This is a genomic window from Paenibacillus albiflavus (assembly GCF_004344915.1).
Lineage (GTDB): Bacteria > Bacillota > Bacilli > Paenibacillales > NBRC-103111 > Paenibacillus_AM > Paenibacillus_AM albiflavus.
On sequence record NZ_SKFG01000019.1, the window covers coordinates 1 to 55,616 of the forward strand.

Annotated in this window: 46 protein-coding genes, 1 pseudogene and 1 other annotated feature; of the genes and pseudogenes, 15 read left to right on the plus strand and 32 right to left on the minus strand. The window is 43.4% G+C overall.

Annotated features, from left to right (window positions below):
* The 9 genes and pseudogenes from E0485_RS17105 to E0485_RS17150 all read right to left on the minus strand — a co-directional run.
* Nucleotides 1-2,564, minus strand: a pseudogene (locus E0485_RS17105) (hypothetical protein); the annotation flags it as partial.
* Nucleotides 2,565-3,043: 479 nt separating this feature from the next.
* Nucleotides 3,044-4,036, minus strand: coding sequence for a tRNA dihydrouridine synthase (locus E0485_RS17110; RefSeq protein ID WP_207911005.1), 993 nt, complete (start codon nt 4,034-4,036; stop codon nt 3,044-3,046).
* Nucleotides 4,037-4,348: 312 nt separating this feature from the next.
* Nucleotides 4,349-5,326 carry an SPFH domain-containing protein gene (locus E0485_RS17120; protein ID WP_132419300.1) on the minus strand — a complete coding sequence of 326 codons (978 nt, stop codon included), beginning with the start codon at nt 5,324-5,326 and terminating at the stop codon, nt 4,349-4,351.
* Nucleotides 5,327-5,346: 20 nt separating this feature from the next.
* Nucleotides 5,347-6,129, minus strand: coding sequence for a TPM domain-containing protein (locus E0485_RS17125; protein WP_132419301.1), 783 nt, complete (start codon nt 6,127-6,129; stop codon nt 5,347-5,349).
* Nucleotides 6,126-7,157 carry a TFIIB-type zinc ribbon-containing protein gene (locus tag E0485_RS17130; protein ID WP_132419302.1) on the minus strand — a complete coding sequence of 344 codons (1,032 nt, stop codon included), beginning with the start codon at nt 7,155-7,157 and terminating at the stop codon, nt 6,126-6,128. The genes E0485_RS17125 and E0485_RS17130 overlap by 4 nt, the downstream gene beginning before the upstream one ends.
* Nucleotides 7,158-7,195: 38 nt before the next feature.
* Nucleotides 7,196-7,801 carry a PspA/IM30 family protein gene (locus tag E0485_RS17135; RefSeq protein WP_132419303.1) on the minus strand — a complete coding sequence of 202 codons (606 nt, stop codon included), beginning with the start codon at nt 7,799-7,801 and terminating at the stop codon, nt 7,196-7,198.
* Nucleotides 7,802-7,959: 158 nt separating this feature from the next.
* Entirely contained in the window at nt 7,960-8,385 is a 426-nt protein-coding gene (locus E0485_RS17140) for a GNAT family N-acetyltransferase (RefSeq protein ID WP_268957604.1), read from the minus strand.
* 305 nt (nt 8,386-8,690) lie between these two features.
* A complete protein-coding gene (locus tag E0485_RS17145; RefSeq protein ID WP_132419305.1) occupies nt 8,691-9,344 on the minus strand; it encodes a 2OG-Fe(II) oxygenase in 654 nt (217 codons plus the stop codon).
* Nucleotides 9,345-9,465: 121 nt separating this feature from the next.
* The gene (locus tag E0485_RS17150) at nt 9,466-10,347 is read right to left on the minus strand and encodes a DMT family transporter (RefSeq protein ID WP_132419306.1); all 882 of its coding nucleotides are present in this window, start codon (nt 10,345-10,347) and stop codon (nt 9,466-9,468) included.
* 183 nt (nt 10,348-10,530) lie between these two features.
* Here E0485_RS17150 and E0485_RS17155 point away from each other — a divergent pair, with 183 nt between their 5' ends.
* Nucleotides 10,531-10,926 (plus strand): VOC family protein, encoded by a 396-nt coding sequence (locus tag E0485_RS17155; RefSeq protein WP_132419307.1) that lies wholly within the window; start codon nt 10,531-10,533, stop codon nt 10,924-10,926.
* Nucleotides 10,927-10,982: 56 nt separating this feature from the next.
* On the opposite strand, the gene E0485_RS17160 is transcribed toward E0485_RS17155, so the two are convergent.
* On the minus strand, nt 10,983-12,407 hold the full coding sequence (locus tag E0485_RS17160) for a PQQ-dependent sugar dehydrogenase (protein WP_132419308.1): 1,425 nt from the start codon (nt 12,405-12,407) through the stop codon (nt 10,983-10,985).
* A 191-nt stretch (nt 12,408-12,598) separates the two neighbouring features.
* Here E0485_RS17160 and E0485_RS17165 point away from each other — a divergent pair, with 191 nt between their 5' ends.
* Nucleotides 12,599-14,707 (plus strand): neutral/alkaline ceramidase, encoded by a 2,109-nt coding sequence (locus tag E0485_RS17165; RefSeq protein WP_207911006.1) that lies wholly within the window; start codon nt 12,599-12,601, stop codon nt 14,705-14,707.
* A gap of 101 nt (nt 14,708-14,808) precedes the next feature.
* Nucleotides 14,809-15,096 (plus strand): hypothetical protein, encoded by a 288-nt coding sequence (locus E0485_RS17170; RefSeq protein ID WP_132419309.1) that lies wholly within the window; start codon nt 14,809-14,811, stop codon nt 15,094-15,096.
* A 42-nt stretch (nt 15,097-15,138) separates the two neighbouring features.
* On the opposite strand, the gene E0485_RS17175 is transcribed toward E0485_RS17170, so the two are convergent.
* The 3 genes from E0485_RS17175 to E0485_RS17185 all read right to left on the minus strand — a co-directional run bounded on the left by E0485_RS17175 (nt 15,139) and on the right by E0485_RS17185 (nt 22,731).
* Entirely contained in the window at nt 15,139-16,584 is a 1,446-nt protein-coding gene (locus E0485_RS17175) for a M56 family metallopeptidase (RefSeq protein ID WP_132419310.1), read from the minus strand.
* A complete protein-coding gene (locus E0485_RS17180) occupies nt 16,581-16,940 on the minus strand; it encodes a BlaI/MecI/CopY family transcriptional regulator (RefSeq protein ID WP_132419311.1) in 360 nt (119 codons plus the stop codon). Before E0485_RS17180 ends, E0485_RS17175 begins: the two co-directional genes overlap by 4 nt.
* Before the next feature lie 163 nt (nt 16,941-17,103).
* A complete protein-coding gene (locus E0485_RS17185) occupies nt 17,104-22,731 on the minus strand; it encodes a S8 family serine peptidase (RefSeq protein WP_132419312.1) in 5,628 nt (1,875 codons plus the stop codon).
* 383 nt (nt 22,732-23,114) lie between these two features.
* Nucleotides 23,115-23,311 (plus strand) — a binding site (T-box leader).
* 98 nt (nt 23,312-23,409) lie between these two features.
* Here E0485_RS17185 and nhaC point away from each other — a divergent pair.
* Nucleotides 23,410-24,840 (plus strand): Na+/H+ antiporter NhaC, encoded by a 1,431-nt coding sequence (nhaC, locus tag E0485_RS17190; protein WP_132419313.1) that lies wholly within the window; start codon nt 23,410-23,412, stop codon nt 24,838-24,840.
* Nucleotides 24,833-25,696: an MBL fold metallo-hydrolase gene (locus E0485_RS17195; RefSeq protein WP_132419314.1), complete on the plus strand. Its 864-nt coding sequence runs from the start codon at nt 24,833-24,835 to the stop codon at nt 25,694-25,696. Before nhaC ends, E0485_RS17195 begins: the two co-directional genes overlap by 8 nt.
* Before the next feature lie 90 nt (nt 25,697-25,786).
* Here the strand turns inward: E0485_RS17195 and E0485_RS17200 are convergent, their stop codons facing one another.
* Complete coding sequence (locus E0485_RS17200) at nt 25,787-27,316, minus strand: methyl-accepting chemotaxis protein (RefSeq protein ID WP_165921218.1); 1,530 nt, start codon at nt 27,314-27,316, stop codon at nt 25,787-25,789.
* Nucleotides 27,317-27,579: 263 nt separating this feature from the next.
* Nucleotides 27,580-28,128: a pyridoxamine 5'-phosphate oxidase family protein gene (locus E0485_RS17205; RefSeq protein WP_132419316.1), complete on the minus strand. Its 549-nt coding sequence runs from the start codon at nt 28,126-28,128 to the stop codon at nt 27,580-27,582.
* 211 nt (nt 28,129-28,339) lie between these two features.
* Here E0485_RS17205 and pdxR point away from each other — a divergent pair, with 211 nt between their 5' ends.
* Complete coding sequence (pdxR, locus tag E0485_RS17210; protein ID WP_132419317.1) at nt 28,340-29,770, plus strand: MocR-like pyridoxine biosynthesis transcription factor PdxR; 1,431 nt, start codon at nt 28,340-28,342, stop codon at nt 29,768-29,770.
* Between the two features lie 152 nt (nt 29,771-29,922).
* Here the strand turns inward: pdxR and E0485_RS17215 are convergent, their stop codons facing one another.
* The 12 genes from E0485_RS17215 to E0485_RS17270 form a co-directional block, all read right to left on the minus strand.
* A complete protein-coding gene (locus tag E0485_RS17215) occupies nt 29,923-30,681 on the minus strand; it encodes an ABC transporter ATP-binding protein (RefSeq protein ID WP_132419318.1) in 759 nt (252 codons plus the stop codon).
* 4 nt (nt 30,682-30,685) lie between these two features.
* Entirely contained in the window at nt 30,686-33,004 is a 2,319-nt protein-coding gene (locus E0485_RS17220) for an ABC transporter permease (protein WP_132419319.1), read from the minus strand.
* Nucleotides 32,989-34,287, minus strand: coding sequence for an MFS transporter (locus tag E0485_RS17225; protein ID WP_132419320.1), 1,299 nt, complete (start codon nt 34,285-34,287; stop codon nt 32,989-32,991). The genes E0485_RS17220 and E0485_RS17225 overlap by 16 nt, the downstream gene beginning before the upstream one ends.
* Nucleotides 34,280-34,927 carry a TetR/AcrR family transcriptional regulator gene (locus E0485_RS17230; RefSeq protein ID WP_132419321.1) on the minus strand — a complete coding sequence of 216 codons (648 nt, stop codon included), beginning with the start codon at nt 34,925-34,927 and terminating at the stop codon, nt 34,280-34,282. The genes E0485_RS17225 and E0485_RS17230 overlap by 8 nt, the downstream gene beginning before the upstream one ends.
* Nucleotides 34,928-35,066: 139 nt before the next feature.
* Entirely contained in the window at nt 35,067-36,407 is a 1,341-nt protein-coding gene (locus E0485_RS17235) for an NRAMP family divalent metal transporter (protein WP_132419322.1), read from the minus strand.
* Between the two features lie 34 nt (nt 36,408-36,441).
* Complete coding sequence (locus tag E0485_RS17240; protein WP_132419323.1) at nt 36,442-36,678, minus strand: hypothetical protein; 237 nt, start codon at nt 36,676-36,678, stop codon at nt 36,442-36,444.
* A gap of 3 nt (nt 36,679-36,681) precedes the next feature.
* On the minus strand, nt 36,682-36,918 hold the full coding sequence (locus tag E0485_RS17245; RefSeq protein ID WP_132419324.1) for a DUF5132 domain-containing protein: 237 nt from the start codon (nt 36,916-36,918) through the stop codon (nt 36,682-36,684).
* A gap of 52 nt (nt 36,919-36,970) precedes the next feature.
* On the minus strand, nt 36,971-41,575 hold the full coding sequence (locus tag E0485_RS17250) for a cation-translocating P-type ATPase (RefSeq protein WP_132419325.1): 4,605 nt from the start codon (nt 41,573-41,575) through the stop codon (nt 36,971-36,973).
* A gap of 23 nt (nt 41,576-41,598) precedes the next feature.
* Complete coding sequence (locus tag E0485_RS17255; RefSeq protein ID WP_132419326.1) at nt 41,599-41,847, minus strand: hypothetical protein; 249 nt, start codon at nt 41,845-41,847, stop codon at nt 41,599-41,601.
* Between the two features lie 292 nt (nt 41,848-42,139).
* Nucleotides 42,140-42,796: a response regulator gene (locus E0485_RS17260; RefSeq protein WP_132419327.1), complete on the minus strand. Its 657-nt coding sequence runs from the start codon at nt 42,794-42,796 to the stop codon at nt 42,140-42,142.
* Nucleotides 42,797-42,833: 37 nt separating this feature from the next.
* A complete protein-coding gene (locus E0485_RS17265; RefSeq protein ID WP_132419328.1) occupies nt 42,834-44,162 on the minus strand; it encodes a PAS domain-containing sensor histidine kinase in 1,329 nt (442 codons plus the stop codon).
* A gap of 203 nt (nt 44,163-44,365) precedes the next feature.
* Complete coding sequence (locus E0485_RS17270; RefSeq protein WP_132419329.1) at nt 44,366-44,584, minus strand: hypothetical protein; 219 nt, start codon at nt 44,582-44,584, stop codon at nt 44,366-44,368.
* 237 nt (nt 44,585-44,821) lie between these two features.
* Here E0485_RS17270 and E0485_RS17275 point away from each other — a divergent pair, with 237 nt between their 5' ends.
* The 3 genes from E0485_RS17275 to E0485_RS17285 are packed head-to-tail and all read left to right on the plus strand — an operon-like array spanning nt 44,822 to nt 46,096.
* Complete coding sequence (locus tag E0485_RS17275; protein ID WP_132419330.1) at nt 44,822-45,160, plus strand: ArsR/SmtB family transcription factor; 339 nt, start codon at nt 44,822-44,824, stop codon at nt 45,158-45,160.
* Between the two features lie 28 nt (nt 45,161-45,188).
* A complete protein-coding gene (locus tag E0485_RS17280; RefSeq protein ID WP_132419331.1) occupies nt 45,189-45,704 on the plus strand; it encodes an SRPBCC domain-containing protein in 516 nt (171 codons plus the stop codon).
* A 17-nt stretch (nt 45,705-45,721) separates the two neighbouring features.
* Nucleotides 45,722-46,096: a VOC family protein gene (locus E0485_RS17285; protein ID WP_132419332.1), complete on the plus strand. Its 375-nt coding sequence runs from the start codon at nt 45,722-45,724 to the stop codon at nt 46,094-46,096.
* 157 nt (nt 46,097-46,253) lie between these two features.
* Here E0485_RS17285 and E0485_RS17290 read toward each other — a convergent pair whose 3' ends face one another.
* Together E0485_RS17290 and E0485_RS17295 are read right to left on the minus strand one after the other, a co-directional pair.
* Nucleotides 46,254-47,159: a hypothetical protein gene (locus tag E0485_RS17290; RefSeq protein WP_235857611.1), complete on the minus strand. Its 906-nt coding sequence runs from the start codon at nt 47,157-47,159 to the stop codon at nt 46,254-46,256.
* 59 nt (nt 47,160-47,218) lie between these two features.
* Nucleotides 47,219-47,812 carry a TetR/AcrR family transcriptional regulator gene (locus tag E0485_RS17295; RefSeq protein ID WP_132419333.1) on the minus strand — a complete coding sequence of 198 codons (594 nt, stop codon included), beginning with the start codon at nt 47,810-47,812 and terminating at the stop codon, nt 47,219-47,221.
* 372 nt (nt 47,813-48,184) lie between these two features.
* Between E0485_RS17295 and E0485_RS17300 the strand changes: the two genes are divergently transcribed.
* From E0485_RS17300 to gmd, 5 genes are all read left to right on the plus strand, one after another.
* Entirely contained in the window at nt 48,185-48,451 is a 267-nt protein-coding gene (locus E0485_RS17300; RefSeq protein ID WP_132419334.1) for a CD3324 family protein, read from the plus strand.
* A gap of 128 nt (nt 48,452-48,579) precedes the next feature.
* Nucleotides 48,580-49,434, plus strand: coding sequence for a GNAT family N-acetyltransferase (locus E0485_RS17305; protein ID WP_132419335.1), 855 nt, complete (start codon nt 48,580-48,582; stop codon nt 49,432-49,434).
* A 190-nt stretch (nt 49,435-49,624) separates the two neighbouring features.
* Nucleotides 49,625-51,013: a sugar phosphate nucleotidyltransferase gene (locus tag E0485_RS17310; RefSeq protein WP_132419336.1), complete on the plus strand. Its 1,389-nt coding sequence runs from the start codon at nt 49,625-49,627 to the stop codon at nt 51,011-51,013.
* 24 nt (nt 51,014-51,037) lie between these two features.
* Nucleotides 51,038-51,766, plus strand: a complete 729-nt coding sequence (locus E0485_RS17315) for a hypothetical protein (RefSeq protein ID WP_132419337.1) — start codon at nt 51,038-51,040, stop codon at nt 51,764-51,766.
* Nucleotides 51,767-51,790: 24 nt separating this feature from the next.
* The gene (gmd, locus tag E0485_RS17320) at nt 51,791-52,747 is read left to right on the plus strand and encodes a GDP-mannose 4,6-dehydratase (protein ID WP_132419338.1); all 957 of its coding nucleotides are present in this window, start codon (nt 51,791-51,793) and stop codon (nt 52,745-52,747) included.
* 127 nt (nt 52,748-52,874) lie between these two features.
* On the opposite strand, the gene E0485_RS17325 is transcribed toward gmd, so the two are convergent.
* From E0485_RS17325 to E0485_RS17335, 3 genes are read right to left on the minus strand one after another with little or no spacing between them, the layout of a single operon-like run.
* Nucleotides 52,875-53,189, minus strand: a complete 315-nt coding sequence (locus E0485_RS17325) for a DMT family transporter (protein ID WP_132419339.1) — start codon at nt 53,187-53,189, stop codon at nt 52,875-52,877.
* Nucleotides 53,189-53,539, minus strand: a complete 351-nt coding sequence (locus tag E0485_RS17330) for a DMT family transporter (protein ID WP_132419340.1) — start codon at nt 53,537-53,539, stop codon at nt 53,189-53,191. The genes E0485_RS17325 and E0485_RS17330 overlap by 1 nt, the downstream gene beginning before the upstream one ends.
* Nucleotides 53,529-54,302 carry a MerR family transcriptional regulator gene (locus tag E0485_RS17335; RefSeq protein WP_132419341.1) on the minus strand — a complete coding sequence of 258 codons (774 nt, stop codon included), beginning with the start codon at nt 54,300-54,302 and terminating at the stop codon, nt 53,529-53,531. Before E0485_RS17335 ends, E0485_RS17330 begins: the two co-directional genes overlap by 11 nt.
* 410 nt (nt 54,303-54,712) lie before the next feature.
* On the opposite strand from E0485_RS17335, the gene E0485_RS17340 reads away from it, so the two are divergent.
* The coding region (locus E0485_RS17340; protein ID WP_132419342.1) for a DUF11 domain-containing protein at nt 54,713-55,616 on the plus strand (904 nt) is incomplete at its 3' end.

The window sequence follows — 55,616 nt, forward strand, 5'->3', positions numbered from 1 at the left end:
GTGGAACTGCTCGGCTGAGCGATGATCGATGGCGGCGAGTTCACCGTCAGCGTCGCACCGTTCGATGCCGCATCAGGCGTTGCCAAACCACTGGCAATTACACGGTAGATATAGCCATTCATCCTTGCCGTTGCCCCGGTGATCGTCAGCGTCGCTGTTGTCGCTCCGCTGTACGGCGCTCCATTCGAAATATTCGTATATCCTGCGCCCTGATCTACCTGCCATTGGTAACCCGTCGTGTTCGACGCCAACACGGAGAAAGTTGTGTTCCCCCCGGCGGCAATGGTGGAACTGCTCGGCTGAGCGATGATCGATGGCGGCGAGTTCACCGTCAGCGTCGCACCGTTCGATGCCGCATCAGGCGTTGCCAAACCACTGGCAATTACACGGTAGATATAGCCATTCATCCTTGCCGTTGCCCCGGTGATCGTCAGCGTCGCTGTTGTCGCTCCGCTGTACGGCGCTCCATTCGAAATATTCGTATATCCTGCGCCCTGATCTACCTGCCATTGGTAACCCGTCGTGTTCGACGCCAACACGGAGAAAGTTGTGTTCCCCCCGGCGGCAATGGTGGAACTGCTCGGCTGAGCGATGATCGATGGCGGCGAGTTCACCGTCAGCGTCGCACCGTTCGATGCCGCATCAGGCGTTGCCAAACCACTGGCAATTACACGGTAGATATAGCCATTCATCCTTGCCGTTGCCCCGGTGATCGTCAGCGTCGCTGTTGTCGCTCCGCTGTACGGCGCTCCATTCGAAATATTCGTATATCCTGCGCCCTGATCTACCTGCCATTGGTAACCCGTCGTGTTCGACGCCAACACGGAGAAAGTTGTGTTCCCCCCGGCGGCAATGGTGGAACTGCTCGGCTGAGCGATGATCGATGGCGGCGAGTTCACCGTCAGCGTCGCACCGTTCGATGCCGCATCAGGCGTTGCCAAACCACTGGCAATTACACGGTAGATATAGCCATTCATCCTTGCCGTTGCCCCGGTGATCGTCAGCGTCGCTGTTGTCGCTCCGCTGTACGGCGCTCCATTCGAAATATTCGTATATCCTGCGCCCTGATCTACCTGCCATTGGTAACCCGTCGTGTTCGACGCCAACACGGAGAAAGTTGTGTTCCCCCCGGCGGCAATGGTGGAACTGCTCGGCTGAGCGATGATCGATGGCGGCGAGTTCACCGTCAGCGTCGCACCGTTCGATGCCGCATCAGGCGTTGCCAAACCACTGGCAATTACACGGTAGATATAGCCATTCATCCTTGCCGTTGCCCCGGTGATCGTCAGCGTCGCTGTTGTCGCTCCGCTGTACGGCGCTCCATTCGAAATATTCGTATATCCTGCGCCCTGATCTACCTGCCATTGGTAACCCGTCGTGTTCGACGCCGACACGGAGAAAGTTGTGTTCCCCCCGACTGCAATGGTGGAATTGCTCGGCTGAGCGGTGATCGACGGCGACGAGTTGACAGTGGCGGTGTCCCACACAGTAGTTTGGGTATTGTCCTGCACGGTATTGACATCCAGCTTCCACTGGGTGATGGCCTTGTTGGTAAAGCTGGTTGTATTGCCAGTAACTTCAGACACAATGACCAGCCGAATGGGGCCATTCACATCCCCAATCGTGTACACATTGTTTGCGCTGGGGGTAATCAGTTCATTTGTTACGAACCAGTCATTTGTGCCGCTGTTCCATAACTGATAGGCTGCCGATTTGAAGGTAAGGCCGGCCGGCAAAGCATCGGTAATGGTGAAGTCTTTAAGGCCTTGTTTGCTGTAATTCTTATTGACGTCAATCGTCCATGTAATGGTACGCGGGTCTGCAGGGTTCGCCTGCTTGTCCAGCGTACCGATCATTTGAATCCAGTCGGGCTTGAGGGCGACGCTCCACGGGCTCGAGGAAAGCAGCTTATTATCGGACGCGTCCCTCAGCTCCACAGCATTTGTGACGGTCTGCCACCCACTATCACCGGCGTTATACTCACGGTAATACTTCTCCTTTGGAATCCACGTCTTGAAGGTAATCATCGCATGTTCACCGAAGCCCGCTGGGAAGGTGTAGGCCAGCGCATTCGTGGTGCCGTTATCCGGCGTTGCCGCTACACCGTTTACCTTGAAGGAGCTTTCCACATAAGTGCCTATCGCCACCGGATCGAGCGCGTCGTAAAACTTCAGATCTGCGAGCGGCAGCAGTATAGTAGGATCCGACATATCCGTGGCGGCAATTTCCACCTGCCACTCGATTGCACCCTCTACAAAAGCAGCCTGATTAATCCAACCGTTTTCGGAAGCGTTGCTGTTAGACCTCATTGTGATGCTGTACTCAGGCATCGGACTTGCCATCATAGATACGGGAAGCTGTCCTTCAGGTGCATCGAACACCGTCTCAGATCCCGATGGCTCGATCTCGTTCGACGGATCAAATTCGCTCACTACTACCGTCCCAGAATCACCGGGCGCACTTCCCGCATATGCGGTAGCAGAGAACGTCAACGTCTGCAAGACAAGCAAAACTACCAGGCAGAAGGATAATATAAATTTGCCTACATTCTGTTTTCGTTTCACACAAGATTCCCCTTTAGCATATTTGATACTTTCAAATCTGACATTCTATCATCTCCGGTACCACCGAAAATTAAGATTTTGCTCATCAAATATTCTCCTTCTAATCAATTGGCATTCTGGCATTCATACTTAGCCGGTACGCCTTATGAAGCTCTCCATAGGCTAGAGTATAGTTGATCTCAGAGAATAAGGCGTCATCCGAAAGTAGTACAAACGCAAAAAAAGATCGAAAAATAGCTTATTTATCAACCTTCAACGAAGGGAAATGCATCTGGCTTCCCCTAATCACGGCTAATTTCGATACGTAGAAAACCCTCGACCTAACCAGTCGAGGGTTTCATGGTGGATGCGAAGAATTTTTACCCCTGTCCGAAGATCAGGGGGGCTAGGCTACCAGCCATAACACTGTTTAACAAAAGCCCAGATGCAAACTACACCTGAGCTTCAGACTTGACCCAAGATTCCTTGGGGGTATTGGATCAGCACCCGTCAACATTCTTTTCAAAGTTATCGAGCAGTGCACGTACTTCTTCCGTTGACTTTGTATTCATCATTTGATGTCTTAATTCGCTAGCCCCGCGGAAGCCTTTGACATATATTTTGAAGAAGCGCTGAAGCCCTGACATTGCACGTGGCAGCTCTTCGAGATATTGATCATGAAGATCAAGGTGTAATTTAAGAAGATCCAGGTATTCTTTCGGACTATGCTCTTTTGCTTCTTTTTCAAAAGCAAACGGATTACTAAATATTCCACGTCCAATCATAACGCCATCTACACCATATTGCTCCACAAGCTTTAGCCCTGTTTCACGGTCGGGAATGTCTCCGTTAATGGTTAGAAGAGTATTTGGTGCTACTTCATCACGTAACTTTTTAATTTCCGGAATTAATTCCCAATGGGCATCCACTTGACTCATTTCCTGCCTTGTACGTAAATGTATAGAAAGGTTCGCAATATTTTGTTTTAATATATGTGTAAGCCACTCATGCCACTCGTCTACATCCGTGTATCCAAGTCTTGTTTTCACACTTACAGGCAGTCCTCCCACTTTTGCTGCTTGGATAATTTCTGCTGCAGCATCTGGGCGAAGAATAAGGCCACTTCCCTTCCCCCTCGTTGCCACATTTGGAACAGGACAGCCCATATTAATATCTATGCCTTTAAATCCTAGCTCTGCCATCCCGATACTCATTTGACGAAAATATTCAGGCTTATCCCCCCAAATATGTGCAACCATAGGCTGTTCATCCTCTGTAAACATCAAACGTCCACGTACACTTTTGTGTCCATCTGGGTGACAATAGCTCTCCGTATTTGCAAACTCTGTAAAAAACACATCAGGTCTGCCTGCTTGAATTACCACATGTCGAAAAACAACATCCGTCACATCTTCCATTGGTGCAAGCACGAAAAATGGTCGTGGCAAATCACGCCAAAAATTTTCTTTCAATTTAAGCTCAAATCCTCTCATTATCTTCTTTTACACTTATATCATGCTTAATAACTGATTATCAACTCTCATGGTTTTGTCAGTGCTATTCTAAAGCCAAGGTCCTCTATCTTGAAATCAGGCATGCTCTTCCTTCTAATCGTAGAACCACAATTGTTTTTATAGATTCGATGATATCCTATTCTCGATTTAAAATTGAGAAAAAATTCCCAATTTGGACAATCAAAAAGACGACGATCTGATCTAAAAAAACTACAACCCCATCCTCATTCAGGTGGGGTTGCTGGTCTATAAAATATTCAGTCCTCAATTGCATTCATTAATCCGAGCTAATTAGCCTAGCTTCTGGCCGCAATTCGAACAGAAGTTAGCGCCTTCGTTTTTCGCACCACAGTTAGGGCAGAAGTTCGGCTTACTGCCGCCTTGCGGAGCATTAGAATTACCGCCACCAGAAGCTTGATTCTGGTTGGCATTCATATTTTTCATCATTTCATTCGCGATATTCATTCCCATCATCATGCCTGCCATGTCCGAAGCAGTCCCGCCGCCATGTGATTTACCAGAAGCCATTGCATCGGTCATGCTAACCTGCTGATATTTCTGCAAGTTACCAATCATTTCGTGTGAAGCCGTCTTCGTGATCATATCCTGAATTTCTTGCGGATAATTAAAGCTCATCACCTGGAAACCGGTAATCGTCATTCCGTTATCCATGACTTCCATATCCAAATCCTCACGAATCCCTTTGGCAATTTCATAAGCATTTGCTTGCAGATTGAACATATTCTTCCCTTCCTTGCTGATCCACTTCATTAACAGTTGATCCAACACGGAGGTAATACGGATTTTGATATCATCAACAAGATAGCTATCTTTCATGCCTGCAATCTTATCAATCAGCCTTACATAATCATTCACTTTAAAATTAAACGTTCCGTTTGCACGAATTGGCATGCCGCCCGGAAGCTGTGGAGCAGGAATCAAAATCGGATTTTGCGTCCCCCATTTAACCGTAAATTCCTTGGTATTCACGAATAAAACTTCTACTCTCATGCCGCTGTTGAAGCCGAATTTGAATCCTTTTAAAGTGGACAAGAATGGAATGATTTCGGAATCAATGTTGTATTCCCCATCCTCCTGAAATATCCCCTCAATCTTACCATTGTTCACAAAAATGGCATCTTGCCCTGAGCGAATGATCAGTTTACTTCCTTTCTTAATCTCTCGGTTGCTCCATTTCCAGAAAATCATATCATCTCTAAACTCTTCCCACTCTACAACGTTTGAAAACTGATTTTTGAAAAATGCCATATCATAACCCTTCCTTTACATTAAAATTTACCTCTACTGCCACTATGAGAATGCCCGCCTCCGGTAATTCCTCCACCACCAGAGCCGCTGCCTGAACTCTTTTCAATTTTTCGCTTGGTTACGGTTGTTCGAATGTACTGATCCTGCCGATCCACAATCCCTGAAGTGCTTGCATCCTCGTAGGTATGCGAATTAACAGTTACGCGCCCGCCTGAACGGTAAGCCATTATACCAACGACAATACCTCCAATAGCCAAGGCCCCTCCCAATTGAACCCATATATTAAACAAAATATTATCTGGATTCACACCAGGCTCAAAGCCCATATATTTATAGGAGGTTTTGATATAGGTTTCGAATGCCAGTTTATAATTGCCATCTGATAGATCCGGTGTAATCTTATTCCGTATTTTATCAAGCCTGCCATCGTCCAGATACGCCTTAGCCTTATAAAATCCAGCTAAATACACATCCCGATTCCTCATATCCAGCGCCAAAATGGCTGCATTACCATGAGGCTTGTCGTAGCCAGGCCCATTCTGATCATAGAAATCTCCTGTCATCTTCTCTATATCAATGTTGTCAGTGTTCTTTGTAGTAATGATGATAAAATCCGTTTCTCTTTTGGCACCATATTCATTCGCCATCGTATTTAGCTCATTGTATTCTTGAGGCGTAAGCAGCTTCGCATCATCATAGATCAACTTCTTTTCTCCCGCTGCTGCTGCCATGACTTGAAAGGGGGCAACTAGATACACCAAAAAAAGGAACAGAGCTGCCAGAACCACTCTTTGCCTTTTCACAGGAAACCTCCCCCTAACATCCATGAGATTGTTTTTAAAGCAAGGAAAGAGACACCGGATATACCCGCAAACCATGCCGTAACCTTCAACATGCTAATTGGAGGCTTGCCGACGACCTTCCCCGTCTGACCATTCATGGCAAACATGTAATCCAATTTGTTATAGTCATAGTGAACTACCCATATTGGAAGCATACAATAGTCTGTATTCTTGACATTTGTATCAATTTGCTTATCCGTAAACTGAACAGTCGAATAGCCTGACACTGCCGACCTAATCGAGGATTCAATATACTCTCTGATTTTATCCTTTGCCCGTGGCAATAGCTCTGTATCCGTATAACTATATTTATCCGCAGTATAACCTGCCAGATACGGGGTTTTAAAGCTCTTAAGCTGATCATAAGAAAAAGGTTCCAGCCGATCCATCAGCTTATCTTGCATTTTCTCTGACGAGTCAATCGGCACCTTCACATAATTCAGATTAAGTTTTCTATAGATGTCAAAATGCTGCGTTTCCGTGTATTGGTAGTCACCTTTTGTATAGCTACTCACTCTCGTGGCATGACCCGTTACTTCCACTTTGTTATGCAATTCATATAACCAGAAGGGTACATACATGCCGGTTATACCTTTGACACGATCCGCTGTCATAAATCCACTTGGCGTAAGAAGACCGTTTCTGCACCATTTTCGGAAAGCCTTCATCGCCTTCTCCTTGTTAATCGAGAAAGGAATGACCAGCGCTGGGGTCAGCTTCCCACTTACGCGATCACCAAGAACGACAGCCGAGTTACAGAAGCTGCAGACGGTCGCCATCGTTTCGGGTTCGGCAGCAATGACAGCACCACAGCTTGTACAATGATACTCCTGAACTTCACCCCCAGAGAAATTTCCCTGTTCAAAAGGATCATGATTCTGCTCGATATTATCCTTTCTTCCACAACTTTGACACGATAACGCCCCCGTCTCTGAGTCGAAGATCATGCCGCTACCGCAGTTTGGACATTTAAATTGAATCGTGTTCATTCACTCACCTCAGATTACGTAAGATATAGCCAGCAATTCTATTCTTTTTTTGGATTTTGCTGCAATTGCGCGATCAGCGTATCCAGGTCGTCTTCCTCCGCTTCAGCCCTTAGCTCAGCCAAAGCAGTCGCTTCATTCAAGGCTTGTGTCACCCGTTCATCCATCTCTTGAAAGGAAGCCTTAATACCGGAACCCTGCTGCAGCTTTGTAGCAGCCAGCTTTCCCTTAAGCTCTATACGCTTAGCCTCCAGCTGTCCCAAGTCCGATACAAGCTTATCCTGCATTTGTTTCATGCTTGCAGCATTTGAGGAGGCGAGATCGTAAGCAGCCTGCAGCTCGGTTAATTTCTCAGCAAGCATTGCTTTTCTCTCCAGGAATTTGAGCGATTCATCCTCATTCCCCGCTTCCACAGACTTCTCCGCATAGCGTTGTAGCTTCTTGATCTCGGCATTACACTCGTCGAGCAGCGTCTTTGCTCTTCGCTCATCAGCGAGCACTGAAGCTGTTTCGGCTTTTACCTTACCCAAGTCGCTATTCAGGTTTCTCATATATTCATCAATCGTCTTCTCCGGATCATCCGTTCGTTCCACTAAAGAGTTAACATTAACCTTCATAATATCTCGCAGCCTTGATAAAATTCCCATGTTACATCACTCCCTTTGTGTTTATCCCATTATCCTAATAATACATGAATTACAAGCAAAAGGTTTCAATGGATTAAATAATATGGAAATTTTTTATATCTTATTGATTTATATATGTCGGTCATTAGACCGTTTTAAAGTTCTTAGTTTGGTATATTTTACTCTAGCGGATAATCATAACGAATGAACCCCTTGTGATTGGCGACCTTGTCATAGAGCAAACGAGCTGTGGTATTGTCTTGACGAGTTTGCCAGTAGAATCGAGAAGCGTTATGTTCGCGCGCCGATTTCGCGACCCGCTCTATGAGCGCGCGAGCTATCCCATGCCCCCGAGCAGCTTCGTCGACGAATAGATCTTGCAGGTAGCAGGCATCTTCCATCCAGATAGTGCGATGGAATAGGTAGTGAGCTATACCGACCAAATTTCCTTGTAGGTGCGCGCCAAAACCATATACACCATCGCCGTTCAGCAATCGGTGCCACACCTCATCATATGTTGAGTCGGGGAGTTCAGTCTCATAAAAGGTTTTATAGCCTCGAGCTAAGATGTTCCAGCGGTTACGGTCCTCTACTCTCAGTGGCACAATGTCAATCGAGATTTGTTTATTCGATATTCCTGCGATATAGGATCATCCTTTCAAATATAATAAGAGTAACAAAGATTAGTATAAATTAATTATATTAGCTTATTGGTATATGATATAGAACCAATACAAAAATCTTTTATTAGACCAATTTGTAATGAGAAACGTAACACGAAGATCATAGACCATTGCGTTAACGGGTACGATAGTTCAAAAAAGCGACGGGAATTTTATTCCTCATCGCTTTTTGCATTACTAAAACCAGACTGTCACAGCAAATCCTCTAGCATAGTAGTCCGATTCTTCTATGACACACGAAAGCTTTGTCTTCTCATCCACATCGTTGCCACCCATTTCTCACCTTGGATCACAGGTGTTCCTGCATGCAGCGTAAGCTCATTTAATTCATGATTGCTATAAAAATACTCAAAGTAGACAGCCATTCCTTTGCAAGGGAAAACAGACAAATTAAGTGTAGGAAATGCCGTCGCTCCGCCTTCCTCCACATCATTCAAATACATCACGAGCGTACTTATGCGATTATTGTTACTTGCTCGACTCGTCTCTGCAAAGAAATCATAATGGGGCTTATACTCTTGACCGGGAGTGTATAGCAGGACTTGCAAGCCATCGCCATGCTCAATAGGGATATTCATAATTTGCGAGATTCGCTTCTCAATTCGTGTAACCGTCTCATTCTCTTTCTCTTCACAGAACACCCCTCTACTCGTTCTAATCGTATTGACCTCACGGTCTTCCCCAATTCTCGAGCGTTGTAGTCGTTCCTTGGACAGGTCGATAAGCTTATCGCATTCCTCATCACTAAGCACATTTCCTAATACGACAATCAGCGGTTCCTCGTATTTGGCGAGTATTCGAACCTCCCGATCCTCTGTCTTAATCCTATTTCCAACATGTTCAAATATCGTCCGTTCTTTCTCCGTCGCATTCCCTATCATTCTAGAGCAGCTCCCATTTTATATGACATTCATATAAAAATAATATACCATTAAATGGATAAATCCGCTCAAATAATTTCAAAAAAATTGCAAATTATCAACTTTCTTTAACTGTCGCCGTTTAATGTTTACTTACTTTCTTCTGAAGCAGAAAATCAATCTTAGTCTCCGCAACAATTATCGCTGCCAAAATTAAGATAATACCGATCACCATACGTATCGTCAGTATCTCATGCAGAATCAATACGGAGAACAGAGCACCAAACAAAGCCTCCGTTGATAAAATAATCGCCGCCTTCGTCTCCGTTGTATGTTTCTGTGCGATCGTCTGCAGCAAAAAGGCGATTGTCGTACTAATCACGCCTAAGTATACTGTTGCGAGAATCCCCTTGCTGGCAAAGTTAATATGTAGCGCTTCTCCCCGAAAAATAACAACAATAACGGATAGTAAACATGCCGTTATCATTTGAACAATTGTCAGTCCGATTGGCGAATGCTTTTTGACAAACTCACCTGTAAAGAAGATATGAAAGGCAAAGCAGATCGCACATAGCAAGGTCAAGCCATCGCCAAGATTGAGACTAAACTGCGCCTCTAACGATAATACACCAACACCTAGAATAGCTAGAAGCGTACCGAGCAATCCAAATTTATCAACTCTTCTTCGATAAAGCATATATCCGATAAACGGGACAATAACAACGTTAACTGCGGTTAAGAAGGCATTCTTCGATGGCGTCGTATACTGCAACCCAACCGTCTGCAAAACAAAGCCAAGGAACATAAATATTCCTAGCATGATTCCTGCTCGAACTACCGAACGATTCAATGTCCGTAAATGCTTCATAAATATAACCGACATTAAACAGGCAGCAATTAAGAATCGAATCGCCATTACCTGAAAAGCCGTTAATGTCTCAAGCGAGATTGCAGTCGCCACAAACCCGATCCCCCAAATGACGGCAACTAGCAGCAATCCAAGCTCACCAACATACTTCCTCATCTTCTTATTCTCCTATCACCATTTGATCTTTTACTAGATGTACATGCTCTGAATTATATCGTATTCGATTGATAGCAGTGAAGACCCGTTTTATTTAGAAATTTCAAATATAGTTTATATTTTTAATGAAACAGGATAGTATAATAATAGAAAATATAGGAAGTCAAACCATAGGAGGAAATTATGGGTCGATTAGTTCATTTCGAAATTCATGTAAATGACATGGAACGTGCTAAGATGTTTTATGGCGAGGTGTTTGGATGGACATTTGAGGATTGGAGTGACTATGCTGGGATGCCTTATTTCGGAGCTATGACAGGTGATGCAAAAGAACTCGGAATCAACGGGGCTTTGATGCAACGTCAAGGTGCTTCCCCCGAGCCCGGTCAGGCTTTGAATGGCTATGCATGTACTATAGGAGTGGAAGACTACGATTCTACTGAAACAAGAATTCTTAATCTTGGCGGTAAGCTCGCATTGCCAAAGTATGCACTGCCTGGAATGGCATGGCAAGGTTATTACATTGACACAGAAGGAAATACTTTTGGCATTCATCAACCAGATGAGCATGCAAAATAGAGTTATACAATCACATAGACAAAAAAGCGACCTCACAAGGTCGCTTTTCATCGTAATTATGGAACAATTTCAAAAACAGTGCCTTGGTTAAAATCAGTTACTTTCATAGAGCCATGAACCCCTAAATATAGTCTGGACTGATCTAAATTCGTTCCCAAACTAACATAAAAAGCTGATTGAGATCCAAAATTATAATCGATTTCAATAACACTAAAATCATTTAGTTTGCAATCCATTCTTACCCTAGTGTAAGCTAAAACTCCTCTAACCGGAGACCCAGCTCCTTCATGCCGGGCAAGATCGGTAAACACTACACTTCCCGTTAAATCGGGAATTTGATTCCCCATATAGGACTGGACACCAGTAAGTGCAGTTCCTCCAAACTTATCGGTTCTGGGATCTTTATGATAATAACTTATTAAAGGCGGAATACGCTTCACAGACGTTTTTATTGCTTCATCGTAATAAGCAATTGTTTTCTCATCCAAAGTCGAATTTGGGGAGCAGCCCCTTATAAACGAAGTAGGAAAAGCACCCTCCCACCCTCGCCAGCCAAAGTTAATAAATCCTTCTTGATCAAGTTCAGACTTCATTAAAGAAGCTTGAATAAGCTGAGTAACCGGTATTGGTTTATAATGAACGAATGAAAAAATCGACTCTACCAAATCCTGTCCAACATTCCCCACATATTTAATATACTGATTAAAATACCATTGATATGAAATACCTGGCATATTGCGAACCCCTTTGGCAATTACCGTAAGCGTCTCCTGAATAGGTGCTGGGAGTTCATCAAAACGTGTGACTACGGGTGGGTTATTGATAAATGAATGCTTATCTACATCAATTTCAATAATTTTACCCGCTATTTCCATATCATCCTGACTTAAATTAAATGGATCATAGCCTGATCCTCCATCTCCAGTTGTTAAAACAAGCTTTCCCGTTTCAGGTGAAAAGTTTAAGCTATTGACACCATTATGATTTAAAAATGGTCTTCTTATATTAAGTAATGTTCGCCGTTTTTGAGGTTGACCATTCGATTGTACAATCCATTCTTCAACTGTATCAATATGATCATATTGAATTTCTCTATTTATCCACTTTAGGTTTAAGGTTCTAGAATCACACGGGTTAGGCTTAAAAGATTCAAAAGCACCTGGAAGAGCACCTGGACCTTGGGTTCCAGCTACTGAATAATGGAGATAAAACAGACCATTATAATAAAATTCGGGATGAAACGCCAGCCCTAGCAATCCCCGTTCATCATATCCACCACTAGAGGCACCTAGTTTTATGATTCGCGAGCGAATATCCAAAAAAATCCTTATAACTCCGTTTCCTATGCAAAAGATCTCTCCTACCTGGGTTGCAATAAATAATCGTTCAATTGAATCACCCGGAAGTATAGCTGTTTTCAATACAGTGGGTAAATTTAGCTTGCTTACAATGGGTCGCAAACCAACCTTAACTTTTATCAACCAACATCACACTCCTAACAAAAAAGGCCAGCCATTTCGGCCATTTCCGCTACACTCACCATTTATATGATCAAATGCTTGTTTGTTATGTTAGATAGTCCGCCAAAGTGGAATAGCTATCATATTTCCATATTTGAACAATATGTATTAAAAAATAACGATAATTCTATCAAAATAATGAGGAGGTAGCTATGATTAGAAGAATGCTGAGAAAAAAGTTTCTTTTTACAAAAGGACTGCTGATTCTAGCTTTGCTTTTAAGTACAATCCTTTCCGTGCCTGGCCCCAGTGCCTATGCCGACACGCCCGATGATGTCTACAACATAGGAGCAGGGATTTATGACATTACAGGGGATGCTGCTGAAGTCAGAATGATGGGGTATGCTTCCACCGATCAAATTACTGCTGGAATTCATACTAGACTACGCTCGAGAGCGTTTGTCATCGGTGATGCAGCAAATACGAACAGAGTCGTTTTTGTTAGCGCTGATCTCGGTATTATGCCTCGTTCTGTCACACAGAAGGTCGTTGAAAAACTGCAAGCCAAATTCGGCGGCTTATACTCGGATCGCAATGTTCTGGTTAGCTCCACGCATACGCACGCTGGACCTGGTGGCTATTCTCACTACGCGCTTTACAACATCACTATTTTGGGATTCATCAAAGAGAACTTTGATGTCATCGTAAATGGCATCTACCAGTCAATTGTAAACGCTCACAACAATATGGAACCAGGACACATTGCTATTAATCGCGGGCAATTGGAAGGTGTGTCTGTCAATCGCTCATTGGACGCTTATCATAATAACCCCGCTTCCGAAATACAAAACTATACAGATGATGTTGATAAAACAATGACAAGCTTGAATTTTATCAATACTTCAGGTCAACCAATCGGAACCCTGAACTGGTTTGCTCTGCATGGTACATCTATGAGTAAATACAATACGCTTATCAGCGGTGACAATAAAGGCTACGCCTCCTATTTGTACGAGAAGAGTATGAACACCGATTATTCAAATACCAAAACATTTGTTGCTGCCTTTGCACAAAGCAATGAAGGAGACGTATCTCCCAACATTTACGGAAACGGCGTTAAGGGATATGGGAACAATGAATTCGAAAGTACCGAATACGCAGGACGCAAGCAGTACGAAGCAGCAGTCCAGTTGAATGATACGGCTACACAGTATTTAAGCGGTTCCGTTGATTTTAGACATCAATTTGTTAACTTCGAGAATATTAGTGTTGCACCTGAGTATGCGGATGGAACAGAAAGACATACAGCTCCTGCAGCAATGGGCTATTCCTTTGCAACTGGCGCCGAAGATGGTCCAAGTGATATAGCCATGTTTCATGAAGGTATGACGCAAGACGATTATCCGTTTGGCTCTGCAAATGCAGTAAGTGTAACTCAAGCATTTATAGGTATCACGCCATTTTTTGGACCTATTGTGGGAACATATTATCCTGAGTTGTGGTCGCTTCATTATCCAAAGCCGATTCTATTTGCCACCTCAAAGGGGCAGCCTTATCCATGGACACCTAACGTGTTACCACTGCAAATCCTCAAAATCGGACAGCTCAGAATCATAGCCGTACCTGCAGAGTTTACAACCATGGCAGGGCGCAGATTAATCAATACGGTTCAATCTATAACTGACGACCCAGACGGCCTTTACGTCATAGCTGGTCTTTCCAACACCTATTCAGACTATGTAACGACCAAAGAAGAATACGATACCCAGAACTATGAAGGGGCTTCGACCTTGTTCGGACCTTGGACGCTTGCAGCTTATCAACAGAAATTTGCCGATTTAGCAGCCTCTCTGAAAAATGGAACACCATTAGACAACGGCCCTACACCAATCGATTTAAGTAACAAGCAAAACAACTTCCAAACAGGTGTAGTTTTTGATGATGTGCCTATTGGCAAGCAATTTGGCAGTATTGTGCAAAATGTAGAACCCTCTTACAACAAAGGAGATGTTGCGACTGTCACCTTCTGGGGCGGGCATCCCAAAAATGATCTCAAAACGCAGTCCACTTTCTTAGAAGTTCAAAGGAAAGATGGCGATAAATGGACCGTCGTTTCAAGAGACTGGGATTGGGATACGAAGTACATTTGGAAACGGGTCACCCCTGGCGGTACAACCTCGCAAGTGACCATTGAATGGAACATTCCACAGGAAGCAGCCTCAGGAACCTATCGAATCGTTCACTACGGCAATTATAAAAATGGATGGGATCAAAAAATCTATCCATATACAGGGACTTCGTCGACCTTTATAGTGAATTAGAAGCTAATTTGCTTTTATTTCCTTCGAATCTATGCTTTTATTAAAATTAGATATGTGCGTTCATATTCTACGATTTTATTGTAGCTGAAGGAGAACTCTAGATGAAATATAATATGATCCCGGATAAATGGAAATGGAATGGAATTGTAACCATAGGTGGTATATTAATTGGAGCAGGGATTGCTGATTGTATATTCGCCCTTAATCAACTCGATCTTAATCAACTAGCCAGAGGGCTAACGATCTCTAGTGCAGGACTTACCATTTTAGTTATCATGGATAACACCAAAACGCAACGGGAAACCGAAAAAATTCAAAAAGAAAATCAACATCGGTTAGAAAGAGTTGAGGAACAGCTAAATGAAATAAAAAAACTGCTGGAAAAATAAAAAACGGTGTCCCCAAAGTGAATAACTAAGGGACACCATCTTTTAGTATAGAGGCAAACTTTTTAAACGATCAATTAGATTCCGCAAGCTTGTTTCGTCTGTGGCACAGTGCCGAACATCCTCACCAAGAAGCTTGTCGGCCTGTTCTCTCGTGAACGTGAAGTTATGTGCTGTGCCATCATTGTGACCTGTGTTGTCAACAATCGAATAAGTAATACTACCGACATTATCTATCAGGCTTAAGAGCAGAACAGAATTCCGATAATAGGTTTCACCACTTAGAGCACCTTCTTTTACAGCTCCAGTTGCGTCATTTATTTCATAATTGATAGTCACTCCATAAGGCTCAGCCGTTGTTTGAAGCTCCATCCCTTTACCTTCCAAACCTTCAGGTAGGGACATTCCGCCAATTAGTCCACCTACCTTACTGGCGTCACCCACATAAAGTGTTTTGCTCTTCATAAGCTTATCTATATTGTATCCGGAATAAGTTATCTGCGGGGAAGGTTGCAACGATTGCTCTAAAAACTTAGGGTTCGCCGTACACCCTACAACCAAGGCTGCAATAACGATTATTGAGCTTGCGACCATCCAAGAAGAGGGCCTACGATAGGAGAGTATATTTTTAATTCTTGCTTTAACATTACTCTCACCAAAGGCAAGCGGACTACCGGTTAGTAAATTGCTTCTTCTTATTGAAAAAGAAAGCAAAGCTGTCGAATAGCCTCCTTTAATCTGGTCACCCATCTTGCTCACGACACGCTCATCGCAGGACATCTCCATATCTTTACTCATAAGCGCATATGACAGCCACATAAGAGGATTAAACCAATGAACGATAAGTAACAGATAGGCAAAAGGTTTGATCAAATAATCTCGTCTCATGATATGCGTTTGCTCATGCAATAAAATGTAGGACAGTTCATGTTCGCTTAAGCCGATCGGAATGTATATTTTCGGCTTTAGCATACCAAATACAAATGGCGTGGTAATCTGATCAGTCTCAAAAACATTATCCTTAACGAGAGTAGCCGTTCGAACTCTACTTAGCATTTTCAAATACGAAGCGATGCTGTAAAGAAGCAAAATGGCTGCGCCTGACACCCAGATTATACTTCCGATCCAAACGATGATTTGCATGGGGTTCGCGCTTACCATTGAAGTAGCAGCTGGAAGTGATGAATTTACAAAACGGCTAATCTCCCTAAATCCAGCGTCCATAACAGGATATTTGAGCATCCCGATATCCATTGGCACAAACTCCATAAACCTTGTGCTAGTTATAGCCTGGGGCTGAATCAGTCGCAATAAACTGAAGTCTGAAGTAAAACTAACGGGGATGACCAGTCTGATGCCTACGGCCAACCATAGGATATAGGAGAATATTTTAGGAACGCGCCTCAAAAGAAATCTCACTACGATAACCGCAAGTGCCACGTAGGTTGCCGTTATGCTCATATTAAGGATGATAAGAAACAAATTCGTCATTTAGTTGCCTCCTCAATAATCCGCTTCAACTCCTCCGCTTCCTTCTCAGACAATTTCTTATCACCTAGAAATGCGGTTAAAAACTGAGGCAAAGATCCGTTAAAGGATTTTTCAACAACCGTCTGGCTTTCGTATTTCTGTGCATCTGTTTTCTTAATGATTGCAGTAACCAATGCTCCCTCGTTCCTGAGGATCCCACGCTCGCAGAGCTTTCTTAGAACGGTATAGGTCGTGGACTTCTTCCAGCCAAGTTTGGTCTGGCTGAGCTTAACAAGATCTGTAGAATTAATGGGTTCATTATCCCAAATCAGGCATGCGAATTTGTATTCGGCATCAAACAATTTGTATGGTTCCATTCTGATCGGCCCTTTCGACGGGTTTATTGAAATAAACCTAATTGCAATGAGTTTATTACAGTAAACCTCGATTGTCAATAGTTGGGCTCAAATGGTATAGGTTAAAGGAAGTAAAAAGCAGACCTCCGAAGAAGTCTGCTTTTTATTTATCCTATGGATACGATTAAATTTTACCGAAGAGCTTCATCAAACGATAGAGAACAGCAGTCATTTGCGCGCGAGTAGAACTTTCATTTGGAGCGAAATTGTTGTTATCCGTTCCAAAGATCAATCCTTTATCCACCGCATACGCTACCGCGGCTTGGGCATCGGACGAAATCTGATCTTTATCCTTGAAGTTTAATTGCACTTCTTTGCCTTGTAGATCGACTTTCATGGCATTGACCATCAGTACGACCATTTCTTCGCGATTCAGAATATCGCCTGCCCCTGCCATCGCAACGTAATAGCTCCAATCTTTCCCTTGGCCAAGAATACGATCCAAGAGCGCCATGAATTCTGCGCGTATAATCGTATCGTTTGGAGCGAACTCAGAATCGCTTTTCCCATAGGTTACGTGTTGAGCCGCGATAACCTCAATTTCATGTTTGGCCCAATGGGCTTGAATATCGTTGAACGAAATTTGATACTCCATCAGTTCGAAGGAACCGAGCGTAGATGTCGTAAGTTTAATGTTCCCTGGCTGATGCGTGGCATTGTATCCTACATATGCCCAGCTACCGCTTCCATCTTGCTGGTAAACGCCTACTCTTTGCAAATCAATTACTTTGTTGGACGGCTTGAAGTTGATCTCTATCGGATGAGTCAATTTTCCATTATCGCTGCCAATCGTTACGATCTGCGATACGACGGTTGTATGATTTTTGTCAGGATCTTTTACCGATAAGATTAATTTAAATCCATTTGCACCAATAAAATCAGCCAATGCATCCGCAGGAATCCTAATGGTGAATCCATTGCCTGTAAGGATCAATCCTTTGCCGGATGCCAGTAGTTTGCCAGCCGTTGCTTTATCGAAGATTACATCTACACTGTTGTAGTCGTTGAAATTAATATCAGTCACGTCCAGCGTGACGTCAGCCGCTGACGAAACTTTCAATCCGGTGTTAATAACCTCAGTCGAAACGCTTAGCGTTGCAAAAGTCGTATCCTTATCGTTTTTCTTAATAAAGAGCGTTCCAGCTTTTACTTTCTTACCTGTTGGTGCAGAAGTCGAAGGTGAGCTTGATGCAGAACCCGAAGACGAGCCTGGATTGGATGGGGTTCCTGGATCAGAATCATCTGTTACGGTGACTGATACCCCGTAAGTTTTGCCTTCGTAAGATACAGTGATCGTCGTATTCCCTGCTCCTACGGCTGTCACCTTTCCGGTATTGCTTACCGTAACAATGTTCGTACCTGATACGCTATACGATGCATTATTTGTAACTACTTTCTCACTTTCATCGCTATATGCCGCGGTGACCGTTAGCTGAGCATTCTGCCCAACTGTTAGAGCTACATGATTAGGTGATACCGATATCGACGTTAATACAGGATCGACTGGAGTCGTGGTGTCGTCTGTGACGGAAACGGGTACCTTAGAGATTTCACCTTCGTAAGATACGGTTACTGTCGTTTCACCTATTTCTACGGCTGTCACCTTTCCGGTATCACTTACTGTAACAATGCCTGTATCTGGTACGCTATACGCTGCATCACTTGTAACGTCTTCCTTGCTTCCATCGCTATACACCGCGGTGACTGCAAGCTGAGCAACCTTCCCAACTGTTAGATTTACACTTTTCGGCGATACCGATATCGACGTTAATTCGACTGGAGTTGTAGTGTCGTCTGTGACGGTGACTGGTACCTCGGAGGTTATACCTTCGTAAGACACAGATATCATCGTTGTCCCTGCTCCTACAGCTATTACCTTTCCGGTATTGTCTACCGTAACAATGTCTTTATCTGTATCTAGCACGCTATACGTTGCATCACTTGTAACGTCCTTCTCGCTTCCATCGCTATACGCCGCGGTGACAGCAAGCTGAGTATTCTCCCCAACTTCTAGAGCTACCCTGTCTGGCGATATCGTAATCGACTTTAATTCAGGCTCGACTGGAGTTGTAGTGACTTTAACGGGTACCTCGGAGGATTTACCTTCGTAAGATACACTCACTGTAGTTATGCCTTCTCCTACAGCTGTCACCTTTCCGGTATTGTCTACCGTAACAATGTCTTTATCTGTATCTGGTACGCTATACGTTGCATCGCTTGTAACGTCCTTCTCGCTTTCATCACTATACTTCGCGGTGACCGCAAGCTGAGAATATTTCCCAACTTCTAGAGATACGCTGTCCGGCGATACCGATATCGACGTTAATTCTGTAACGGTTACGGTAACGGTAACGGATACCGAAACCGACTTCCCTCCATAAGAAACCGTTATCGTTGTGTTGCCTTCACCTACAGCAGTTACTTTACCGCTGTCGTCAACGTTTATGACAGCCGGATCGTAATCAGTATAGGTTGCCGCAGACGTGACGTTATCATCGCTTACTGGGAATGGCTTGCCGTCTACGTCAATATATTGGGCCGTTACCTTAAGATCTGCAGTGGAACCGACATTTAAGGTTAAAGTCTCGGGCGCCACTGTAATTCCGCTTAACTCGGGTTCTACGCTAATACTAACGACTTTCTCCGCATGATTAGCTGCCGCGTCGTCCACGATCAATTTCAGCTTATTCGTACCTTTCTTTAAACCGCTTAACGCGATTTCGAATTTGCCGTCTTGATCGAGCGTTACCTGTCCAGAGGAAATCGATTCGTCGTTGCTGCCCGATAGTTCGTATTTCATATGCAAGTTGTCGTTCACGTCGTAATCCAAGTCTGTTTCTTCCTCGACAACAGGACCGAATTTCACGTATGAATCGTCGATCGAACCGGAGAACTGCAAGCTCGAACCCGCAACATTTAGGCTGTCAAGCGAAACGAATTTAGGCGTGCTTACCTTGACATACACCGGAAGCCATTGCGCAGTCGTTACCCCCGTTGTAGAGGATTGCCCTACAATTTGCATGGCAAAGACGCTTTCCGGAGCTTTCACGTTTAGGGTCGTTCCCGACGTTCCCCACGCATGATAATTACCATTAAAGGTTAACGTTTTTGCTCCCGTTGTCACGCTGCTAGTGTTCAGAATCCATCCGATAGAACCGTCTCCATAATATCCACCGGTCATATCGTTTAGATCATAAAGTTCAATATACGTACCTCCTTGCCTATCGTAGAATTCATATCTCACAGTCGTGCTGTCCAGCTTGCCATCCTCGTTTGGCGAGATATGGTTGCTATCGATCGCAAAGCTCTTCAATCCCGTCGGTGGGGCAAAATTCGCTGCGAAAGGAAGAATTAGATTGGTCGTACCGTTTGTAATCGTCACGTAACCCAGAATTTCGTTTCCAGTAGTTCCAGTCCCTTTCGGAACATTTAGCGACACGTTCAAGGTTTGCTCATCGGTTAACGTAAAGCTGGACTTATCGACCGTTACGTTCGAGCTCGCTAGTGTACCTGTCGCTGCTTTCGTCATTTGGACGGATACCGTATAATCGCTTGGGCTTCCGCTTAAGTTTTTGACAAGAATAGACCGCGTTACCGTTACTGGATTGTTCGCATTCGCAGTCACGTTGCCGAAGGTGATTGTGCCTTTGGTATAGTCATAAGTCTTACTAGAAAAAGTCGTTTGATCCAATTCATACGCGAGCGCTTCGGTCGTCGCCGCTTTAAGTGGTTGAATGCGTCCCGGACCTTGAGCAAAGACGTCGTATTTGCTTACATCCAGTTGCTTAGCCGTATTCGAAATCGCGACTTTGATATCGAACGCAGTCCAATCCGGATGCTCCGATTTAAGCAGAGCCACAACCGCCGCTACATGCGGAGCCGCCATACTTGTTCCCGAAAAACGATCATAGGACTCGGAATAGTCTGGCCGAGGCAGCCCTTGATCGTCATAATCTTTAGCATAGGCAGGTACCGTTGACATGATGTTGGTTCCAGGAGCGGAGATGTCCGGTTTAATATCAAAGACCGGATTAGCAGGTCCGCGTGAACTGGAGCTACTCATATCGTCACCTATAGTCGTACCGGTGGTGAATCCACCGAAGGTAACGGTACCCGATTTCGTCGCAAGAGCCGTTCGCAGCGCGTTTCCGTCCGTGTAGGACATATCAAACGTTGGGATGGACGAGAAGTAATCTCCCAATAAGACCCCTGCTGGCCCTGGAGCATTCGTTCCGCTTGAAGAGTTGTGAACAATAACTGCTACAGCGCCTGCATCTTTCGCTGCGGCAATTTTATCCACGAAGGCAATCGTTCCGCGAGCAACGAGAGCGACTTTACCGTTAACATCCAGACCTGTGTAATCCGTCGCTTGACCTATGTTAGGGACTGCGACGATATCATACGTTCCCGTCAAAATGTCTTTCGGTGCTGTGCCGAATTTCCAAGACATCAAATTCATCGAATATGGTGTGCTGGTTCCCGTTCCGTCTAGCGTTACGGTAGCCGTTCCGGCCATTGTTTTTTCCGGAACTGTAGAGTTGCCCACCGATATCGCGAAAGCTGCCGTACTTGGACTACCGATCGTTCCTCTATTTGGACCTGAGTTACCTGTAGCGACAACTGATATCGTACCTGCTAGAACCGCATTGTTGATTGCGATCGCGTCAGAAAGAGTTTGGCTATTCGTAGTTCCACCTAAAGATAGATTGATAATGTCCATATGCTCTGCTACGGCCTTATCGATACCCGCAATAACCCCTGAATTCGAACCGCTCCCGTACGCGCCTAGTACGCGATAAGCATATATTTCAACCGAAGGGGCAAGCCCTTTTATACCAAAAGAGTTGTTGCCTTGAGCGGCAATAATTCCGGCAACATGAGTACCATGTTCGGTATTGAAGGGATTTCCGGTAGTAGGGTCCGTCCACGGTCTATTATCAGGATGATCCAGCGGCGTAGTTTCATACGGATCGTCTCCTCTAGTACGAGCGTATCCCGTTGTTGGAGAACCGTTTACTTCTTGCGTAATAAAGTTATGCCCGCCTTTATATACGTCTTTTAATTCTGGATGATAATAATCGATTCCGGTGTCTATAACACCTACTTTAAGTCCTTGGCCCGTATAACCTAAGTTCCATACGGCTGGAACGTCAAGGAATGGATTACTATTACTCAGCGTCGGATGGACTTCGCTATCCGACTCCTTTGAGGACTCTACTCCCAGAGCGTGAACTTCCACGTCAGGCTCTACCATTTGAACGCCGTCCAGCTTAAGCAGCTGTTCCACTTGACTTGCCTTTACCTTAAGAGATACCCCATTAAATGTATAATTGTATGTATAGCCCACGCTGGCTTTGATACTATTGCTACTTAATTGACCCATAAAGCTTTTTTGCTGTTTATCGATTTTTAGTTTCGTGCTTTGTTCTGTGGCTGTGGTAAATGATTTGCCCTGAAGCGTATTCATCCCCTTCACTAAAGCTACCGGGGCTTCGGATAACTCGACTATAACCGAAATTTCCTCGTCGCCGGTAAGGTTTTGTAAATCAGGATGCAGCACAGGCTCTTGCCCTTCTGTAAATGTATTCTGATCAACAATCTCCTGCATTTTTGCGCGCACTTCAGAACTTAGAAACTTGGCCGTCGATTCTCCGTTTGATTCCGATGCATATGCGGAAATCGGAGACAGTAAGGAAAATAGCGTCAATACAACGATTAGCAAACGACTTAAAAATAAACGTGGATTCTTCAAGCGGCTAAACACTCCTTTACTATTATTTCAAGATAGGTTCTAGCAGGTTTTTACCCCCTTTTAAATATTCTGGAAATTACAACGGTACAACTTAAAATATATGATACATAATGTATCATGTCAACGCTTTCATTGTAACATAATGTATCTGGAATAAAATTTCTTAAACTTAAGAATGCGTTGAAATGAAATACGACACTCTATACCAATTTTTCGGTGTAGAGTGCCGTATTTCGAGCTTTTATGTAACCCGATTATTCCTTTATCGTTAATAAAATATGATCGACAACTATCAAAATAGTTGTTGACAAACAATTTAGGAGGACTATAATAGCTTTTAACGCAAGAAAGCCAAAAAGCGTCAAAATGTAAAAGTAAATATCACAAAAGTGTTGAACTAATACAGTAGCTGTCTGTAGCGGAAAATCAGAGACTTAGTGGTTGGTGCGAACTAAGCCGGAGCAAGCAGCGAAATACAATTAGGGAGCTGACTAACGTCCGGCAATGCCGTTAAATAATTGAGTGAACAAAAGCTTATTTTTGTTAATCAGGGTGGTACCGCGGAACTTCCGTCCCTATTTAGGGATGGAGGTTCTTTTTTATTTTATAGAGATTGTTCAACAAGTCGACTTATGAACATGAACCAAAACAACTACGACATAAAGGAGTGAAACGAACATGAAACGACAAGTATCAATTAGCTTAGCGCTCTTGCCTATTTTGGCGCTTATTGCTGCAGGTGCTGCCTCTATCTTCATTTGGAAGGCTGGCATGTTTATCCCGTTAATAATTAGCATCATCGTCACCGTTCTCGTAGGGGTGAAGAGCGGATATAGATGGAAAGAACTTGAAGACATGATGGTTAGCGGCGTATCCAAAGCATTGCCTGCGATTTTCATCTTGCTTGTCATTGGGATGATCGTCGGAACATGGATCTCAAGCGGAGTTATTCCGACCATGATCTACTACGGCTTGTCCTTTATTCACCCCTCTTTCTTTGTTCCGGCAGTTGCGGTTGTCACCGGCATCGTGGCGATTACGCTTGGCAGCTCCTTCACTTCGATCGCGACGATTGGATTGGCATTCATGGTCATCGGTGAAGGGATGGGCTTCTCCCCTGGCTTGATTGCGGGAGCGGTCATTTCCGGCGCATTCTTTGGTGATAAACTGTCGCCGTTATCCGATACAACGAATATTGCACCAGCAATGGCGGAAACAGATTTGTTCAGCCATGTACGGCATATGCTCTGGGATACGATTCCTGCATTCGCCATCGCCGTTGCACTATACGCGCTGTTCGGTACCCGCTCGGTACAAGGCTCGGTGGATACTGCTAATATCGATATGATATTGAATGGGATTCAACATACGTTTATTATTCACCCGCTACTGCTATTGCTGCCGGTATTGACGATTTTCCTAATGATCAAGAAACTACCGGCATTGCCGACACTGCTGTTGGTAGGCATCATTGGAGGGATAATTTCTATCGTTGTACAAGGAGAATCCATCACATCGATGGTGAACACGATGACGAACGGGTTCCATACGGAATCCGGTGTGAAGGCAGTTGATTCCTTGTTGAATCGAGGCGGTCTTGTCTCCATGCTGAATACGATTGGTTTATTGACGATCGCGACTGCGCTTGGCGGACTACTGGAAGGGACTCAAATCTTTCAAGCTCTTGTTCGGCCTATCGTGGTTAGAATCAGGACTTCAAGCTCACTTATTGCAACAACGATTGCATCGACTTTCCTTGTTGCGTTCGCTAGCGGTGCACAGTTTCTTGCGATCATATTGCCGTCCAGAACTTTCGTCCAAACTTACAAGGACATGAACATAGATACGAAAAATCTATCGAGATGCGTCGAGGCGGCTGGTACGGTCGGCATTACATTAGTTCCATGGGGAGTTCCTGCTGTATTCGCAGCCAACATGCTCGGCGTAAGCCCGGAACAATTCATCCCATACATCTTCTTCGCCTTCTTGGTTCCGCTTATCAATATCTTTTATGGGATTACGGGTTGGACGATCGTGAAGAAGGAATACCCAACGCGTTCGTTCCAGAAGCAACGGAATGCGGCAGTAGGAGGAATGAGTCATGAATGAAGTCATTGTCAATATTATCGGGACAGCCCAGGATGCAGGCGTGCCGCATCCGAACTGCTTTTGTCAGAACTGCATAAACGCCATACACAACGGAACGCGCAGGTTCGCTGCTTCTTTAGCCATTATTGAGCCTGATCGGAAGCAATGGCATCTTATTGATGCGACACCGGACATGCGCGAGCAGATGGCAGATATACAAATGAAGTACCGCCTTCAGGGGCAGATCATGAACAGTATTTGGCTGACCCATGCACACATTGGTCACTACCCCGGATTGATGTTTCTGGGAAGAGAAGCGATCGGAGCACAAGGAATTCCGGTCTTCTGCGGGAATAACATGAAGCAGATGCTTGAAGCGAATGCGCCTTGGTCACAGTTGGTGGAGCTGAACAATATTCAATTGAACAGCATTGGGCACGAGCAACAGGAACAACTGTCCCCTTCTGTACGCATCACGCCAATTGAAGTGCCTCATCGCAATGAGCTATCAGAAACATTCGGCTTCTGGATCGAAGGTCCAACTCGCAAGCTGCTTTATATCCCGGATATTGACCGTTGGGATGAGTGGGATCGAGACATTTATGACGTGGCCAAGAAAGCGGACATCTGCTTATTAGACGGGACCTTCCATTCTATTGAAGAGATAGAACAAATGGGACGCAATTATAAAGAGATCCCCCATCCTGTCATGACGGAGACGATGGATCGACTGCAGGACTTGGCAGAGCATACCGAAATCTATTTTACGCATTTCAATCATACGAACCCTGTCAACGATCAAGCAAGTGCCTTTGCACAGCTTGTTCAAAATAGAGCGTTTTACATCGCTGAAGATGGAATGGAACTGAAATTATAAAATTGTGAGCATTGCCTACCTTGGATTAACGAGATGGCAGTGCTTTTTTCATTTTCCGAGCTCATGGTGATACACATCGCTTAAAATTTCTTAATGAGAGAACTTCGCAACTAAGTCTTCTAATTCATCAGCTAACTTCATTAATGTATCTGATACATCTAATATCATTTCAATTCCCTTTTGTTGTTCTTCCATCGAATGAGCGACCATACTAGCGGCAGATTCATTATGTTCTGCAATTGCAGAAACCTCTTCAACAGAAGCAGATACTTGCTGACTGCTTGCTGACATTTCCTCTGCTATGGCCGACATTTCTTCAATTTGGCTGGCAATAAGCTCCGAATCTTTCACGATATTTTCAAAAGATTGACCAACTTCATGGATGACTTTAATTCCAGTGCTAACATTATGGATTCCGGCAATCATAACTTCTACCGTAGCATCTGTACTCACATGTATCTCATGAATAAGTTCTGCAATTTCTTTAGCGGATTCTTGTGATTGTTCGGCTAATTTCCTTACCTCGCCAGCAACTACAGCAAATCCTTTTCCATTCTCTCCAGCTCTTGCTGCTTCAATGGCAGCATTTAATGAAAGAAGATTGGTTTGCCGAGAAATTGAACCTATCACTTGTACAATTTCATCAATTTTGTCCGTTCGCTCTCTTAACATCATGATCGTATCAGATAGTTCTTGAACCGATTGATTGATTGTGCTCATTTGCACTACAGCTGATTCTACAATCTTGTCGCCGTTTTTAGCCACTTGTACTGTCGATCGCGAATGCTCCGAAATATAATTAGACGTCTCAGCAACTTTTTGGATACCCGTGGACATTTCATTCATTGCCGTTGCACTTTCTTTTGTTGCCGAGGCCTGTTGTTGTGCCGTTGTTGTGACTTGCTGCATCGTATCAACTATATTTTGGCTTTCCATAGTTGATTTCTTAATATTTATGGACAAGGTAGTCGAAGTATCTATGATTTGTTTTGACGCCACAGCAATATTCGATAGAATATGCTTTAAATCTTTCGCTTTTATTTCATTTTCTTTTTCTAGCTGCAGCGTATATTTCTTTTTTGTATAAACCTGCAAGATCGTTGCACCACTTGTCAAAATTAGAAAAATCGCATGAATCATCAATAAACCGAAATGATAGTTGCTCGTTCCGCAAAGCAATTCCGGGGCAAAAAAGTAGCCAGCAAAATGCTGTACTGCAAAAATAACGGTACTAATTAATATAAGGGGAATGGATTCATAGTAGGAAATGGCGGCAATAACCATAAAAATGGAAAAATGATACTCGACCATTCCGTTTCCGCCAGCAATGATGGAAATACTGCCAAACGTTAATGTCAATGTGTTTAATAAGGGAAGATATTTTTTATATCGAGAATTTGTGAAGGTTATTACAACAGATATTAGCCCCAATAGGATTGGAATGGTGAATATGATATTCAGTAAAAAAAGAAATCGTCCAGGCACCGCATTCATTTTATTAAAAAATAGATAATCACCGAAAATGTTATACACCCTATGTAAAAGATGTACGACTGCGGATAAACCCATCACCCCTATCGATAGTATGAGCATTATACGATTTTTATCTTGCTTTAGCATGCTATTACTTCCCCCTATGTACATAACTCTAGTAATAGTTTACCAAACTGATCTGAATAACTATATAGATTTTTTACAATCGAAAAAAACGCACTCGTATCTCCGAATAATAACCACTATTTATGATACGGTTCAGCTTAACGGGGTATCGGCGAAAAAACGAAAGGAGCATGCCGCGGCAGCTCCCTGATCGTTTATAGAGCAATTATACATTGAACTTCCGCACACGTTAGCTTAGCGCAAGTCGTAACGGTATCTTGGTGTTAAATTTCTCTTCCGAAATTCATAACCGTTCTATACATTTTTTCTGCTTCGATTGGACTTTCTTTTGCCGTCATATGGTGCGGAATAACACGGCAAACTTGAACCGGTCCGCCGAACACAGCCGACCTATACTTGTCTACATGCTTCTTCGACAAGGGGCGGTTATAATAGCCGGGTACGTATTTATTGATCATTTCCTGAAGCACATGGGTGGCTTCGTCCAAATCTGCGATTGGCTCAGCTTGTCCAAATATCATTACGCTCATATAAGCCGTATCCGTTTTGGCAGGTACCGGATCCGTGATGGTCCCGTATTCCTCACATACCGTAAAACATACCTCTGCATTTTCATTCATGACATGATTACGCCTTCCATCTCCGGCCCCGTGAAAATAGAGCTTCCCCTCAGTCCACACATAATTAAGCGGTACAACATAGGGCAGGTTCCCATCAACCAACCCAAGATACCCAATTCTCGCATGATGAAGGAAACTTTCAATTTTCTCTTGATCCCGGCATTCCCTGATCTTATAACGAACCGAATTCATTTCAAAATCTCCCCTTTCACTCGTAACATATTCATCCCACCCCAAACCCCGATACTATTCTAGAGTGCAGCAATGACCCGGTTGCAAATACCGGCGTTATTACGGTAGTATATCAGTGAATGGATTGCGTTAAAACATCCAAACATCACGATTATGAGCAATCCATAATGAGTATTTTATGATTGGAATTTCTAACTTGGAGATGTGTGCGATGATGAAAGTAATTCGTAATGATAAGCGACCAATCTGGCAGCAATTGCTTGATCAAGCGATTCATAATATTACTAGCGGGATCTGGGCGCCAGGGGAATTGCTGATTCCTTCCCGTGAACTTGCTCACATGGTAGGTGTCTCTCGCTCAACGATACAGATCGTCTATGAGGAATTGCTAAGTCGAGGCTATACGGTTACATCTCGCCGAGGAGGGACGCGGGTTAATAAATGGAAGCAAGCCACTGAATCAACGAAGGAAATAATTGCAGATGGCCCCATCCCCCCCTCACTTCCTTTGTTAAACTCGGCTGTCGATCAATTACATGACTGGTTCGGAGGCCAAGAACAGCGAGAAGTGGATGTTGATTTTAGTCCCCATGAACCCTATTTAGATGGGCAATTTCAAAAGAACTGGCGACAATCACTTCTTCACGCATCCGCTGCTATGGACTTATCAAACTGGGCTTACGGTAATCCCTATGGTTTCACACCATTACGTGAGCAAATTCAGCGTTATTTATCACTTGAACGAGGCATCCATGTCCAAACAAATCAGATTCTGTTGACCTCAGGAGCTCAGCACAGTATTGACTTAATCGCACAATCCCTTTTAGCTGACGGGGACACTGTCTCTGTAGAAGATCCCGGTTTTCCAGCTGCCTGGATGGCGATGAAATATCGGCGTATGAATGTGGTGCCCGTTCCCGTTGATGAGTATGGTCTAGTGGTTGAGAAGATTCACCCACAATCCAAACTGATCTTTACGACCCCTTCGCACCAGTGCGCGGTCGGGGTCGTTACGTCGGAACCGCGTAGGCAACAATTGCTACATAAGGCAGCTCAAGAACAATTCTGGATTATTGAGGACGATTATGATAGTGAATTTCGATATCGCGGGGAACCACTTCCAACGCTGTTTAGCCAGGCATCTAATAATACCTTGTACCTCATGAGTTTTTCTAAAATGATTGCTCCAGGCATTCGAATTTCGGCTATCGTTGGCTCTATGGAGGCAATTGCTCAACTAGCCAGGGTACAGGAGCTGACTTACCGTCATCTTCCGATTATGGATCAGCTGACTCTAACCCACTTCATAAAGAATGGGCATTTTATGCGCCATATGAGAAGAGTCAGAAATGTGTACCGACGAAGACACGAAGCCATGACAAAGGCTATAATGGCTAGCGGTTTAGGGGAGCGTTTCACACTAAGTGGGATAGAAACGGGATTGCATATGTTCCTTGAAGCTGAAGAGTCATACGACGAAGAAACCGTAACAAAGTTAGCTCTTCAAAAGGGAGTACGTGTATACCCTCTTCGACCCTATTGTTTGGAAAGCAAACGAAAGGGATGGGTATTGGGGTTTGCAAAAGTAGATGAAGCATCGATTGAGCAGGGGATTCATCGTCTTGCGAAGTTGATCTTATAGGGTCATCTTCACAAGCAAATTTCGTGGGTCCTCTACGCTCTTCCCACCCAAAAATTTAGCCGTCACTTACGGTACAGTTCAGCGTATCGTCATTCAGCGAAAAAAGGCACCCAACTAGGTGCCTTTCGAGTCAAATAACTATAAACAACCTATTATATTCCGATTTCCCTCATTTTCACCGCCACTTTCTCGACCCTGCCATCCATATCCGTCCCGTTAAACTTCGGAAGCTTCAGATCGCTGACGATGTTTCCATCACGCATAAATAAAATACGCTCCGTCCGCGCTGCAACATTGGCATCGTGGGTGACAAGCATTACCGCAGTCCCCTCTGAGTTGATTTCTGACAAGATATCCATAATCTCCTGCGCCGTTGTTGAGTTGAGCGCACCCGTAGGTTCGTCACCGAAGATAATTCTTGGGTTATTCATAAGTGCGCGGCATATTCCCGCACGCTGGAGCTGACCTCCCGAAACCTGCGTAATGTCGCGCTTTTCCAGCTCCGCAATGCCAACTCTTTTCATAAGTGCTCTTGCTTTTCCCGTGATTTTGGCTGCGTTTTTTCTGTTGTCTCGCATGGACGGAAGAATGATGTTGTCTAGGATATTCAGATTTCGCAGCATCGTCGGCTGTTGGAACACAAATCCCATTGTTGTTCTACGTAGATCCGACAGCTCGTTCTCATCGACCTCCGATAAATCCTTGCCGTCAACAATGACTTTTCCACTGTTAACACGATCCGTCCCGCTCAGCGCAAACATCAGCGTTGATTTTCCCGAGCCGGATGGCCCCATCACCGCTACGAATTCACCCTCATTTATTTCCACGGTCACGCCATCCAAAACATTGCGCTTCTCGTCTCCCTCGCCAAAAGATTTTACGATATGGTCACCGATAATAATCTTATTCATATGCCTACTCCTTTATATGTTCGGAAATTTTGATTTGTCCTGCGCGTGAAGTGCCGATAATTGTTGCGATCAGTACCGAGCCTATCATTAGGAGCGGACTGAACAGATACGCAGAAAGCGGATTGACCGTAAAATGAAACTTAGACGCGCCAAATGATGAGATCGCCGCTCCAGCCAGCATTTCCCCGAGAGTGTTAGCCAAAAGCGTACCGAGAACAATTCCGACAATCAGGACGAATACCGAACGCGAAATATACTGCGTCTTCATATCCGAGTTGGTGAAACCGAACGCTTTCATGACGGCAATAGAATATCTGTCTTTTGCGACAAGCATTTTCATAAACAACAGCGTAACCAATACCGTAATCAACAGCGCGACGACAATTGCCGATTTCGATGCCATTCCCACGGAGCGTATGGTTGAGCCGAATGTCTGTGCCATATATTCATCAATGTCCGAAACCTTCGCAAAATCAAATCTGTTCGCATATTCCGCAACCTTGCTGGCGGTAAGAGATGGATCCGAAAGCTCCGCACTGATCACATACCACATGATCTTCGCCGAATGGTCGGTGAACACAGCTTTTGCGGTTTTACCTCCATTCGTAATGTCCGAATAAATGCCGCTTACCGTGAGGTTTCGTTCCTTCCCCTCAATCGTCAGTGTAATGATATCGCCGACCTTTTTTCCGAGCTCACCCGCGTTCATAGCCGAAAGTGCAATTTCGTTGTCTGCAGTGGGTGCTCTGCCCTCGGAATATTCTACAGGGAATATGGAATGGTCGCCGAGCTCTATTTTCAACCTTTCCTCCGAACCGTCCCCCGTCTTTGTTTTGAATGTTTTTGTTGTAAACACGGTATACTTGGCAATGGTGCTGTCGCTACTCATCGTTTTTATAATTTCATCAGCTTTATCAGACATATTGTCGGTCTGCTGAATATCTATACGCATATCGCTATTACCGATCCCCATATATTTGGTGAAGCTTTTGGAGGAAATCGTGTTGTGCAGATTCTGCGGAACAATAATGATAAATGCCGAAATCATCAACACCACAAGCATTGTCGCGTAAAGTTTTTTCCGTGCGAGAACATCTTTGACACCGAGAAAAACATTCGTGCTTAGCAGCCTGTTACTGCTTAGGTTAAAGCGCTTTGCGCCCGCGGCTTTTTCCTGCGAAGTGCCAAAGCGGATGGCTTCGGCAGCAGATATTTTACGAAAACGTCTCAACACTCCACTTACATAGGCTATGATTGCAAGGAATACAAGCAGGATGCCGATGATTCCAAACAACAAGGCAAAAGAGGAATTGTCGCTTTTACCCAAATTAAGTCGGATATTTTCAAGAAGCATGCCTTTGAATACAAAAGAAAGCGCGAAACCGACCATACAACCCGCCGCGGCAATCGCTGCATACTTAGCAAGATAAATTCTCTTTATGTCAGAAATCCGCAATCCAATTGCCTTCATAACGCCAATTTCGCGGTACTCATCTTCGACCTTCGCAAGAAGCGTAAATCGTATGCACATCAATGCGATTACAACGACAAGCACGCTGACAAGAAGGATAACCCCTATCATCATTCCGTCGGAAAGCGCATTAAGCATTTTGAAAAGTGGATATGTAATTGTTGGTCCGTTCATTTCTAGACCTGCTGAAGTATATGCCGTTTCGAATTCGCTAAGCTTCGATAAATCCTTTAATCTAAACTCAATCAGATACTCAATATTTCCTAAATTTTCAAGCTCCTCAAAATCATGTTTACTGATCAGAAACCTCTTGGAAGAGGCAAGCATGGAATTCATTTGCGAATCACGAAGAAAACCCGTAACCGTAAATTCCTTCCCGCTTATGATCGCCTTATCGCCAACCTTTGTAATGCCGTCCTTTTTGTAGCTGATGGGAACATATAGCTCCCCGTCGGATACGTTTATAACACTACCGTCAAGATCAAGGAGATAATCGAACTTTTTGTTTTGTATACTGAACCCGTTGTCCTGAACACTACTGGCAAGCGATCGGTCGCCAAATCGAATTTGCGAACCGTCCATGTTGAGGAATTCAACCACCTGAAATTCATCGACATTGCTATTGTGCTCAGCAAAAGCCTGTAGTCGCTCAGAATCGATCTCACCTGCATGCATCTGCATCAAATGCGGCGTTTTCGCCGTAGTCATGAGTTCATTAAGAGCTCCTGAAAGATTGACGATAAGGATCGCGGCAAGCGCAACAAGCATGGCTGCGGCAGCGACAAATATCGTTGTTGTTAGCGTTAATGCTTTGCTTTTCCGAATATCATTGCGAATTATTTTGTAATACATAAGTCACCTCTGTCTTCAAGCCTTTTCACCGATTTCAAATTGTACAAAATGATTGCAGTAACACATAACAAAATCCCAGCGATAATAATTAGTAATCCCGTTCCTCTACCACTGCCCGTACCGATGATCTGTCCCACACTGTCAGCAAGTACTCCGCCTTCAACTAACAAAGGAGTGAACACATAATCCGCAAGCACACCCGAAAATCCATAAGCGGCAACAAATCCAAGCTGTGATATTAACCCTATAAGTGACCACGCTCTGCCCTGAACGGAATTATCAATGTTTGTGCGACAAAGAAAATCTAAGCTTACGTTGGCAAATGGCATCATTGAAAAAAAGAGAAAACCCGAAATACAGATCAAAACAATATTTTCACGTAATCCGAACACCGCCATAAACAATCCTACGAAAAACAATGAAATCGAAAGAAGTTTTACATAACCCTTTTTTATCGGAAGAAATCCGATGAATACGCTGGATACAAGCATGCCCGTAGCGACAATGGTCTCGACCGTCCCTACGACGGTGCTGTTCGTAAAAGCAAGCAGCATTGGTATGGAGAGTGTTTCAATTACTCCTAGGAAGAATGTCAGCACCGATGTCATAATCACAAGAACAAGCACGCCCCTATTTTCTGCAATGGCACCCCAGCCTTCTTTGAATTCTCGAATAAACGATTTGGCCTGTTCACTCGCCTTGGAAGCAAGACCTCGACGAACGGCAAGAGTTGTAGGAACCGTAACTAAAAAAGTGCAAATGTCAATAACAAGCAGTTGCTTGATATCCGAAACGGTGAGCAGAAATCCCGCAATGATCGGAGAAATTAGAAATTTGGCCGAACCCGCTACCTGGACAAGACCGCTTGCCTTGGAGTACTGCTCTTCGGTAAGCAAATCCGTAACCGTCGCTTTGTATGCCGGATCGAGTAATGATGAAAATACCGAGCTTATAGTAACACCTACGCAAATTTGCCATAACTGTGCTTCTCCATTGAGCATGCACATCAGAATAAATATAAGCCCCAATGCAGAAAGGCCATCGCCTAGAACCATTAAAAGCCTGCGGTCATAAAGGTCTGCAAGCACACCCGCAAATACACTTAAGAGAAGCGACGGCATAAAAGCCAGCAAGGTTACAAGCGCCATTGCCGATGCCTTTCCCGTCTGCTGGAATACGTAGATCCCAAGCCCGAACGCCGTCAGCCCGCCTCCGATCGATGAAATAAACTGTCCTGACCATAAAACAAGAAATCTCCTGAAAGGGTTCCTTGAATCATTCATTGCTTCCTCCATTTCTACCACCAAACATCTTCATGATGTACGTTAGGCTACCGCTTTCGACTCCTAGCAGCCTTTCGATGTTGAAAACAAACGCCTGCATGCGTATAACAAGCTCTTCATTCGTCATTTGAACCATATCACCATCAAAAACGGTATTGGCATAAGTCACAACCATTTCCATGCATTCATATGGGAAAGGCGTGCTGAATAGTCCCTGCTCTATCCCTTCGCGGATGATTTCCGCCAGGATCGGCGTAATACCGTTGATGATGACCTTTTGTATTTTCTGATGCATCAGCGCATTCTGCGGCTTGTGGATGTGCTCCATAATTTCTTTGCTGCTTCCTCCACTTACATTCAGAGCCATAACAACGCGAATAATCCGCTCGACTACGGGTATGCTTTTGTCTAAGGCAATTTCTTGCGCCGCACTTAAAAGACGATCATTATACCGATCAATTAGTGCGTCCATAATATCCTCCTTCGACTTGAAGTGATGATACAATGTCCCACGTGCAATTCCGACCTTTTCGAGAATATCGTTTGTACTTGTACCGTCAAAGCCCTTCTGACCAAACAGTTCATCAGCCGCATCAAGTATTTCGTTCTTGCGTTCTTCTGCTTTTTTCACAACTCTCATTTTTGTGCCTCCATTTTAATCGACCGACTGTCTGTCTATAAAATAATAGCATGCTTTACTTTTTTGTCAAGGGATTACAAGCAAAATAAAACGGCCTCAGTCCAATGGAATTTAGGACAAAGGCCGCTTAATTTTTGACTCACATAATACCCATTACTGTGAAAATAATCGTTACAACCGACACGGCCGAGTATATCGATACGATTCCCCAGCCAACTATCCGTTTCCACCCAGGATTAGCGTATTCCCCCATAAGCTTTCGATTGCCCGTAAGCAGAACTAAAAAGATCAGATCTGGAACAAACAACATTATCGCAAAAATTTGAGTAAAGACAGCTAACATACTTAACGGCAAGTCAGGGATTAAAATAGCCACGGCTCCCACTAACAGACAGCCAAAATAGAAAGCATAGAACTTTGGCGCTTCTGATATTTTATGGTTTTGACTCCTCTTCCAGCCAAAGGCTCCGGCAACGGTATAGGACGAAGAAAAGGAAATGGTGATTGCCGCAAGCCAACCGGCATTAAATAATCCCAAAGCAAACAAGATACTACCTAAGCGGCCTGTAATCGGCTCGAAAGCGGTAATTAATTCTGATGGATTGGAATCATCGAGATTTGCCACCTGTCCAAAGAGTGCAGCACCTGCAATCATGACGGCCGCCGCAAAGAGCGGCTGTAACAGAGAACCCAATCCAATGTCGATCCGTCCTAACCGCAAATCTTTGCGGGTTAACCCTTTATCCAGGGTCGTGTTATTGTTGTAATACAACATAAATGGAGCGATGGCATTTCCGATTGTTGCCAAGATAAATATCAAGACCCCATTTTCTTGTAGATCCCATGATACATCTGGCCAACTTGTAAATACTTTTCCGATTTCAGTCGGATCGGGATGGGACATAAAGGCGACAATGATGAATACAACATTGATTGCCCCGACCAATATCCCTAATCGTTCTTTTGACCAGTATCCCATAAAAAGTAATACAACACAGACAAAGGCGAAACTAATGAGATCAGCTAGCCATAGCGACAGACCCATCAGTGTAAGTCCAGCGGTCATTCCTACAAACTCGGTGATTATGTACATCAGGTTTGCGAGTGTTAATGCCGCCACACTGGTCCAATGCCAGAACTTTCCGAAATGGTTAAGAAGCAATTGTCTATATTCGGTTTTGGTTACCGCCCCTAGACGCATCGACATCTCCTGCATGTTATAGTCAATTGGCGCGAGCAGGAATAGCAAAGGGAGGAAGAAGCTTATGCCAAACATGGCTCCTGTCATCGTATAACTGATCATTCCTCCGGCATCATTGTTGGACAGCGAAGAAATGATACCTGGCCCTAAAAGTGCCCAAAACAGCCATAGCTTTCTTTTATATCCTGTCTTGCCTTTTGTCACATTCTCTTTAAAGGAAATACTTTCGTCCGATAGATTTCCTTCTTGAGAGGCTAAAGCTGAATGTACTTCGCTCATTCCACTTTCACTTCCCATCTGATTTATTGATTAATTATAGAAATTTCGGAAGGGAAATCCATTTAAATAAGTTCATCCGGTTCTTCTTTCCACTATCACGAACAGCAGCAAAAAAACTGTTGATAAAGCTCCCCCACTTCTGTCCTATTTCCTTTTGCAGCTCTTGATTTTGTGCCACCACAGCCACACTCTGATTTAGAGCCTCATTTAAGTGATTTAAGGCTTGTTGCAAATGAAAGTCGATATTTTGATCTATTTCTACCGAAGTCATTGTTTATTCCCCTCTTTCATCCGTGATAATAAGCTCTTGATCAAATTGCTGCTGCATTCTTTCAAATTGAGCCTCAACAATAATGTCTTCTATTTCCTCCTTGATCAGTTGAACAGAGGATTTCGCTTTTTTCACACCCGCCACAGCAAGTGGATAGATGCTTTCTTTAATTACCGGAATTAAGACGGGGATGGCCACGGCCAAGGCAGCCCCGATTACCCATTTTTCGATTCGTATCATTCTCTTTACCTCCTCGGTTATTGCACAGCAATGCTGGCATCGAAAGCATAAGCTACGCGACTTTTAAACCTGGCTGTTGAACAATTGCAGAAGAAGCAATCTTGTTACCAGATAAAAATTTCAAAATAGGTTTTGATAGCTTCGAGACAGAACCTGCTACGAGGAGGACTGGAACCCATTGTTTTAATGTCAGCGGAACGGTATGGAATACGCGAGCTATCGGAGGGACGTACAAGCAGCCAAGCAGAGCTAACCATGAGAACCCTAACGCGGTGACGAAGAAGCGATCTTTGGACCAATCGCGAACCGTTTCATCGTTGCCCTCTTGTCTCCAGGAAAATGTTTGAATTAATTGTCCAGCGACCAAAGTCGCAAAAGCTGCTGTCTGAGCTACGGCAACGGGAACCCCGGCTGCAAGACTGCATGCAAACACACCGAGCGATCCAATGCCAAGCAGTACGCCTCGCGTTACTACTTTTTGATACAATGGTTTATCAATAATATCTTGCCGTTTGGTCTGTTTCGTCTTATTTCCAGGGTTAACCGCCAAAATCATGGCAGGTAAAGCATCCGTCAGCAGATTCATCAATAAAATTTGTATCGGAACGAGTGGTATAGGCAGCCCGGCGATGACTGAGGCAGTGGTGACGAGAATCTCCGCTAAATTGCCTGTTAATAAACAACCTATCGCTTTTCGAATGTTGCTGATAATCGTTCTTCCTTCCTTCACCCCGTCGACAATCGTTCCGAAATGATCCTCCTTCAAAATCATATCCGCTGCTTCTTTTGTGACTTCTGTACCCATTTGTCCCATCGCAATACCGACATTCGCTTTCTTAATGGCAGGCGTATCGTTCACACCGTCTCCGGTCATAGCAACGATCTGTCCGCAATTCTGGAAGGCCGTTACAATTTGTAGTTTATGCTCAGGAGTCACCCTAGCGAAAATCGATACGCCCATGACTCTATCCGCCAATTCTTTATCAGATAAAAGCTCTATTTCAGCCCCTGTTAAGACTTGACTATCCCCGTCCCAAATGCTTAATTGCTTGGCAATCGCAATGGCCGTAACGGGATGATCCCCCGTAATCATTACCGGTTTCACACCCAATGCGTGAGCTTCACGAATGCTTTGTTCTACATTAGGTTTTGGCGGATCGATCATCCCTGCCATCCCAACATAGATGAGGTCGTTCCCCATCCATTCTTCCATGTTCTTATTCCAGTGGATTCGGCGATACGCAAACCCTAATACACGTAGAGCATCGCTGGCCAATTTCTCGTTTTGCTGTAAAATAATTTGTTTTTGTTCATCCGTTAGTGGATAAATCTCCCCATTTTCCTGGTACCACTCGCAATCGCGAAGAATAGCTTCTATTGAACCTTTGGCATAGAGATAATAGTCTTGATCCCACTCAGAACTTTGGCAAACCACAACCATCTTACCCGACATAGAATCAAATGGGATTTCATGATGGCGTTTCCACGTTGTTATATCCTCTCCAGGCGATGACGTTTTAGCTGCCAGACATAATAAGGCTCCCTCCGTCGGATCTCCTTGGACCTCCCATCGACCATCTTGTTCTGCTAACTTACTATTGTTGCATAGAACTCCTATTCGAATTAGCTGTTCCAAATCCGGATGATGGTTCTGCTGAATAGCCACAGGATCATTCGTTTCATCCGCTTTCAATTCATTTATTATGGTCGTAACAGCCACTTCATCCGTTATTCGTTCTACAACCGATCCGTCTGGGTTATATCCGTCTCCAGTTACACTCCATAGACGATTTACTGTAGCAATGACTTTTACTGTCATTTCATTTTTGGTAAGCGTGCCGGTTTTATCTGAGCAAATGACAGTTGTTCTTCCTAACGTCTCTAAGGCGGATAATTTGCGTATCACTGCATTTTTTTTGGTCATCCGAAAAATACCGGCGCTTAAAGCGATTGTAATCATAACGGGAAGACCTTCAGGAACGGCAGAAGCTGCAAGCGCTACTGATGTCATAACCATTTGGGATACAGGGATGCCTCGAAGTAAACCGGTTACAAGCATAAGTCCACCTGCAATCGCTGCTCCTTTTAGGAACTTTTTCGTAATTGAAGTTACTTTCATTTGTAATGGAGTTGCCTCCATTTCATCACTCTGCTTCATAAGGGACATAACGTGCCCCATTTCCGTTCTCATCCCCGTTGTCACTACGACACTGACAGCTTTTCCACGGGTTACTGATGTACCCATATAGAGCATGTTATTACGCTCCGGCAGCGGACAATCCGCTTCAACTGGCTGATGCCCTTTTTCAATCGGAAGAGACTCCCCAGTTAACGTCGCCTCGTTGACCTGTAAGTTCCAGGAACGAATGATGCGAAGATCCGCAGGCACCCTGTCTCCCGCTTCCAGATAAACAATATCACTTGGGACCAATTCTGCGCTCGATATATGCAATTCTTGCCCTTCTCTAATCACCTTGCACATAGACGGCTGAAACTGATTAAGAGCGTCAACCACTTTTTCTGCCTTACGTTCTTGGACGGTTCCAATTGCGGCATTCGCAAGGACGATGGCTCCCATGGCTAATCCATCGAACAGTCCTCCAGAAACAATAGCTAGTGTCGCTGCGCCGAGAAGGACAAGCGTTGTAAACTCTTTAAATTGCCGAAAATATGATACGATCCAGGGAATTTGCTGTTTGGACTGCAGCTGGTTCATCCCATATACATTCCTTATCAAAGTAACTTGATTGGCATCTAGTCCCTGATGTTCATCTACTTGGAATTGCTCCATAATTTCCTGTGAGGTTCTGCTATGCCATAGAACGGGTTCTGAAGTGGCAGCAACTTCTTGAACTGCCGTATAGATGGGTCCAGTCGGTTCAGAGGTGAGCGCGAGTTTATCGCTTGCCTGCGTTGATCTCGTCAAGAACGTCAGAAGAATCGAATTCGCCATTAGAGCGATGACAGGTGCAGCTATACCAAAAGGAATCGCCAATACAGCGCCGATTACATTCCATAATTTACTCACACGGAAATGTTGATGGACAACCTCTTTCATTTGAACGGCATAGTCCAGTGACCGTTGTATATCCCTGAACTGCACCATGGACACGATTGGAATATCTGAATTTCGCAAGTAACCGTTTGCAATAGTGCTGCGATTTCCGGTTACTAGCAGAATCTCCTCCCCTTGTGACCGCAGCGCAGCGATTCGTTCAATCACTTGCCCTTCTTGGATATGTGACCAACTGTCATCAACTCCATAACCGGCAAGTTTCTCGCTATTGATCAATAAACTATTATGTAGAACACCTATTCGCCATTTGTTCCGAGCGCATACCATCGCCATATTTTCGAATGCAGTATTGAACCGGGCCGGCTCACCAATGATCAATCCCAGACATTTTGTGTCATTATTGTTCGTCCTTCTGAACACAAACTGTACATTGAACCCCGCCCTTTGCATTCTTTTGGCTTCAAGTTGGTACTCATCAGCATTCAAATGATGTTGCCCAATGAATGTTCTGCTGCCGATGAAAATTTCAGCACCTTGAAGCCTTCCTTTCATGCCATGGTCTTCCTCCTCCACATGAAAAGCAGTGCGTAGGGTTCGACCGGTTTGTTCCGCCTTGCTGACCACTTCTTTCTTCCAAGGGTGACGGCTTTTTTTCATGAGCGAAGCAGCGGCACACCATAGTTCAATATCTTCAACTGAATAGGAGACGCAGCGAAGGTCTTGTGTTTCTTCATCAAAAATTTGAGAGGTATCTTCAAACAAGATGGTTGTGGTACGAGATAACTGTGATAATGATCCACGATCAGGAATCATATAACCTCTTTCTTTTGATTTAAGTTCCGCCAGGTTCCAGGCATATTCTGCAGATGCGGTTGCTGCTCTGGGATTGGCCGCGAGTAGAACTGCCATTCCACGAAGCGGATCTCTAGTTAGAGTCCAGGTTGCCCCTCCAAGAATCATTCCCCACTTCGAAGCCCTTTCGCTATAGGTGTGCATTTCCTTGGATAAAGGGGATCTTTGCGATTTCTGATTTCCTTCATTCCCGTTTATCTGGCCTCGTTTCCATTCGAGATACTGCAGTAGACTTAGCCCGGCCAAAATGACAAGGTTCTCTCGAATTAGAGCAAGCGCTAATGTGGCTGTTCCTAGAATTAAATCCGCATTCCACTTTTTATCCTTTAACAATTGTTGAAAACCTCGTTTAAGGAATGGATATCCCGCAATGATTGAAACTGCCCCGGCTAACATAAAGGAAGAGGTGCTTCTTGACAAAGCCGATCTCCCCAGCAGGAGCTGTTTACCCCCAAGAAAACCGAGCCCAGCGACAGATAGTACTAAAGGTAATGGGATTCGCGGAGGAATCGTTGTCTTACTGTCAACCTGATACTCCGAGAACCATTGTTTCTCAATCGAACAAATGGTTTGACTAATGTCATCCATGGAAATCCGTTGTTCATCAAAAGTAAGAAGAACTCTACCCGTATCCGAACAAGGCTTAACACTATAGATTCCTTCTCGTTGCCCCAGCTCTTGCATGATTAAGCTTGCTATTTTACTGTTATACTTTAGCCCGAATACTTCCATACGGACTCTTCCCGGGAGGGTACGAATGAACCTATCATGAAACGGTTTGTAAGACATCGCAACTCTCCTTACTGTTGTGTTTAACTTTCAGGATTGATCTCTGGCTCTTCCGTTAAGCTTTGCTCAGAACGAGCTTCTTTGACCAAAGAAGCCAACTGTTCTTGCACTTCCGAAGTCGAATCCCGAACTCGATCGAATAATCCTAGAATACTTGCCGTTCCTTTGACAGCCAAACTACGCGCCTTCTTTCTAGCTTCAGGCGATGCAGCAAGAGCTAATATAGCTGCAGTAAGAATCAGACCAAAGGGGGACTTAAAGAATCGCAACATGAACCATCTCTCCTTATTTTTAAATTGGGTATTTAACCCTTTCCTGCTAAAACTAGTTAACAAGAACCTTGTGTTTATAGACTACATTACTCGTAATTAATAGACCATGATCATATTGGATAGATCATCATAGTGATATTAGACTATTTTTTCCTAGTCATTTTATATAAGAAGAAACGGTTTCACCGTCCATAATGGACGGGTGCGTTTCTCATAAAAAAACTCCAAAGCATGAGGTTAACGATCAACATTAACCACATGTTTTGGAGTTACGGGGATACAAAACTTCAGTTCACAGATTCTCATTCCCTTTGACAATGCCTTCCCTTACTGCATAGGCGGCAGCTTGCACCCTGTTTGACATATGTAATTTATCCAGAATATTTCTTACATGATTGCGAACCGTATTTTCGCTTATGTACAAACGTCTTGCAATGTCGCGGTTTGACAACCCCATCCCTAGCTCTCGCAATACTTCAATTTCCCGGCTCGTCAATGATTCGATCAATGAAGCGGCAGATGACTCCAGATTCGTAATTTCAAGCATCATTTTGATGGCCAAGTTACTTGGAATAACAGCTTCTCCAGCGGCCACCCTTCGAATTGCATTTACTAAATCATCAGGATCAATCGATTTTATGACATATCCCTGAGCCCCATATTTCACGGCTTCATAAAGTGATCGCTCTTCCTCATTAACCGTCAGGATAAGCACTCGAGTTGCCACAGCCAGGTCCTGAAAGTGACGAATCACCTCTATTCCGCTCATGACAGGCATGCAAAGATCCATGATTAAGACATCAGGCTGCAATTGTTTCACAACTCTTATTGCCTCTTCACCGTTGCTGGCCTCGCCAACGACTTCGATATCTTCAACTGTTTTCAATATCCCTATAACTCCACGTCGAAACAGAAGATGATCATCGACAACCAAAACACTTATAGGCATTTCATCACCTCAACTATGAATTGATTTCAATAATGGATTACTTTTCACATAAGAGAAATTGGTTTAATATCGAATGGTCAAGGTTGAATACAAATGTCCATTGTGTTCCTTTATCAACTATGCTGTTCACCTCAGCGTTCCCTTTAATCTCCTGGCAGCGCTCTCGAATTGAACGTAAACCGAAATGACGGTTATTGTCCACGCCATTCACATCGAATCCACAACCATTATCTGATATCTGTATTTGCAACTGTGTCTTTGTATATATGATCCTGATATCAACCCATGTCGCATTCGCATGTTTACGTATGTTGTTCAACGTTTCCTGGATAATTCTCGATACTTGTGTAATAAAATGAACATCCAAATTGTCAGGTAAACCTTCCAATTGAAGGTTGGTCGCTATTCCCGTTCGTTTCTCGAACAAATCCAGTGTATCCCGCAGAAAGGTACCCAGATCTGCAACATGATTCATGTTATATAAGGTTTGTCTCAGCTCAGAAAATCCCTGTTCAAGAACCGTGTAAATGGCATGCAATGATTTTCTAAGCTCTGCTGTATCGATAACACCCACTCGTTTCGTAATAAATTTTAGCTGCATATTAGCATAGGCAATATCCTGCGCTACGGTATCATGTAGATCTCGAGCCAATCGTTCTCTTTCCATATATATATATTTTAGTTTTTCAGCATCTTTCAGAGCCTCTTCTGCACGTTTGCGTTCTTCTTCCATCACTCGTTTCCGCTCTGTGATATCTCTTATGATATTTGCAAAAGCATAAATATTCCCTGCCGCATCACGAACTGGTGAGAAGGTCTCACTCACATCAACTTGACTTCCGTCTTTTCGTTTTTTAATGGTCTCATACCCGGTGACTTGCCCTCCCGAACTTACAATCTGACGTAATTTCTGTTCCTCATCCCTAAGTTCATCATGGACTAAAGGTGATACTCGTCCAACAATTTCCTCCGCGGCCCAGCCAAACATTTGTTCGAATGCTTTATTCACCTTTAGTATTGTGCCTTGCAAATCGACCATGATAATAGGGTCCGTTGTATGATTAATAAATGACTCAAGCGTTTCTTTTGTAGCTTTGAGCTCCTTCTCAGAGTTCCTTAAAGTAATTAAGCTATGATAAATATACGAATGCAGTATTAATGCTGTTACGATTACAAAAAATGAGTCCATCAAAATATTGAATCGAAAAAACAAATCAACAGAGACAATCCTAAACAAGGCGGCATCCGAGAGAACAATATAAAGGATTCCAATAAGGATATAAATGATCACGATTTTTAAAGAAAACCATAACTCCTTAGAAAATCTTGTATTTCTGATCCGTCGTATGCTTTTGCTTAACCGCATAAATTAGGCTCCCCCTCATTTCCTGTTCATTCACCACCGCCTGTCAAGATACAGCCTTATATGTATATTCAAAATAAAAGGGGCTAATTCATTAATTTCATTGCTCTAAAAGTCGGAAAGCATCTTAGAAATAAAGTGCATATCTTTACCGGTGGTGATCCAGTAACCACCGGTAAAGACTCACCGTTCTGGATGAACCGAAATCAAATTGCAAACAAGCTTCTAAAAAAAACTGCCACAAGCGTTGCCAAAAATCCTCCGATTAAAGCAGGGATAAAATTAGACAACCATGAAAACCGAGTTTCTCTTTCTGATAACTTATGTGCGTTCCCACCTAACGCTAAAGCTATATTAGACCCACTATGGTCAAGACCTGAGGCAACTCCAATTGCAACAATAGTAATTAATCTCCCTATGCTCATAATGCATCTCCTTCTATACGTTCTTTCTGTATGTTATGCGTATGTTAAAAAAATGTGCCTATCCTCAACGTTATGTTGATAAATACTCAACACAGGATCAAGGTTGAATGAAACGGCCGTTCGTTTTATTTATATTCCTTGACAGGAATATTCCCTATTTTGTATATTTGAATCACGGGATACAAATGTTATCAGGAGAAGAATAAGCAAGAGTACAACAGAGGTGAGTAACCTGTCATGAAAAATTCCGAGATGGACATAACAACGCTGAGTGCTTTAGCTGAACCAAATCGGATGAATATCGTTCAACTGTTGAAGGGCGGCCCTATGGCCGTGGGTGAAATCGCCGATCAATTGGGGATTCGCCAACCTCAAGCGTCGAAGCATTTAAAAGTGCTTAACGATAGCGGGATTGTGGAAGTACAAGTCGATGCGAATCGTCGGATTTACAAGCTTCGATCTGAGCCCTTCCAAGCGATGGATATTTGGGTACAGTCCTTCCGGCACATTATGGAAGAGCGCTTGGATAACTTGGACCATTACTTGCGTGAACTGCAGAAAAAGGAAAGGCCATAACGTTATATAAATTGGAGGGGTAATTACAATGTCAAACAATGCAATAATTTCGAACGTAGAGAACGATCGAGTCCTGGTGCTGGAGCGAGTATTCGATGCACCACGAGATCTCGTATTCCAGATGTTTAAGGAACCTGAGCATCTTAAGCGTTGGTGGGGACCAAAAGGCTGGGAGATCCCTGTTTGTACTGTCGATTTTCGTCCGGGCGGTGTGTGGCACTACTGCATGAAGTGCGTTGATCAGAATCTAGGCGAATTTTACGGCATGGAATCATGGGGAAAAGGTGTCTATAAGGAAATTGCCGAACCTGAAATGTTCATCTATAACGATTACTTCTCAGATGCCGAAGGCAATATCAACGAGTCTATGCCATCTACCCTAATCAAGATGGAGTTCATCGATCTAGGCGGCAAGACTAGATTGGTATGTCGCTCAGAATATATATCGGCAGAAGCCCTTAAAACCGTCATGGACATGGGCATGCTACAAGGAATTACTGAAACTTGGAATCGCTTGGGCGAGTTGCTGGATTCGCTTAAGTAAAAAGGAGTGTTTAAGATATGATTAACAAAATTGGCCAAGTAATGCTGTATGTGAATAACCAAGAAGCATCCAGAGATTTTTGGACAGAAAAGCTCGGTTTCGAGGTCATCGCGGATGAAACCAACGGTCCGATGAGATGGATTGAAGTCGCTCCTAAGGGTGCAGCAACTAGTATTGTTCTTCATAATAAGGACTTGATTGCCAAAATGAACCCTGGAATGAATCTCGGAACACCATCTCTCATGTATTACACGGACAATTTCGATGCGTTGTACGGCGATCTCAAGAACAAAAGCATTAAGGTTGGAGATATTGTAGAACTTCCCTCCGGCAGAGTTTTTAACTTTGCAGATGATGAAGACAATTACTTTGCTGTAGCGGAAAAGAAATAAGGTAGTTGCATAAGTCGGCAGCAGCTGATCAGAAATGATCAGCTGCTTTTTTTCTAGATATCTTTGATTTAAGTCACGCTTTCTTCAATGAAAACAGAAGATAGATCGTCTCAATTTCATGGTATTCTTCCAAGACCCACGAGGTTTGGGATAAAATTCACTGCAACCCTTCCAGCCCAAGATATTGGATCTGCACGCCAATGAACTCTGTAAATCCCAGGTATCCCGGATTCACATGAGCCCGGTCGAAAATTAATGAACCCGTGACCCGAGCATCCGCCGGGGAGTTGGCAAAGAAATAATTTAAATTTTCAATTATATCTGCATCCGAACCGTACTCAAAAAGACCACCCTCCGATGAACAGAGCTGAATCCAGCCGGATCTTTCCAAACTCAAATTTAGTAACGCCTCCGGCCCGCTCCAGTCATAATGAATCGTATTGAGAGTAATGTCCAGACCATGGAAGCGTTCCCCAGGCTGCTTCAAAACATCGATGCACTGTTGTGCAAAATTGGGGCCGTAGGTATCGATATCTAAAATGTTGATCTCAATCTTCCGTCCCTTGAGTAATTCCGGATCCGATTCCTGAATGAGAATCAGGGTGTTGATACTGTCAGTAGCAGCCCCTCCAGCGATATTGAAGAGGCAAAGGTTCCGTTCAGAGAATTGCCTGAGTTGGGGCAGCAATATATCCGACTGGCGCCTGCAAAGATCCCTCAGCCTGATCCGAAGTCCCATGAAAGAGGTTTGCTTCATCGCCCACTTGTCCCGGAAACCTAATTTGATCCCCCGGCTTAAGTCAGGTCCTAGCTTGTACAGCAATGTACGCATGCCGCTAAGATAGGAATTGTCCACATTCGACATTTTCACAAAGATATTCCGGATAAAGCCAGGCATCTTCTTTAATGATTCAATGCTCCGGGCTGACTTCAGACAACTCAAATGATACGCCTGTTCATCAATACTTGCGTTAAAAAGAGGATGCGTTATATCCAGGATCGGTAATTGAATTTCATTCTCGAAAACTGCATAGGGAATTCGCTGATTTTGATTTGCATTCATGGCTTTCAACTCCACCTTACTTGAACGATGATTTTTGATCTAATAAAACTACCAGTCGCTTACTTGGTGACAAGCCGCATAATCATTTCGACTTCCGGTATCGTATAAAGGCTGCTCCCTCCTGCATTCACAACCATTACCCCTGAAAGAATCGAAAAATAACTTGAGATTAATTTCTCCAAATCACCAGCCGCAATAACACCTTCTCGCTGACCTTCCTCAAAAATAGGCATCATAAGGTCCACATATGCCTTCATGGAGTACTGGGAAAAAAACACTTTTATTTGATCCGGCAAATCTTCCGATATACGCGCTTGATGAATCAACAAGAAATAATATTTTCCCCCATCCTCAATAATGGATTGAGTCAAGAATCTGATTTTCTCGAGTGAGGAAATCGGCATATCTTGAAGACTTTTCGTTGCTGAATAGGATGCTTCTAATGCTATTTGCACTAGCGTGATGACTGCCTCGTCTTTCGACTTAAAATAATGGTAGAAAAGCCCTTGGCTGACTCCCGCCTCCGCGGCGATCATGCTGATTTTCGATCCTTCTATTCCCCGCTCGGCAAAAACCTTTAGGGCTGCTCTCATGATCTGTTCCTTGCGTTCATCTCGAACCTGGAGTATTTGTTCATTATTTAACGGTACCAATGTTGGTCCTCCTAACTCTACATTTAATATTAAATGAACCATTCAATCAATAAAATAAGGTATATTTTCCCTTTAGTCAACCATTTTTTCTTTATAGTATTACGTTTACAATGGGCGCAGAAAACAGTAAAATATGATCGAATGTAATATTTGGAAAAATAGTTGACTTTACTATTTTTTGAAAGGGATGTATCAGATTATGGAAAAATTCACGATTAGCTCCATGCAAAGTCTTGATCTATAAACAACGGCGGTTGTTTGTATGGAGCCAGAAGTTTATTTACCGCCTTACTATCTGCGTGCTGCGATAATTGTTTATAGAATAGGCTTTGCATCCTAAAATTTACATAAATTTTAAGGAGCAGAGCTATCATGAAATATATAAACGCTGATATCATTTTTCCAGAAGAACTTTTAAAGGAAATACAGAAATATACCCACGGTAGCATGGTTTATATCCCAACCCCTGAAGTACTACGAAAGAAGTGGGGCGAAAATTCAGGAAGTCGCAAACAGTTGAGCCATAGAAACGAAGCAATACGCCAACAATATACCGATGGCGCAACAATAGATGAACTTTCAGTTCAATTCTGTCTTTCCATCGATAGTATAAAAAAGATTATCTATTCAAAAAAATAGGTTATCAAATCACATCAGACCCCCTGATGTGATTTTTAGTGTAATAAATGATTTGAATTGTTTTTTATATATTTTTCTACTGTTTCCTTTGCTATGATTGAAAAAAACTTTCAGGGGAGGACATTAGGATGTCATTACAAGTTCATCCATATTGCTCTGAATTAGAGGAAGCAGTTAAAAGTTTAAGTCACAAAGCTTGGATACTTTTCAAATATAATAAAGATTACGATCATCAAAGAATGAGTTGTGTATTTAACGAGGACGGTAATTTAATTTGTGTGGGATACTTACGACATGGAATAGCAGATGATCATGATGTATTCGAAATCGAAATGCCCACTAATGAATTAGCTTCGAACCGTATGGATGAAATTAGAATGGCTCTATTCCCTACATTCATAGATACCTGTCAAAAGTTGCGTAATCCAAACAAGAAAACAAAGTTGGTCGCGTGGAATGACTTTTATGGTAACGGGGATTTTTGCAAAGAGAAAGGCTTTATCCCTTATCAAACCTATTATAAAGCACAGCGTTCACTTGAAAGACCCCTACCTGAAATCAGAATGCCTGTTGGAGTTGATGTCCAATACCACCCGATGGAATACAAAGAGGAAAGAATCAACTATACCGAATTAGAAAATCAATTCTTTCAAGGCGTTGTATACAGAAGTGTAAATATGTTGGAATGGATGATGGGTGGTCCAGAGTTACATACCATTTCTGCATTTGAAGGCGATGAACTTGTTGGTAGCGTTATGTGTTGGCAAACTGGTGCAGTTGAAAGGTTATTCGTCATTCCGCGATGGCGTAATAAAGGGTTGGCTAAGTTTCTCATAGCGAAGGGTTTTGAGTATCATATTAAGAATGGTCGAAACGAAGTTGAGACGCTGGTTAATGAACAGAATAAGGAAGCTATGAAGTTGTTAGAGTCAATGGGGTATTCCTTCCCTGTAAAATTAGAACTCAAGGCATTGGATATTTAGCAAACACAAAAGCGATGGGAATTTTATTTCTCATCGCTTTTTGCATTCTAAAACCAAAGCTGCCCGCCCTTATTTCATTTTAACCAGTCATTTTAGGCGTAAATACCTTACCCTCTTTACCCCGTTCACATAAGATAATGAAAACTTCAATGGTTTTCTAGGCGTGCCATCAAAAGAGGGGTGTTAAATTCTGCATCTTATATTATTATCTGGCGGTTCAGGAAAGCGTCTTTGGCCTTTATCCAATGATTCACGCTCAAAACAATTCTTAAAACTATTGCCTTCAGATAAAAAGCTGAATAGGCCAATTTCTATGCTTCAACGTACTTGGCAGCAGCTTCAAAACACAAATCTAACGGGAAGTACGATCGTATCTACGAGCAAATCACAGATTGATATGATCCATAATCAAATAGGAACAAGCGTCCCTTTAGTTATTGAGCCTAGTAGGAGAGATACTTATCCAGCAATTGCGTTATCATCTGTATATTTATATTCTGTTAAAAATGTACCGGAGGATGAAATTGTAGTCGTTATGCCCGTTGATTCCTATGTAGAAGATGAGTTTTTTCAGCAAGCAAAAAATTTAGGAGGAATTTTACAGGATTCCAACGCTGATCTTGCTTTAATTGGAATAAACCCTACTTTTCCATCAGAAAAATATGGCTATATTATTCCTTCTAATCCCAACAAGCCAGAACAGGATAAAAATGTTCAGGCTGTTCGTTGTTTTAAAGAAAAGCCGACTAATGGGCAGGCGAAGCAACTCATTTCTGAAGGAGCTCTATGGAATAGCGGAGTCTTTGCATTTAAATTAGATTATATTTTACAGAGCTTGAAAGAACGTGGAATAACCTTAAACTATACTGATTTGTTACAAACCTATTCACATTTACCAGCAAGAAGCTTTGATTATGAAATCGTTGAAAATACAAAGAAAATTGTTGTCGTTTCCTATAATGGAGCATGGAAAGATCTTGGTACATGGAATACCCTTACGGAAGAAATGGACGCATCTATCATTGGAAAGGGAATTATGAGTTCTGATTGTAACAATGTCCATATCATAAATGAACTAGATATACCTGTTTCGGTATTAGGTCTATCTGATTTAATCGTCGCTGTAAGTCCTGATGGAATTCTTGTTTCGGATAAAAAAGAAAGCCCAAGAGTGAAAGAAATAGCTGATCACTTCGAAAATAGACCGATGTATGAAGAACGTCGTTGGGGCTGGTATCGCGTATTAGATTTTACCAAATGTAATGATACACAAGAAGTGTTAACGAAAAGAATTGGCGTAACTGCAGGCCAGAATCTCAGTTATCAAAAGCATTTCCATCGTAGTGAAGTTTGGATCATTATCAAAGGTAAAGGATTATTTGTATTGAATGGGAAAATCCTTGAAATTCAAGAGGGTGACGTGTTACAAATCCCAGCAGAAGCATTACATGGTATTAAAGCTATAACCGACTTAGAGTTTATCGAAGTACAGGCAGGGACAGATCTTATTGAGGAAGATATCGTTCGTATCTTTATGAAATGGGAAGACATTGAAGCCCATTGTACAAATTCAAAATGATAAGTAAGAAGAAAGGGGACTTATATGGTTGAATCTTTAGAATTTGTCACAATTGCTATCCTTGCTAAGGATAAAGCACATGTGTTGCCAAAGTATCTTGATTTAATTGAAAGACAAACCTACCCTGCTTCTAAAATCAAGCTTTATATACGTACGAATAATAATAACGATCATACTGCAGAATTACTTGAAAACTGGATTGCAAAAGTGAAAGATAAGTATTCCGAAATCTATTACGATGCAAGTGATGTTGAAGAACAGGTTCAAGAATATGCTCCACATGATTGGAATCCACTAAAATTAAAAGTACTGTGTCGTTTGCGTCAAGAATCCGTTGAATGGGCCCGTGAAAGAGGGACCCACTATTTTGTTGTAGATTGTGATAACTTCATCATACCAGAAACACTTGAAGTTCTACTCCATACGAATCTGCCTGTTATTGGACCGCTCTTGAAAAACAGCGATTCTCAAAATAGTCTTTATGCGAACTATCATTATATTACGGATGAAAACGGATATTATAAACAATCAAATTATTATTTCGATATTTTTTATGGACATATGAAAGGATTAATTGTAGTAGAAGTTATTCACTGCACCTACTTGGTTCGGAATGAAGTACTGGATCAAGTCAGCTATGACGATGGAAGTGGCCGATATGATTATGTGATCTTTAGCGATGTATTAAGAAAGTTAGGTATTCCCCAGTATATCGACAACCGTCGTGACTATGGAAATCTCACTTTTTCGTGAGGTTAGGCTTAGAGGAGGACATCCATGAAAAGAGCGCTAATAACGGGTATCACCGGCCAGGATGGTTCATATTTGGCAGATCTTCTTCTCGAGAAAGGGTATAAGGTATATGGTTTAAAAAGAAGAACATCCACAGAAAACTATGAAAATATTAAACATATACAAAATGAAATTGAGTTTATTTCCGGTGATTTGGATGATTTATCATCATTGATACAGGCTGTGAAACTTTCTAAGCCAAATGAAGTTTATAACCTCGGTGCCCAATCCTTTGTAGCAGATTCATGGCCCCAGCCTGTTTATACAGCACAGATTACGGGTCTTGGCGTACTTAGAATGCTGGAAGCAGTTAAGCAAGTTAAGCAGGATGCCCGTTTTTACCAGGCTTCAAGTTCTGAAATGTTTGGAAGGGTGATCGAAACACCTCAAAAGGAAACGACTCCATTCTACCCCCGAAGTCCATATGGTGTTGCGAAAGTATATGGACATTGGATTACTGTAAATTACCGTGAAAGCTATGACTTGTATGCCTGTTCGGGGATTTTATTTAATCATGAATCACCGCGAAGAGGGATCCAATTTGTTACACGGAAAGTAACTGATGCTGTAGCGAGAATTAAACTTGGCCTTCAAACGGAGCTTCGCCTTGGAAATCTTGATGCCAAACGGGACTGGGGTTTTGCAGGTGATTATGTCAAAGCAATGTGGCTCATGCTTCAGCAGGAAAAGCCGGACGATTACGTAGTGGCAACTGGGAAGACTCATACCGTCCGTGATCTCGTTGAAGCTGCCTTTGCTCATGTTGGATTGAAATGGGAAGATTATGTTGTCCAGGATCCTGCATTTATGAGGCCGGCAGAAGTAGATTTGCTTCTCGGAAACCCCGAGAAAGCAAAAAAAGAACTCGGGTGGGAACCGAAGATTGACTTCCAGAATTTAGTAAAAATGATGGTAGATCATGATTTAAAAAAATATTCTTAAAAGATAAATCCCGGAAACGCAAAATCCACAACCTCATTCGGATGTGGATTTTTTGTATAGAGGCGAACCGTGGCTGTGCAACACAATTCGCAGTCGAGTTTTGCTAGTGGCTTTGGGGAATCCAAGCTTAGCTGACCAGCTTCAAGCCAACAACGGCACAAATAATTCCAAGAATACAGCCGATACGAAGCCAGCTTTTTGACTCCTTAAAAAATATCATTCCAACAATAGCAGCTCCCACTGTTCCAATTCCTGTCCAAACTGCATAAGCAGTCGCCAGCGGTATTGTTCCCATTGCCCCGACAAGAAGTTTGAAGCTGAGGAAGAACCCGCCTATGAGGATGATGTTATTGGTCCAGTTATTATTTATTGCTACGCGTTTAATACCGATTACCCCGATAACCTCCAGCAATCCAGCCGCAATAAGCACCATCCAATCCATCAGGCTCCACTTCCTTTGCTCGACAATTTCAAACCAATAATACACGCTAACAGCAATAAGATGAAAACAATCCGTAACATACTGACGGTACCACCAGACATCACGATTTCCACAATCGTAGTCCCCAAAGTTCCCATCCCTGCAAACACAGCGTATACCGTTCCAACCGGCAATGCCTTGGTTGCTCTAATAATTAAATCAAAGCTTGTCAACAAGGAGACAAGAACGACAATGCTGGGAATGCCCTCGTATTTGAAGCCACTTGCCCACACGATCTCCAATATTCCGCCTAAGAGTACATAAGTCCATGCTCTTGCCTCACTTATTCGCTTATCCGTTTTAACTGCCATTGCCATCTCCCTCCTGTAAAAGCTGCAGATAATAATCAACAATTCGATCGATATGATCCATTACTTCGGTATCCATTCCGTACACCTTTGTTTCCATTCCTTCTTCGGGGCGAATTAATGACCAATACTTATCAATGAGTTGCTCGTCATGCTGAAACCATTCCGTGGAAACCTCAATAATTTGCGCTGCAAGCTTCTGAGAAATGATAGAGGAAGGAGGTTCGTGCATACTCGCCTTGACCTTTCGAATCAGCTTCGCCCACTCCATGTTTCGTGGATCGTTTGAGCTCAAATCCGGCAAGTCTTTAATAATCTTAATTTCCTCATCCGAAAAGTGCTGAGCAAGAAACGTTTCTCTAGTCTCGGAAGGAGACCGAAGCGCCCTGATGAAAAGAAAGATATCCTCCGCTTCGATCTCTCCTTTCATTTCAAAAGCATGCCTTGCTATCTGCAACAGCTTCTCCATCTCATCCAAACGATTCTTTTCTTCCTTAACCGCTGCTAGCTCAAAATCCAGATAAGTTCTCCAACAGTGCTCCTGTGATTCCTTCCCTGTAGATAACATTTCCTTGATGGACGCCAGCGTAAAGCCCAGCTCCTTCAATGCAGCTATATGTTGGAGCACTCTAATCTCCTCATTTGAATAGTACCTGTAGCCCGAATCAGCTACTTTGGCAGGCTTTAATAAACCGATCTCATCATAATATCTCAGTGTCCTTATAGATATATTTGTATTCTTGGACAATTCACCAATGCTGTACATAATGCCCCCACCTCTCAACAACAAGTATATAGTCTCCAGTATACGTGAGAGTCAAGTTTTTTTAGAAAACATTGGAAATTAACTTGCTGCCGATGCCTCAATTGACGATGACAATATTAACAGTAGATTTCCATGCCGTGCTCCCTCCGCTATCGTTCCGAATTGATGGATTAACAAACCGGGAAGCGTGCCGTATTGTTCACTTTCTTTGTTTTTTACCGCGTACTACTTTAGTAGGACGACAATCTCCTATGATTCGCTCTATAATGCCTTGTAGAGTCGAATAATAGGAGGTTTTCTCCGTTGGGGGAAGGAAGGATAATGTTGCGGAACTGGTGATAATTATTTACTGAAGAATCAAGCTTCTTGACTAGGAGAGTATATACCACATTGAAAAAGGCGGAATTATTATGGGGATTAAAAGAAAACTGCTTAAAACAACTATGAGGTTACGAAAAATACTTGTATTCATAATTATGCTTTCTATGGCATTCCCTTGCACTGGGAAAGTTTTTGCAACTGTTCAACCGACACTTGTTATTGCTGCAAGCCCTAACGTAACGCTGCCCAGCGGCGGCACCGTAACGCTCTCTGCGAGCGCGATTTTAAGTGGGGGGGACGCGTCCGCCCCCCCTACAGGCAGTCTTCTGTTTACACTAACTGGTCCCGACGGCTTTTCATATACTCAAACCAATGCTGTCTCCGAAAATGGGATATATACTGCATCAATCACTCTTCTCACCACTGGACCGATAGTCGGCACCTATACCTGGGCTGCATATTATGGTGGGGATGCAAACAACGCTGCTGCCGCTGGTCAAGGCCATACTCTCGTGAGCTCCGCGATGCCAACCCTTGCAGTCAGTGCCAACCCAACCTCTGTCATGATCGGATCGTCTTCCCAAGTGCTCGGGGCTTCCGCGAATTTAGCCTCAGGGTATTACCCGACCGGTACGCTTACGTTCAATCTGCTTGCTCCCGGCGGAGCCACTGTTGATACCGAGATAGTCACAGTTAATGGAAATGGAACTTATACAACTCCAACAGGATTCACTCTTCCCACCACTGAACCGATAGCCGGCATCTATCAATGGGTTGTATCCTACTCTGGCGATCCAAACAACATCCCTGTCTCATCTCGCAGCGACTGTTCTGTAACTGTTCCCCAACAGGCAGATCTCTCCATCACAAATACTGTGAATAACGCAACACCGAATGTAGGAGATACTATAACTATCACCGTCACTCTCACAAATAATGGGCCTGATAGTGCAACAGGTGTGGTAATAACAGATTTGCTGCCAGCCGGTCTCA

Coding starts and splice junctions, on each gene's coding strand:
- E0485_RS17110 (WP_207911005.1), bottom strand. CDS start 4,036: ATGAGAGGATTTGAGCTTAAATTGAAAGAAAATTTTTGGCGTGATTTG.
- E0485_RS17120 (WP_132419300.1), bottom strand. CDS start 5,326: ATGGCATTTTTCAAAAATCAGTTTTCAAACGTTGTAGAGTGGGAAGAG.
- E0485_RS17130 (WP_132419302.1), bottom strand. CDS start 7,157: ATGAACACGATTCAATTTAAATGTCCAAACTGCGGTAGCGGCATGATC.
- E0485_RS17135 (WP_132419303.1), bottom strand. CDS start 7,801: ATGGGAATTTTATCAAGGCTGCGAGATATTATGAAGGTTAATGTTAAC.
- E0485_RS17145 (WP_132419305.1), bottom strand. CDS start 9,344: ATGATAGGGAATGCGACGGAGAAAGAACGGACGATATTTGAACATGTT.
- E0485_RS17150 (WP_132419306.1), bottom strand. CDS start 10,347: ATGAGGAAGTATGTTGGTGAGCTTGGATTGCTGCTAGTTGCCGTCATT.
- E0485_RS17155 (WP_132419307.1), top strand. CDS start 10,531: ATGGGTCGATTAGTTCATTTCGAAATTCATGTAAATGACATGGAACGT.
- E0485_RS17165 (WP_207911006.1), top strand. CDS start 12,599: ATGATTAGAAGAATGCTGAGAAAAAAGTTTCTTTTTACAAAAGGACTG.
- E0485_RS17170 (WP_132419309.1), top strand. CDS start 14,809: ATGAAATATAATATGATCCCGGATAAATGGAAATGGAATGGAATTGTA.
- E0485_RS17175 (WP_132419310.1), bottom strand. CDS start 16,584: ATGACGAATTTGTTTCTTATCATCCTTAATATGAGCATAACGGCAACC.
- E0485_RS17180 (WP_132419311.1), bottom strand. CDS start 16,940: ATGGAACCATACAAATTGTTTGATGCCGAATACAAATTCGCATGCCTG.
- nhaC (WP_132419313.1), top strand. CDS start 23,410: ATGAAACGACAAGTATCAATTAGCTTAGCGCTCTTGCCTATTTTGGCG.
- E0485_RS17195 (WP_132419314.1), top strand. CDS start 24,833: ATGAATGAAGTCATTGTCAATATTATCGGGACAGCCCAGGATGCAGGC.
- E0485_RS17200 (WP_165921218.1), bottom strand. CDS start 27,316: ATGCTAAAGCAAGATAAAAATCGTATAATGCTCATACTATCGATAGGG.
- E0485_RS17205 (WP_132419316.1), bottom strand. CDS start 28,128: ATGAATTCGGTTCGTTATAAGATCAGGGAATGCCGGGATCAAGAGAAA.
- pdxR (WP_132419317.1), top strand. CDS start 28,340: ATGATGAAAGTAATTCGTAATGATAAGCGACCAATCTGGCAGCAATTG.
- E0485_RS17215 (WP_132419318.1), bottom strand. CDS start 30,681: ATGAATAAGATTATTATCGGTGACCATATCGTAAAATCTTTTGGCGAG.
- E0485_RS17220 (WP_132419319.1), bottom strand. CDS start 33,004: ATGTATTACAAAATAATTCGCAATGATATTCGGAAAAGCAAAGCATTA.
- E0485_RS17225 (WP_132419320.1), bottom strand. CDS start 34,287: ATGAATGATTCAAGGAACCCTTTCAGGAGATTTCTTGTTTTATGGTCA.
- E0485_RS17230 (WP_132419321.1), bottom strand. CDS start 34,927: ATGAGAGTTGTGAAAAAAGCAGAAGAACGCAAGAACGAAATACTTGAT.
- E0485_RS17235 (WP_132419322.1), bottom strand. CDS start 36,407: ATGAGCGAAGTACATTCAGCTTTAGCCTCTCAAGAAGGAAATCTATCG.
- E0485_RS17240 (WP_132419323.1), bottom strand. CDS start 36,678: ATGACTTCGGTAGAAATAGATCAAAATATCGACTTTCATTTGCAACAA.
- E0485_RS17245 (WP_132419324.1), bottom strand. CDS start 36,918: ATGATACGAATCGAAAAATGGGTAATCGGGGCTGCCTTGGCCGTGGCC.
- E0485_RS17250 (WP_132419325.1), bottom strand. CDS start 41,575: ATGTCTTACAAACCGTTTCATGATAGGTTCATTCGTACCCTCCCGGGA.
- E0485_RS17255 (WP_132419326.1), bottom strand. CDS start 41,847: ATGTTGCGATTCTTTAAGTCCCCCTTTGGTCTGATTCTTACTGCAGCT.
- E0485_RS17260 (WP_132419327.1), bottom strand. CDS start 42,796: ATGCCTATAAGTGTTTTGGTTGTCGATGATCATCTTCTGTTTCGACGT.
- E0485_RS17265 (WP_132419328.1), bottom strand. CDS start 44,162: ATGCGGTTAAGCAAAAGCATACGACGGATCAGAAATACAAGATTTTCT.
- E0485_RS17270 (WP_132419329.1), bottom strand. CDS start 44,584: ATGAGCATAGGGAGATTAATTACTATTGTTGCAATTGGAGTTGCCTCA.
- E0485_RS17275 (WP_132419330.1), top strand. CDS start 44,822: ATGAAAAATTCCGAGATGGACATAACAACGCTGAGTGCTTTAGCTGAA.
- E0485_RS17280 (WP_132419331.1), top strand. CDS start 45,189: ATGTCAAACAATGCAATAATTTCGAACGTAGAGAACGATCGAGTCCTG.
- E0485_RS17285 (WP_132419332.1), top strand. CDS start 45,722: ATGATTAACAAAATTGGCCAAGTAATGCTGTATGTGAATAACCAAGAA.
- E0485_RS17290 (WP_235857611.1), bottom strand. CDS start 47,159: ATGAATGCAAATCAAAATCAGCGAATTCCCTATGCAGTTTTCGAGAAT.
- E0485_RS17300 (WP_132419334.1), top strand. CDS start 48,185: ATGAAATATATAAACGCTGATATCATTTTTCCAGAAGAACTTTTAAAG.
- E0485_RS17305 (WP_132419335.1), top strand. CDS start 48,580: ATGTCATTACAAGTTCATCCATATTGCTCTGAATTAGAGGAAGCAGTT.
- E0485_RS17315 (WP_132419337.1), top strand. CDS start 51,038: ATGGTTGAATCTTTAGAATTTGTCACAATTGCTATCCTTGCTAAGGAT.
- gmd (WP_132419338.1), top strand. CDS start 51,791: ATGAAAAGAGCGCTAATAACGGGTATCACCGGCCAGGATGGTTCATAT.
- E0485_RS17325 (WP_132419339.1), bottom strand. CDS start 53,189: ATGGATTGGATGGTGCTTATTGCGGCTGGATTGCTGGAGGTTATCGGG.
- E0485_RS17330 (WP_132419340.1), bottom strand. CDS start 53,539: ATGGCAGTTAAAACGGATAAGCGAATAAGTGAGGCAAGAGCATGGACT.
- E0485_RS17335 (WP_132419341.1), bottom strand. CDS start 54,302: ATGTACAGCATTGGTGAATTGTCCAAGAATACAAATATATCTATAAGG.